Consider the following 57,671-nt stretch of genomic DNA (forward strand, 5'->3'; position numbering starts at 1 on the left):
AGTGATTTTTTCTGTGATGAACAGGTAGTGGTACACAGGCCAGAGCCGATGCTTTGTAGAGCCGGAAACCTATGTTGACCGTCAACCCATCATGACAACAGCCTCGTCATAGCGTCCTTGTGGGAGCGACGTGAGTCGCGACCGGAAACATCAACGTCGCGACTCACGTCGCTCCCACAAGGAAGTCATCCCTGTCGGTGTAGAGGTGAGCTTGCTCGGCTGATTTGTCTCCGAAGCCCGTGCCGGCAGATCAGCGGAGCAAGCTACGCTCTACGTCAAACATGGGATCCATTGCGCTAGACCTGACAAGTGCCCCGGTCAGCGGTGTGGCGTAGGTGCCGCCAAGCCGGAGGCCAAGAGCCGTTGGTATCGATGGCTGCGGCATCGGAGGCGATGGCGATGAAAGCCGTATGACGCTCATCGCGAACGCGCGTTGCGGCAGCGCGTAAGATGGCGGCCATCGAAACGCCGCGTTTCTCGACCACATCCGTGCCAATCGAACGTCATCCCGGAATGGAACCCCTCGCCCTCTTCGCCGACCACAACCATGCCGCCTTCGCTCATGCGTGCGTCGCGTTCGCGTTGGATGGCCTCAATGGCTGGCACTTAACCCCGGCGAATGCATGACAGCCAAAGAACCGCTTTGAAGACCGACAATCCACCGCCATTGGCTGGATCCGTGGCCGGCACCGCGCCGATACCCATGGTTCGGCTGGCCAGCTTCTATCTCGCCTACTACGCGGTGCTGGGTGCCTTTACGCCCTACTGGAGCCTGTATCTGCAGTCGCGCGGCATGACGGTCGCGGCCATCAGCGTACTCATGAGCCTGTGGTACGCCACCCGCATTCTCGCACCCAGTATCTGGACCACGCTGGCGGCCCGCTCGCCAACGCCGATCCGCTGGCTACGCGGCGGCTGCGTGCTGTCCGTGGCCTGCTTCTCCGCTTTCCTGCTGCGGCTGGATTTCACCGGTCTGTTCATCGTGATGTGCGTGTTCTGCTTCGCTTACAACGCGGTCATGCCGCAGTTCGAGGCGATCACCATGTCGCACTTGGACAAGCGCAGTGATCGCTACGGGCATATCCGCGTTTGGGGCTCCATCGGTTTCATCACTGTGGTGGCGCTGTACGGTTGGCTGATCGAACGCCTGGGCGTGGCATGGCTGCCATGGCTGATGCTGCCGTTGTTGGCGGGCTTGCTGGTCTCTTCCTACAGCAACCGCTACGCCCATCAGCCGGAAGAAGCCCATCATGAAGGCCAGGAAGGCTTTCGTGCGCGGCTCAAGCGGCCGCCGGTCATCGCCTTCTTCGCCGCCGCATTCCTGGCGCAGATTTCTTTCGGTCCCTACTACACGTTCTTCTCTATCTACTTGGCCGAACATGGCTATTCGGCATCCACGCTGGGCCTATTCTGGTCGGTAGGCGTACTGGCGGAAATCGGCGTGTTCTTTTTATCGAGCCGAATCTTCCTGCGCTGGGATGCTGGCAAGGTAATGGCGATCGCCATGCTCAGCGCAGCACTGCGCTGGTGGATCACCGGGCTGTGGCCCGATAGCGTGCCGGTGATGCTGCTGGCGCAGCTGACGCACGCTTTGAACTTCGGTGCATTCTTCGCTTCCGCCATGCAGTTGCTGGTGCGCTTCTTTCCTGGGCGGATGAATGGACACGGACAGGGTGTTTTCTATGGCCTTTCCGGCGTAGGCGGTGTGGCCGGCGCGCTCATCGCCGGCCAGCTATGGCGCCTGGGCGGCAATGCCGCCTTTCTTGTCGCCGGCGGATTCGCTTTGGTGGGAGGCGTCATTGCGTGGTACTGGCTGGTGCGGCGCCATCAGGCTGCGATCCATTCTGTGCGAGTTGATTGAAACGATTTGCGTTGTGGAGCCGATATCCTATGTTGGACTGTCGATCCGTCATGGCGGCGGCATAGCATCCTTGTGGGAGCGACGTAAATCACGACCGGAAACATCAACGTCGCGACTTACGTCGCTCCCACAAGAAAACTTCGCTTTTATAGAACCGACTTGCCACGGCTGCTCTTTGATCCGCTCGTGTCCGGCAAAAAGCAGCGGAGCTCCAAATGTAGATTAAAAGTATCCGCTCTACGAATAGCGTGCGCTGTGCGCATGAGTCGCGCTTCGATGGTTCTCGTGCGCACAGCGCACGCTACGTCAAACTCATTTCTTTCGAACAAGTGAGCCATCGATAGATGGCGGATGCCGCAACAGGAACGCACAGATGACGTGGGCTGAGGCTTCTGCTGCGATTTGAAAAACGAAATGCGGTGCATCCACGTACACGCGTTGCGTGTTGGCGTACATTTTGGCAATCCAATCACCGGCATGGCGGGAAATCAGCCGGTCCCGGGTGGCGGTCAGGTAAAGCAACGGAACATCCAGAGTGGCGAGCTCCGCACTCACATCGCAGCGTAGTGCCGCCAGTGCCCTTGCTTTCAACGTAGTGAGCGGCATGTCGGCTAGAGTGTCCTGTAGTTGCTTGGCCAAGCCACCATCACGATCATTAGCCATCAGCAGATGCTCAAGCAGAAAGCGTGGCGGCCGTAATGGCGGCAAATAATCAATTAAAGTCGCCAAGTTTCTGCCACCGCTCACAGGTGTGCGAGCGAATGAGGCTGCTAGCACAACAGCCTCGAGGCCCGGCGGTCGCCGCGCTGCCAGCAAGATCGCTAACGGTCCAGCAAATGATTCGGCGACCAGCACGAAGGGTCCGTCTTGCGGCAGACGCGGCATTAGCTTTCTCGCTAGATCAGCGTAGCAGCCGTCATGGATGTCATACGTCAGTACCGACGTCTCAAAGTTGCGCTGGAGTTCTGACTCAAGGCGGCGGTAAAGCACTCCCGTGCCATCAAGACCCGGCAACAGGCAAATGTTCGCCCTGCCGGACCTCATGGGTCACCAGACCAGATCGTCAGGCACTTGGTACTGGGGATCGGAATACGGATCGTCTTCGGCAGGTGCGTTCGGGTCGACCTTCAATGCAACGCTGGGTGCGAATACGGCTTCGGCCTCGGCCAGTATTGCGGCAGTCACTAATAGATAGCGTCCGTTTTGCTGTACCAGGCCTAGTTCGCCGGCATTGAGCGCCTTCAACTGTGCTTCGTTGACGTAGACGCGCTTGATCTTTCCGCCGTAGGGAAAGTGGCGTGCGATCTCGGCTTCCGGATCGTTCAGCGCCTTGTCCTTCAGCAGCACATCCAGCTTCGCTTTGGCCTCGCGGCGCTTGCGCGCTTCTTCCTGCTTCAGGCGTTCGGCTTCGATGCGCTCGTCCTTTTCCCTCTGCGCACGGATGGCGTACGCCTTGGCCAGGTCGATCTCCTCGCGGGTGCGCGCGGGCTTGCTGCTGCCCGACTTTTGCGAGTGATGCCGTTTACCCGCACCACCGTCATTGCCGGGCTTGCGTGAGTCGGGCCGTTGATCGGACCTGGCTTGCCGATTCTGCTCCGGCCGACGATCGGCGGCGCGATCGGGCTTGCGCTCCGACTTTTGCTCCGGCTTTCGATCAGAATTGCGTTCGGGCTTGGGAACGGGCTTGAAGCCCAGACCGAGAAGTTGGTCGCGTAGAGAATCGCTCATTGCTTGCTTTCGTAAAGTGGAACCGGCGCGCGCGTTTCGGCGCGCCTCCAGCGTATCAATAATGCGGCGGCGGTGGTTCGTCTACCGGATCGGCGTACAGCTCAGTGCGGACCTTGCGGAGGTCAGACAACATATGCCGCAGCAGTTCGGCGGTACGGCTGCCCTCTGCGCGCGCGTCGGCCAAGGCTTCGCTCAGCTCGGCCAACGCATGCTCCTGAAAAGCCAATCGCGTTTCCAGTTCCACGAGGCGCTGCTCCAGCACGCTATCCAGTGGCGCGCTGTTCGACGTCACGCTGTTCGCTGGGTGGTCACCCTGCATGGACGGAGCGCCCTCGGCCAATGCCGTAGTAAGCCACGCCTGCCGCCTCTACTTCGGCGGGTTCGTAAAGGTTGCGACCATCGAAGATCACCGCATCCTTCAATGTGGTCTGCAGGCGGCCGAAGTCGGGGCTGCGGAATTGCTTCCATTCGGTCACCACCACCAGCGCGTCGGCATCCTGCAATGCGGAGGCTTCCGAGTCGCACAGTACCAAGTCGTCGCGCTCACCAAAGATGCGTTGCGCTTCGTGCATCGCTTCAGGATCGTATGCACGCACCTTGGCGCCGGCTTCCCACAACTCCTTCAGCAGGCGGCGGCTGGATGCTTCGCGCATGTCGTCGGTATTGGGTTTGAAAGCAAGGCCCCACACCGCGAACGTCTTGCCGCGCACGCCTTCGTCTTCGCCGCGGTCGTAGTGGCGTTGGATCAGCTCGAACAAATGTCCTTTCTGCACATCGTTGACCGCTTCCACCGCGTCCAGCAGGACCGCCTGGTATCCGTGCTGCTGGGCGGTGCGGGCCAGGGCCTGCACGTCCTTGGGAAAGCACGAACCGCCGTAACCGGCACCGGGATAGATGAAATGCCAGCCGATGCGCGGGTCGGAGCCGATGCCCTGGCGTACGTGTTCGATGTCGGCGCCGACACGTTCGGCGATATTGGCGATTTCGTTCATGAAACTGATCTTGGTCGCCAACATGGCATTGGCGGCGTACTTGGTCAGTTCGGCCGAACGTACATCCATCGCCACGATGCGCTCGTGGTTGCGGTTGAACGGCGCATACAAGCGCTTGAGTTTTTCGACCGCGGCAGCATCGCGGGCGCCGATAACGATACGGTCGGGGCGCATGCAGTCGTTGACCGCATTACCCTCTTTCAGGAACTCGGGATTGGATACCACCTGGAACGCCACATCGACGCTCCGCGCCTTGAGCTCCGCAGCAATGGCCGCTTCCACCTTGTCGGCGGTACCGACCGGCACGGTGGATTTGTTCACCACCACGGCCGGCCGTTGGATGTGCTGGCCGATGGTGCGGGCGACCGCCAGCACGTATTTCAGATCCGCGCTGCCGTCCTCGTCCGGCGGCGTACCGACGGCGATGAAAACCACTTCGCCATGCCCGATCGCCTGCGCTGCGTCGGTAGTGAAACGCAGACGGCCGGCCGCATGGTTGCTGACCACCATGGGCTTCAGACCTGGTTCGTAGATCGGGATCACACCACGATTCAGACCGTCGACTTTGGCCGCGTCGATATCTACACAAATGACCTCATGGCCCACTTCCGCCAGGCAGGTGCCTGTGACTAAACCGACATAACCTGTGCCAAAGATCGTTACCCGCATCGTGCGCTCCTATGGTGATTGAATTACTGCAATATGCCCATGAGTTCGACATCGAACGTCAGCGTGGCGTCGGGACCGATCACGCCGCCAGGCGCGCCATTCGAGCCATATCCCAGCTCCGAAGGAATCCAGAACCGGTATTTGGCGCCCACGGGCATCAACGAAACACCTTCGGTCCAACCCGGAATGACCTGGTTCAAACCAAACTCGGCAGGCTGTCCGCGGTCGTAGGAACTGTCGAACTTGGTGCCGTTCAACAAGGTGCCCACGTAGTTGACGCGAACACGGCTGTTGGGCATGGGGCGATCGCCGTTGCCTTCGCGCAGCACCATGTACTGCAGGCCGGACGGCGTGGTAATCACACCCTTCTTGGTCTTGTTTTCAGCGAGGAACTTGACGCCTTCGTCGCGGTTGCGCTGACCGGCTGCGCCCTGGCGCTTGGTCAGGTAAGCCTGCATTTCTGCTTTCGCCTGCTCGGCCGTCAGCAACGGCGTCCCGCCAGAGGTCGCGGTACGTAGTGCCTGCGCCAGCACGGCGGTATCGATCTCATCCTTGAAAGGCATCAAGGACTGGCCGACCACATAGGTACCCAGGAACAGACCGACCTTGCTCTTGTCCACCGCAGGCGGCTTGCTGCCCGGCGCCATGCCGGGAACCTGCGCGCCTTCGGCGGCGGCCAGATTCATGCGCAGCGCCTGATCGGTTGCTTGCGCTTCGGCTTCGCTGATCAACGGCGGCTTGCCTTGGAAGGTGTTGTTGAGTGCACGCTCAAACGCGGCGACGTCCAGGAAAGGACCGACCGGCTGCAACGAAGTACCCACATCCACGCCGATCGCGTAGCTCACTTTGTCCCGCTCTGTCGTGAGCGTCGTCTTTTCCTGTGCTGACAAGTTGCCTCCCAATACTGAAACCGTGATTGCCACTAACGCGGCAGCGCCGCGAACCGACCGCTTCATCCTTTGCTCCTCAAAGAAAAACCACCGTCACCGACGGCATGAAGCGTTATTGTCGCACGCGATGCTTCCCATGCGGTCCAGGTCATTTGGCCGGCTTTGTGCGCTTGAGCTCGCTTTCGATGGCAGCGAGCAGCGCAGGATCATCAGGCTTGACCTTGCTGGAGAAATTGGCAACGACGCGGCCGTCGCGGGAGATCAGATATTTATGGAAATTCCACCCCGGCGACACGCCCGTCGCCTCGGTCAGCGAACGGTACAACGGCGTTGTCTGCTCACCCTTCACACGTACCTTTTCGAACATCGGAAACTGCACCCCGTAGGTCAGCGTGCAGAACTCCTTGATCTCTTCTTCACTGCCCGGCTCCTGGCCTTTGAAGTCGTTCGAAGGAAAGCCCAATACCGAGAAGCCTTTGCCGGCGTATTGGCGCTGCAGGGCTTCGAGTCCTTCGTACTGGGGTGTGAACCCGCATTTGCTGGCCGTATTGACGACCAGCAGCACCTGCCCGCCATAGCTTTCCTTCAGGTTCACGGGGGCCTTTCCGGCCAAAGGACGGTAGCTGACGTCCAGTATTCCCGCTGCCAACGCGGTTGCCGCGATGGCGGAAACGACAAACAAACCAAATACTTTCAATAAGTTGGAACGCATAAGGAGATTCCAGACGGGAGTTGAACCAAGTATGCCTTTAGTTGGGTGACAAAACCTGCCGCCAAGCTTGACGGGCTGTGTTTAGGTGTTATAGTTACATACAACACCACTCACCCAGTAAAGGGGGGTACGCGATGAACCGGAAACACTCCAACACGCTGTCCAGCCTGACCGCCGGCGGCACACTACTGCTGGTCGGTCTGCTGTCCAGCGGCTCCAGTGCCCGTCTGCCCACGGTTCTCAACGCTGCCCCCTTGGCAGAGGCCATTGAAGCCGAGACGCTGAAGGCTGCCGAAGAGGCCGCCGGCAAGCGCCCGCATAAGCGCCGCTCGCGCGCTTCGCTGTCGATGCCCTACTTCTCCTTTGCGCAGTCGCTGCGCCCCCGGGGCTGAACCATGACTTCCATCCAGTGGAGCGATGGCGCTCCGATCTACCGCCAGCTGAAGGATCGCGTTATCGCGATGATGCTGGACGGATTGTTGAAGCCGGGTGATGCCCTGCCCTCGGTGCGCCAGGTGGCGGCCGAATATCAGTTGAATCCCATCACCGTCTCGCGCGCATACCAGGAGCTGGCCGACGAGGCCCTGGTCGAGAAGCGCAGAGGCCTGGGCATGTTCGTCACCGAAGAGGCGTCCAAGAAACTCCTCCGCAGCGAGCGCGAGCGCTTCCTGCACGACGAATGGCCGGCCGTGGCCGAGCGCATCGAGCGCCTGGGCCTGTCAATGGAAGAATTGCTGCAATCCAAGGGGAACAAATGATGAGCGCTGCAGTTTCTGACGGAATGATTTCCGAAACCGTGGTTTCCGGCCACGGCCTGCGCAAGGCTTACAGAAGTAAGCTTGCGCTCAATGACACCAGTTTCGATATCGAAGCCGGCAAGATCATCGGCCTGATCGGCCCCAACGGGGCCGGCAAGACCACGGCGTTGAAGGCCATCCTGGGGCTGATTCCTTTCGAGGGCCAGCTGAAGGTGCTGGGCCTGGACCCGCGCAAGGACCGCGACGAGCTGATGAACGATGTCTGCTTCATCGCCGATGTGGCGGTACTGCCGCGCTGGATGCGGGTGAAGGAGGCCATCGATTTCGTGGCCGGCGTGCACCCGCGGTTCGATCGCGCCAAATGCGAACGATTCATCGCCAATACCCAGCTCAAGCCCAATCTGCGCGTGCGCGAAATGTCCAAAGGCATGATCGTGCAACTGCACCTGGCGCTGGTGATGGCCATCGACGCCAAACTGCTGGTGCTGGACGAGCCCACCCTGGGCCTGGACATCCTGTATCGCAAGCAGTTCTACCAGCGCTTGCTGGAAGACTACTTCGACGAACAGAAAACCATCATCGTCACCACCCACCAGGTGGAAGAGATCGAGCACATCCTGACCGACGTGATGTTCATCCGCGATGGCCAGATCGTGCTGACTTCGCCAATGGAAGAAGTGGCCGAGCGTTATACCGAAGTGCTTACGTCGACTGACAAAGCCGGCGAGGCCCGGGCGTTGAAGCCCATCGACGAACGCGCCCTGCCCTTCGGCAAGACCGTGCTGCTGTTCGATGGCGTACCGAAGGAACAACTCGCAGTCTTGGGAGAAATCCGCACTCCGGGCCTGGCCGACCTGTTCGTGGCCATCATGAAAGGAACCTACGCATGAACGCCGTCGCTACTCACAAAGTCAGTACGTTCAAGTGGCTGTTGAAACGCGAATTCTGGGAGAACCGCGGCGGGTTCCTGTGGGCACCCCTGATCACCGGCGCCATTTTCTCGTTCCTGTATCTGCTGATGGCGATCATCGGCAGTATCGCCGGACGCAAGTCCATGGGCGATAACGGGTTTGTCATCAACGGAACCTCCGAGGAAGTGGCCAAGACCGTAGGCGCATTCGGTGACGGCGTGCTGCTGGCGGGCGTGCTGTTGGCCTGCGTGGTGCTGGCGTTCGTGGTGTTTTTCTACGCGTTGGGATCGCTTTACGATGACCGCCGCGACCGCAGCGTACTGTTCTGGAAATCGCTGCCGGTATCCGATGCCAAGATGGTGCTGTCCAAGACGCTGTGGGCGCTGGTGCTGGCACCTATCGCCGCCGTGGCTATCGGTATCGCCATCGGACTGGTGCTATGGATCATCTCCGCGCTCACCTTGACGGTGAATGGCCTGGGAGCCGGTACCGCGGTATTCACCGATTCGCATCCCATGCGCATCATCGGCGGCGTACTGAGCTCCCTGCCCGTCTACGTGATGTGGGCATTGCCGACGATCGGCTGGCTGATGCTGTGCTCGGCATGGGCACGTAGCAAGCCATTCCTGTGGGCCGTTCTGCTTCCGGTACTGAGTAGTGTGATCGCCAGCATGTCGTCGATACTGCCAGGCTTCGACGTACGCCACGATCTGGTCTGGTACACGCTGGTCTACCGTGGCTTGCTGAGCGTGGTGCCGGGTGCTTGGTACCCCAGGATCCAACAGGGCCAGACCGATTCGAACGTCGATATCGAAACGCCCGACCAACTGGCCAATGCCATCGACCTCACCACCAGTTGGCAAGCATTCGCGACGGTGGATCTGTGGATCGGTGTGGTATTCGGTGTGGCCTGCCTGGCCGGTGCCATCTATCTGCGCCGCTGGCGCGAACTGGCGGACTGACCGTATGGCGAAGCCGATCCGTTCGGGCCGGCTTCGCCCACAAAGCGCGCTGCTGATCAACGCGTCATAAGAACTGGAGCTATCAAATGCGCAAACCGATCCTGGCCCTACTGCTATTGCTACCCGCCATTGCTTTCGCCAATGAACCGCAATGCAAGCATTCGCAACCACGCAATCTTTCGTTGGACCTGGCCGGCGTCAAGGCGGTCGTGTTCGAACTCGCGCAGCATGACTTGAAATTGGAAGCCAGTCCGGGCGCCAAGGGCGATATCCAAGGCACGGCGTGCGTTTCTCACGAAAAGAACCTGTCACAGCTGCAACTGACACAGCAGCGGATCGGTGACAAGCTGATCGTTCGCGCGCATCGTGAAGGCCAATCCATCGGGCTTTTCTTCGGCGACAACTACGCGTATCTGAAACTGAAAGCGACCTTGCCGGACAACATTCCGCTGCAGTTGAAGGTCGGTTCCGGCGACGCGGATGTTTCCGGCGTGCCGGTACTCAGCGCAGATGTCGGCTCCGGCGACGTCGTTGCCAGACGCGTTCGTGGCTTGGCGGCTGCTTCTGTCGGTTCCGGCGATATCGAGTTGGACGATGTCGGTTCACTGCACATCATCTCCATTGGTTCCGGCGACGTCGCGGCCAAACGTGTGCGTGGCGACGTCAAGGTCGGCAGCATCGGTTCTGGCGATTTCGACCTGGATGGCGCCCGCGGCCCAGTGGAGATCGGTTCCGTTGGCTCGGGCGATGCCGAAGTCCGCGATGTCGACGGTGATGTGGAAGTGGGGTCGATAGGTTCTGGCGACGTCAGCGTGCGCGACATCCGCGGCAAGCTGACGCTGCGCTCAAAGGGCAGCGGCTCCATCCATCATTCCGGCGTCACTGGCCAGACCGATCTGCCCAAAGACCGTTGAAGCCATTTTCCGGGGGAAATCCATGAGACATCGTTATACCGTCCTTGCCTCGCTTGCATTGATCGCAATGCTACTGGGTGGCTGCCAGCCTACCACCACAGTCAATACCGACGATGGCCAGACCCTCAATATCGTGGGCAAGACGCTGACCATTAGGACCAATGGACTCCCCAAGGCTGAGATCACCGCGGACGGCGATTTCAGCATCGGCGGCGAGCCGGTGCAGGTCACCGATGTGCAGCGTGCGCTGCTGGCCACCTATTACAAGGAACTCAATGGCATCGGTACGGCCGGTTTTGCCACTGGCAAGGAGGGAGCTGCGCTGGCCGGCAAGGCGGTCGGCACGGCAATCAAGGGCGTACTGACCGGCACCCCGGAGAACATCGAGCCCCAGGTGGAGGCCGCCGCCAGGAAAGTAGAAGCCGAGGCGATGAAGATCTGCGACCGTTTGGGTGGACTACATGCCGCCCAGCAAGCGCTGGTCGCGCAATTGCCGGCGTTCGCTCCTTATGGCGGTTTGACGCTGGATGACGTGGCCGATTGCCGTAAGTAAATCGACAGTGCGGTGTCGCTTTGATCGGCGGCATCGTTTGTCGGCGATGATAATCAGAGTCCCATTGGGTGCAAATGGTGAGTTCGCCATGGCCAGCCATTCGGCTGGCACGTCGCTGGGTCCCGGCCTGCGCCGGGATGACGGATCTGAGTAAAAGGTGGGGTAAACGCCCCAAGCACCTGGTCGATGCGTTGCACTACCGCGCAATAAACGTTACCCACCACCCCCGCCCGCCTTGCCATGAATACCACCCCTGGCCAACAGCGCCGGGTCCAGCAGTTCCTTCAGTGTCTTCTCCGGCAGACCGGTGACTTCCCGCGCAACGTCCAGCACGGCGCGATTTTCCTTGTAGGCCTGCTTGGCGATCGCCGCGCCCTTCTCATACCCGATCACCGGGTTGAGCGCGGTGACCAGGATGGGATTTCGCTCAAGCGCTTCCTGGATGCGGTCCTGTCGCACTTTCAAACCGGCAATGGACGAATCGGCCAGCAGGCGAGAGACATTGGATAGCAGTTGGATGGACTCCAGCAGATTGGCGGCAATCAGCGGCAGCGCGACATTCAACTGAAAGTTGCCGGTTTGACCGGCGATGGTGATCGCCGTGTGATGGCCCATCACCTGCGCACACACCATCACGGTGGCTTCCGGAATCACCGGATTGACCTTGCCCGGCATGATGGAACTGCCCGGCTGCAACGCAGGCAGTTCGATCTCGCCCAGACCCGCCAACGGTCCCGAATTCATCCAGCGCAGATCGTTCGCGATCTTGGTCAGCGCAACCGCCAGGGCGCTCAGCTGACCGGAAAGCTCCACCGCATCATCCTGCGCGGCCAGTCCTTCGAACTTGTTGGCGGCGGTTTCAAAGCGTGTTTTGGTGAGCACCGACAGCGCTTTGGCGGTCTTGGCGCCAAAGCGTGGATCGGCATTGATACCGGTGCCGATGGCCGTGCCACCCAACGGCAATCGGCGCAGTCGCTTCAGACTGTCTTCCAGCCGATCTTCGGCGGAACTCAATTGCGCCGACCACGCCGAGAACTCCTGCCCGAAGGTCAGCGGCATCGCATCCATCAGATGCGTGCGGCCGGTCTTCACGACTTTGGCCAATGCCTTGCCGCGCCGGTCAATGGTCTTGCGCAGGTGCCGAAGCGCCGGCAGCAGGTCCTCGACCACCGCCAACTGCGCCGACACCCGGATCGCCGTGGGCACGACATCGTTGGAGCTCTGCCCCAGGTTGACGTGATCGTTGGGATGCACGCCGTTGCCGCGTTTGCCACCGCCTTTGCCGGCGCGTGACGCCAGCGTGGCAATCACCTCGTTGGCATTCATGTTCGACGAGGTGCCCGACCCGGTCTGGTAGATGTCGATAGGGAAATGAAGGTCGTGCCGACCTTCGGCCACCTCCAGCGCTGCGGTCTGTACTGCTTTGGCGACACCTTTCGGAAGCAGACCCAGATCGGCATTGACCTCGGCCGCCGCCGCCTTGATCAGGCCTAATGCCCGGATGAAACCGCGCGGCATAGGCCGGCCGGATATGGGGAAGTTCTGCACCGCGCGCTGGGTCTGCGCACCCCATAAAGCGTCGCGGGGCACGCGCAATTCGCCCATGCTGTCATGCTCTGTACGGGTATGCTCTAGACGGGTTTCTTCTGTAGGGGCTTTGCTCATCACCGTCTCCGTGGGAAGCGATTACGGCTGGCTCCGACACGGAGCTGGCTGAGAAGGACAGGATACGCCCGGGCGCCCTATCGGCGTCTCGCGGTAAACTAGAACGCTCTTTTTCAGCTCGACGCCCCTGCCATGTCGGATTCCGCCCTGCTCGCCCTGTCTCCGCTCGATGGCCGCTATGCCGGCAAGGTCGACGCGCTGCGCCCTATCTTCTCCGAATACGGATTGATCAAGGCGCGGATAAAAGTAGAGGTAGAGTGGCTGCTGGCGTTGGCCGCCGAACCCGGCATCGCCGAACTTTCTCCATTCTCCGGCGATGCCGCAGCACGGCTGCGTCAGCTGGCTGAAGGCTTCTCGGTGGCCCATGCCGCCCGCGTCAAGGAAATCGAACGCACCACCAATCACGATGTCAAAGCCGTCGAATACTTCATCAAGGAACAGCTGAAGGATGACGCGGAGCTGGCACCGGCGCTGGAGTTTGTCCACTTCGCCTGCACCAGCGAGGACATCAATAATCTGAGCTATGGGTTGATGCTGGAACAGGCACGCCGCGAGGTACTGCTGCCGGCGCTGGACGGCGTGACCGCCACGCTGCGGCAACTGGCGCACGCCCAAGCCGCGCAGCCAATGTTGTCGCGCACGCATGGGCAAACTGCTTCGCCAACCACGCTGGGCAAGGAAATCGCCAATGTCGTGGCACGCCTGGAGCGCCAGCGCCGGCAGATCGCGGCGGTGGAACTGACCGGCAAGATCAATGGTGCGGTCGGCAACTACAACGCCCACGTCGTCAGCTACCCGGATGTGGACTGGCCGGCGTTCTCCCAGCGTTTCGTCGAAAGCCTGGGGCTGGTCTTCAACCCCTACACCACTCAGATCGAGCCGCACGACAATGTCGCCGAGATCGGCGATGCCGCACGCCGCGCCAACATCATCCTGATCGATCTGGCGCGCGATATCTGGGGCTATATCTCGCTGGGCTATTTCAAGCAGCGGCTGAAGGAAGGCGAAGTCGGTTCCTCGACCATGCCGCACAAGGTCAACCCGATCGATTTCGAAAACGCAGAAGGCAATTTCGGCTTGGCCAATGCGCTGTTCGAACATTTCAGCGCCAAACTGCCGATCAGTCGCTGGCAGCGCGACCTGACCGATTCGACCGTGCTGCGCGCCATCGGGACTGCATTCGGGCATACCCAGGTCGCATTGGATTCGTTGAACAAAGGTCTCGGCAAACTGACGGTCGCGCCGGAGCGGCTCAATGCTGACCTGGATGCTGCCTGGGAAGTGCTCGCGGAAGCCGTGCAAACGGTAATGCGCCGTCATGGTCTGCCGAATCCCTACGAACAGCTCAAGGCCCTGACCCGCGGCCAGGGCATCACAGCCGATTCAATGCGTGCCTTCATAGAATCGCTGGAGCTGCCGGCCGATGCCCAGCAGCGGCTGCGCGATTTAACCCCGGGTGGTTATATCGGTCTGGCGGAAAAGCTGGCGAGGGAAATTTAAGACCATCCTGTCGGTCAAACAGCGGATCACAAACGAAAACCCAGCAAGAGCAAAATACAACGAGAGCCTACGGCCACCATGCATCTGCTGATCAACATCGACGTACCGGATCTGCCTGCCGCCGAGTCTCTGTACCGCGAGGCCTTCGGGCTCAATGTCGGTCGTCGCTTCGGTGGAGACATGCTGGAACTGCTCGGCGCACAGGCGCCGATCTATCTGCTGCGGAAAGCGCCTGGCAGTATCGGCGCGGCATCATCGGCACGCGACTATCAGCGTCATTGGACGCCACTGCATCTGGATGTGGTGGTGGACCATTTGGAATCCGCTTTGGCCACCGCACTCACCGCCGGCATGGTGCAGGAAAGCGACATCCGCGAAGCCACCTGGGGCCGCATCGTAACCCTGGCCGATCCGTTCGGCCACGGCTGGTGCCTGGTTCAGTTCGTCGGCCGCGGCTACGACGAAATATCGACATAAATGAAGTCTCGACATGAAGGAAGATCTCTTGCGATTCCAAACACTCACGCTCTGCGCCTTGCTGCCCCTATCCACTGCGATTCTGGCGCAGCCGGCAGTTGAAAAGGCGCCGGCTGCCACGGCAGCACCCGCAACCGCCTGCGCCGCCGACGCAGGCTGGAACGATCCAGCCGTGCCGCGACACCTCCACGGCAACACCTGGTACGTCGGCACCTGCGGCATCAGCGCCCTGCTGGTGACGTCACCGCAAGGCCATATCCTTATCGACGGCGCCACCCCGCAAGCGGGCAAGCAGATCATCGCCAACATCCGCACGCTGGGCTTCAAGCCCGAAGACGTGCGTTACATCGTGTTTTCGCATGAGCATTTCGACCACGTCGGCGGCCTGGCCGAACTGCAACAAGCGACAGGCGCGCCGGTACTGGCGCGCAAACCCGCTGTCGCCACCATCAAGCGCGGCGCCGGCGATCGCAACGATCCGCAACTCCTCGTTCTTGAGCCCTTCGCCGCGGTCGCCAACGTGCAGCCCATCGCCGATGATGAAGTGGTCAAGGTCGGACCGCTTGCGCTGCAAGTTGTCCCGACGCCGGGCCACACACCCGGCGGTACCAGTTGGACGTGGCGCTCGTGCGAAAAAGACAATTGCCGGCAGATCGTCTATGCCGACAGCCTCACCGCGATTTCCGACGACGAATACCGCTACAGCGACGACACCGCGCATCCGGGCTACGTCGCCGCGTTCCGTCAGACACTGGCGCGCGTGGCCGACCTGCCCTGCGACATCCTGATCACCCCTCATCCGTCGGCCAGCCAGTTGTGGTCGCGGCTCGGCCCGGACGCAGACCAACCGCTGGTAAATGCCGAAGCCTGCAAGGTCTACAGCGAAACCGGCCGCAAACGTCTCGACGCAGGCCTGGCAGAGGAAGCCGCCGCTCCTGCCGCCAAGGCCAAGGCAGCGCCATGATCGAAATCGACGCCCGCAAGCATCTGCCGCTGGGCATGAAGCCAGCCGATTTTCTGCGCGACTACTGGCAGAAAAAGCCGCTGCTGATCCGCAACGCGTTTCCCGATTTTGTTTCGCCGATCGAACCCGAGGATCTGGCGGGCTTGGCCTGCGAAGAGTTCGCACTCTCGCGCTTGATCAACCATGATCGCCAGCGTGATGCCTGGACGGTGCGGAGCGGCCCGTTCGCGGAGGAAGAATTCCCCGGCATGCCCGACCATGACTGGACCTTGCTGGTGCAAGACGTGGATAAATGGGATGCGGATGTGGGCGCGCTATTGGGAGCGTTCGGTTTTTTGCCGCGCTGGCGGATGGATGACGTCATGATCAGCTTCGCCGCCACCGGTGGCTCGGTGGGCGCCCACGTCGATCAGTACGACGTCTTCCTGCTGCAGGCGAAGGGCCAGCGCCGCTGGCAGATCGATGCCCGCCCCAATCCACCCACCGAATTCCGTGATGACGTGGAGTTGAAGCTGCTCCGCGAATTCACCCCGAGCCATGATTGGGTCCTGGAACCGGGTGACATGCTGTACCTGCCGCCTGGCGTGCCACATCACGGCGTGGCGCTAAATCCCTGCCTGACTTTCTCGTTTGGCATGCGTGCGCCTTCTTCGGCCGAACTGATCAGCGACTACCTGGACAACCTGGTGGCCGATGCCGACGAATCACTGCGCTATCACGACGAAGATCTGACTCCGCCCAAGGACCCCAACGAAATCGACGCCGAGGCCATGGCGCGCGTGGTCCAGGCGCTAAATGCCTTGCGCATGGACGATCCGGACAAGCTGGGCGACTGGTTCGGCCGTTTCATCACCACCTATCGCGCCGCCGGCGAAGTGGCGCCGCCGGACACACTGCGTTCGCGCATCGAAGTGGAATGGGATCTTGAGCACGGCGCTGTGCTCCAGCGGCACCCGTTCTCGCGCATGGCCTGGCGGCGCCGCAAAGGCGGCGCCACGTTGTTCTGCAGCGGCCGGGAATTCCCGTTGCCCCTGAAGGATGCGCAAGCACTGGCCGCGAAAGAAGCCCTGGATACCGCGGTGTATGCCTCACTGTCGGAACGCGGCCGCGATGCGGCGTTCGAGCTACTGGCCCAAGGCCATTACCAACTGCTGATGGACGACGAAGGCTGATGAGCGCTGCCGGATTCCGCGTCGAGCACATCGACTACACGGCCGGATTGGATGATTTGCGCCACGTGCGCGAAACGGTGTTCGTAAAAGAACAACAGGTACCCATCGAAGAAGAGTGGGATGCGTTGGACCCACTGTGCCATCACGTGATCGCCCGAGACGATACTGGCCAACCCATTGGCACCGGCCGGTTGACGCCGGAGCGCAAGATCGGCCGCATGGCGGTGCTGCGCGACTGGCGCGGCCGCGGCGTTGGCGATGCCCTGCTGTCGGCATTGATTGATGCGGCCCGGCAACAGCAGTGGCCGGAGGTTTCGCTGCACGCGCAAGTCAGCGCGGAAGCGTTCTATTCGCGGCACGGATTTCTGCCTTATGGCGAGCGCTTCTGGGAAGCCGGCATCGAGCACCAGTCGATGCGGCGCCGGCTCGGCGGCGCCATGGCCATCGAGCATCAGCAAGCCGCCGTCGCCATCGCCATCGCGCTCATCTCTCAGGCCAGCCGCACAGTCCTTATCTATACGCGCGAACTAGACCCGGGGCTGTTCGATGCTCCTCGCGTGCTGGATGCGTTGCGTCGCTTCGCTACCCGCACGCGCGGCGGCGAGGTCCATATCCTGCTGCAGGATGCCGCCACGCCGCAGCACACCCTGGCACCGTTGATCGGCTTGGCGCAACGGCTGCCCAGCGTATTCGCCTTTCGCGAGGTACGGGATCCGGTGGACCGCGCGTATCCTTCCGCCTCCATCGTCAACGACCGCGGCGGCTACTACTTCCGCCCGCTGGGCCACCGTTTTGACGGCGAGGCCGAACTGGAGAATCCTGGGCGCGCCCGCCAGTTGCGCGAGGAATTCGGCCGCGTTTGGGAACGCTCACGGCATTGCACCGAATACCGCGCGCTCGGGCTCTGAGCCAAAGCGAGCGCATACCTCAGAACCGCACATCGTCACGCTCCTTGGGCCTGCTAGCGCACCATGATGGTTCGCCTGCGCCTTTAGTCCAATACGCTTGGGCGCTGGTCCCGGCATGCGGGTATAATTTCGGGCGTTTTCACCTGTCCGTGCGGGACCCTAAAAAGAATCCCGCCCGAATCAAGCACGCCCATGCAATTCCAAGCTATTCCAACCCCTCCCCATCGCACGCTATCGCCATTGTGGACAATCTCCTGAAGCAGTTTGCGCAATCCTCGCAACTCAATGGAGGCAATGCCTCCTATGTTGAAGACCTGTATGAGCAATACCTGGTCTCTCCCGATAGCGTTGGTCCCAAATGGAAAGCCTATTTCGATGGCTTCAAGGGCCGTGAAGCGGGCGATGTGCCCCATTCGGTCGTTATCCAGCAGATCGCCGAGGCCGCCAAGCAGGCAGCCAACAACGGGCATGTGGCCGCCGCGGGCGGCGACGAGCACGGGCGCAATGTCGGCCGGCTGATCACCGCCTACCGCTCGCGCGGCCATCTGAGCGCCAAACTGGACCCGCTGGGTCTGACCCCGCCGGCGGATCCACCGGACCTGGGGCTGCCTTTCCACAATCTGTCCGAGCGCGACCTGGACAGCGAGTTCAGCACCGGCGGACTGGCCGGCCAGCCGCGCATGAAGCTGCGCGACCTGCTGGCGCGACTCAAGGCGACCTATACCGGCTCCATCGGCGCCGAGTTCATGCACATCTCGCAGGCCGATCAGCGCCAGTGGCTGTACCAGCGGCTGGAAGCCGCCGGCGGCAACTACGGCCTGAGCGCGGAAGCCAAGCAGCGCACGCTGGAGCGGCTGACTGCCGCCGAAGGCCTGGAGCGCTACCTGCATACCAAGTACGTGGGCCAGAAGCGTTTCTCGGTGGAAGGCGGCGATTCGCTGATCCCGATGCTGGACGTCCTCATTCGCCGGGCAGGCGAAGGCCAGGTCAAGGACATCGTGGTCGGCATGGCTCACCGCGGCCGCCTCAACGTGCTGGTCAATACGCTGGGCAAGAGCCCGCGCAAGCTGTTCGACGAATTCGAAGGCAAGTTCGAACACGACAGCCTGGCCCATGCTGGCGACGTCAAATACCACATGGGTTTCTCGGCCGATATCGCCACTCCCGGCGGCCCGGTCCACCTGGCGCTGGCCTTCAATCCCTCGCACTTGGAAATCGTCGACCCGGTGGTCGTCGGCAGCGTGCGCTCCCGTCAGGAGCGTCGCGGCGATACCTCCCGCCAGGCCGTGTTGCCTATCATCATGCATGGCGACGCCGCGTTCGCGGGCCAGGGCGTCGTGATGGAACTGTTCCAGATGTCGCAGGCGCGCGGATTCGCCGTCGGCGGCACCGTGCACATCGTCATCAACAACCAGATCGGTTTCACCACCAGCGCTCGCGACGACGCCCGCTCCACGCTGTATTGCACCGACGTGGCCAAGATGATTGGCGCGCCCGTGCTGCACGTGAACGGCGACGACCCGGAAGCCGTGGTGTTCTGCGCCAACCTGGCCTACGACTTCCGCCAGCAGTTCAAGAAAGACGTGGTCATCGACCTGGTCTGCTACCGCCGCCACGGCCACAACGAGGCCGATGAGCCAGCAGCTACCCAGCCGCTGATGTACCAGGCCATCCGCAAGCATCCGACCACGCGTGAGCTGTACGCCACTCGGTTGGAAGCCGCGGGCGTGATTCCGGCGGACGGTGGCAAGGCGCTGGTGGATGAATACCGCGAGAAGTTGGACTCCGGCCAATACACGACTGAAGTAGCCAAGCAGAAATCCGACGAACTGGCGATCGACTGGTCCAAATATCTCACCGGCAAGGTCGCCGATCCGGTGGACACCAAGGTCAAGCGCAACTCGCTGGACCAGTTGGCCAAGATCATCACCACCATTCCGGCTGGCGTAACCCTGCATCCGCGCGTGGCGAAGATCTACGACGACCGCGTGAAGATGGCCGCCGGTGAATTGCCGGGCGACTGGGGCTTCGCGGAAAACCTGGCGTACGCCACATTACTGGCGGAAGGCCATGGCCTGCGACTGGTGGGCCAGGATGCGGGCCGCGGCACGTTCTTCCATCGCCACGCGATCCTGCACGACCAGAAGACAGACAGTTATTTCCTGCCGCTGCGCCAGTTGGTGGAAAACCCGGAAACCGCGACCATCATCGACTCGCTGCTCAGCGAGGAAGCGGTGATGGCGTTCGAGTATGGTTTTTCCACCACCGATCCCAACACGCTATGCATCTGGGAAGCGCAGTTCGGCGACTTCGCCAATGGCGCGCAGGTGGTGATCGACCAGTTCATCGCCGCCGGCGAAGCCAAGTGGGGCCGTATCAGCGGACTTACCCTGTTGCTGCCGCATGGCTACGAAGGCCAAGGGCCCGAACATAGTTCGGCGCGCCTGGAACGCTTCCTGCAGCTGTGCGCATTGGAAAACATGCTGGTTTGCGTACCCACCACGCCGGCCCAGGCTTTCCACATGCTGCGCCGGCAGATGCGCATGACCACGCGCAAGCCGCTGATAGTGATGACGCCCAAGTCGCTGCTGCGCCACAAGCTGGCCGTTTCGAGCCTGGACGAACTGGCCAACGGCGAATTCCAGCACTTGATTCCCGATGCCAGCGCGGACCCGAAGAAAGCCAAGCGGGTGGTGGTGTGCTCAGGCAAGGTCTATTACGACCTGGTTGAGGACCAGCAGAAACGCGGCCAGGACGATGTCGCCATCGTGCGCATCGAACAGCTTTATCCGTTCCCGCGCGAGATGCTGGCGGCCGAACTGAAGCGCTTCGCCAACGCCCGGGAAGTGGTGTGGTGCCAGGAAGAGCCGCAGAACCAGGGCGCGTGGTATCAGATCCGCCACCACCTCAACGCCTGCCTAGCGGACAAGCAAGTACTGCATTACGCCGGCCGTCCTCGCTCGCCCTCGCCTGCTGCCGGCCATTTCGCCGAACACGTCGAAGAACAGCTGAAGCTGGTCGCCGATGCGCTGATCAACAAGCTGGGCGGCGACAACGTCGCCGAGTAAACGCTTCACACCTCATCCGATCTTTACCCGATAACAACAAACACCAGGACGCCCTCTCCAATGGCCACCGAAGTCAAAGTTCCGGTTCTTCCCGAATCCGTTTCCGATGCCACCATCGCCAGCTGGCACAAAAAAGCCGGCGACGCGGTCAAGCGCGACGAGAATCTGGTCGACCTGGAAACCGACAAGGTCGTACTGGAAGTGCCCTCGCCCGTCGATGGGGTGCTGAAGGAAATCAAGTTCGAGGAAGGCGCCACCGTGACCAGCCAGCAGTTGCTGGCCATCATCGAAGAAGGTGCCACCGCGGCCGCCGCTCCTGCCGCCGAAGCGCCCAAGGCTGAAGCGCCCAAAGCCGAGGCGCCCAAAGCCGCTGAAGCTCCCAAGGCCGTGGCTTCCGCCGCTCCTGCGCCCGCTTCCAAAGGCGCGGCTGACGAACTGCCGCCGGGTGCGCGCTTCACTGCGGCGACTCAGGGTATCGATCCGTCGCAGGTGGAAGGCACCGGCCGCCGCGGCGCGGTGACCAAGGAAGACCTGGTCAACTACGCCAGCGGCAAGACCGCCGGTGTGTCCGGCGGCGCCCGTCCGGAAGAGCGCGTGCCGATGACCCGCATCCGTGCGCGCATCGCCGAACGCCTGATGCAATCCAAGAATTCCATCGCCATGCTCACCTCGTTCAACGAGGTCAACCTGGGCAAGGTCATGGCAATGCGCAAGGAACTGGGCGAATCCTTCGAGAAAGCCAACGGCATCAAGCTGGGTTTCATGAGCTTCTTCGCCAAGGCCGCCGCCAACGCGCTGCAACGCTATCCTGTGGTCAACGCTTCGGTCGACGGCAACGACATCATCTATCACGGCTACGCCGACATCTCCATTGCGGTATCCACTGAGAAAGGCCTGGTCACGCCGGTGCTGCGCAACGTCGAGCGCCAGAGCTTCGCCGACATCGAAAAAGGCATTGCCGAATACGCCAAGAAAGCGCGCGACGGCAAGCTGAGCCTGGAAGACCTGCAGGGCGGCACCTTCACCATTACCAACGGCGGTACCTTCGGCTCGCTGATGTCCACGCCTATCGTGAACCCGCCGCAGAGCGCCATCCTGGGCATGCACGCCATCAAGGAACGCCCCATTGTCGAGAATGGCCAGGTTGTCGCGGCACCGATGATGTACATCGCACTGTCCTACGACCACCGCATCATCGATGGCAAGGATGCAGTGCTGTTCCTGGTCGATATCAAGAACCAGCTGGAAAATCCGCACAGGATGCTTCTCGGCATGTAGTGCCGAAAAGCATCGGGAATCGGGAATAGAGAACCGGGAATGGGCACAAGCCATACCCTTCCCGCTTCTCCGCTTCCCACCATTCCCGATTTCCTATCTCCGATTCCCGTGAGCGAATGCTAATGAGCGAACAACAACAATTCGACGTCGTCGTCATCGGTGCCGGCCCCGCCGGCTATCACGCTGCCATTCGTGCCGCGCAGTTGGGGCTGAAGACGGCCTGCATCGATGCCGCGCTAGGCAAGGACGGCAAACCGGCGCTGGGCGGCACCTGCCTGCGCGTGGGCTGCGTGCCGTCGAAGGCGCTGCTGGACAGTTCGCGCCAGTTCTACAACCTGCAGCATCTATTCGGCGATCACGGCATCACCACCAAGGACGCCAAGATCGACGTCGGCACCATGATCGGCCGCAAGGACAAGATCGTGAAGCAGTTCACCGGCGGCATCGCAATGCTGTTCAAGGCCAACAAGGTCACGCCGTTCTACGGCTTTGGCCAGCTGCAGCCGGGCAACGTCGTCAAGGTCAAGCAACACGACGGTAGCGAAGTCGAACTCAGGGGCACCAACGTGGTGATTGCCGCGGGCTCGGATTCCATCGAACTGCCTTTCGCCAAGTTCGACAACGAATACATCGTCGACAACGTCGGCGCACTGGATTTCACCGCTGTGCCCAAGCGGCTGGCGGTGATCGGCGCAGGTGTCATCGGCCTTGAGCTGGGCAGCGTGTGGAAGCGCCTGGGCGCCGAGGTCACCATCCTGGAAGCCCTGCCCGACTTCCTGGCCGCCGCCGACGCCGAAGTGGCCAAGACCGCCGCCAAGGAGTTCAAGAAGCAAGGGCTGGACATCCGTCTGGGCGCCAAGGTCAGCAAGACCGAGATCAAAGGCAAGGGCAAGACCAAGGAAGTCGAGGTCACCTACAGTGACGCCGAAGGCGAGAAGACCATCGTGGTCGACAAGCTGCTGGTCGCCGTGGGCCGCAAGGCAGCAACCAAGGGCTTGCTGGCCGATGACACCGGCGTGAAAGTCAACGAACGCGGCCAGATCGAAGTGGACGAGCATTGCCACACCGGCGTAGATGGCGTGTGGGCGGTCGGCGACTGCGTGCGCGGTCCGATGCTGGCGCACAAGGGTTTCGAGGAAGGCATCGCGGTCGCCGAATTGATCGCTGGCCTGCCCGGTCACGTCAATCTCGACACCGTACCTTGGGTTATATACACCGAGCCGGAAATCGCCTGGGTCGGCAAGACCGAACAACAGCTCAAGGCCGAAGGTACGCCGTACAAGACGGGCAGCTTCCCGTTCGCCGCGGTGGCGCGTGCGGTCGCGATGGGCGAGCCGGCCGGCTTCGTCAAAGTCATCGCGCATGCAGAAACCGATCGCGTGCTGGGCTTGCACCTAGTCGGCGTGGGCGTGTCCGAATTGGTCCACGAAGGTGTGCTTGCGATGGAGTTCAATGGCTCCGCCGATGACCTGGCGCGCATCTGCCACGCGCATCCGACACTGTCCGAAGCCATCCACGATGCCGCTATGGCGGTAGATAAGCGCGCGATACATAAGACGAATTAAGGGCCGGGAATGGGGAAACGGGAATAGGAAAGCGGAAAGCGTTTCCTGCTCGTCCTCATCCGTCGCGCGAACGCCGGCACTAGTGCCGGCGTTTTCGTTTCTCGGCTTTGCTCTTTACTATTCTCCATTCCCGTTTCTCCATTCCCGGCCCCCATGAAATCCATCTGCGTCTACTGCGGCTCCAACGCCGGCAACAAGCCCGCCTACGCCGAACGAGCGATGGCCTTGGGCGATCGCATCGCGAAGGAAGGTCTGCAGTTGGTCTATGGCGGCGGCAATGTGGGATTGATGGGCATCGTAGCCGATGCCGTTCTGCAAGCTGGCGGCGAAGTGGTCGGCGTAATCCCGGAACAACTGGTCGGTTGGGAAGTCGCGCACCGCGGCCTGACTCGGCTGGACGTCGTGGCCAACATGCACGAACGCAAGATGCGCATGTTCGATCTGGCCGACGGCTTCGTTGCCCTGCCCGGCGGCTTCGGCACACTGGATGAAATGTTCGAAATGCTGACCTGGCGCCAGCTGGGCATCGGCAACAAGCCGTGCGCGTTCCTGGATGTGGAAGGTTTCTATACGCCGCTGATCGGCATGATCGACCGCATGGTAGAAGAGCGCTTTCTACATCCCGACCAGCGCAATGATCTATGGCACGGCGAAGATATCGGCGTGTTGATGCAGTGGATGAAGGACTACGAGCCTGCGCAGGCGTCCAAGTGGATTGATGAGAAACGGCGGAAGTCTTTGCGTTGATTTCTGTAGCGCTGCTCAGAGAGTTTCCCTGAGGGCGAAGTCTCTGGGTCCCGGCGTTCGCCGGGATGACGGCATTATTTATGTGTAGCTGGCCTGCAAGTAGGCGGCTTCTTTCATTCGGGCTAATGATGCACAAAAAAAAGCCTCGTCATCCCGGCGAACGCCGGGACCCAGCGGCTTTGATGCTTGATCCGTGATCGATACCACAGCAAGATAACTATCTAAAGAGGCAACTCGGCCGGAGCGCCATATGCAGGAACGGATTCCCTGCGTCTACATCCTCGCAAGTGGGCGCAACGGCACTCTATATATCGGAGTCACTTCAAACCTACCATCGCGCATCTGGCAGCACAGGAACGATCAAGTACCGGGCTTCACGCGGCGCTATCGCGTCCACACTTTGGTCTGGCACGAAGCACACGGCAGCATGGAGTCGGCGATAGCACGCGAGAAAGCGCTGAAGGAATGGAAGCGCGCGTGGAAGATCCAGATGATCGAAGACAGCAATCCCTACTGGCGTGACCTATATCAAGACATCCTGTAGCGCCTCCGCTAGCGGTCGCTCTTTTTTGGCAAAATCCAGATCAAAACGAACCATCGCTTTGCTTTTGCAGCCGCCAATGGCAAGAATTGAAAGCGCTGGGTCCCGGCATTCACCGGGACGACGGATAAATAAAATGACTGCGCTTAATTCCTTCACCGCTTTCCGCATCCACAACGACACCAATGGCTACCGCAGCGGCATCGAGTCGATTTCGCTGGACGACTTAAATGCCGGCGAAGTCGTCATCAAGACCGCGTACTCATCGGTCAACTTCAAGGATGCGCTGGCGGGTACCGGCCAGGGCAAGATCCTGCGCCATTTTCCATTGGTGGGTGGTATCGACGTCGCCGGGCATGTGGTCGCATCGACCGATCCAAAATTCCGAGAAGGCGATGCGGTGCTGGTGACCGGTTGCGGACTCAGTGAGACGCGCGACGGCGGTTACGCTGAATATGCGCGGCTGGAGGCCAAATGGGTCATTTCCCTGCCCGCTGGTCTCAGTTTGCGTGAAAGCATGATTCTGGGCACTGCCGGCTTCACCGCCGCGCTAGCGCTCTATCGGCTAAGAGACAATCGGCAGACGCCCGAACTGGGGCCGCTTGCGGTTACCGGGGCCACCGGTGGGGTGGGTTCGCTGGCCGTCGACATCTTCAGCCGGGCCGGATTCGAAGTGCACGCCATCAGCGGAAAACCGGAAAACAGCGACTACCTGAAGTCCATCGGCGCCAGCGAAGTGCTGGGACGTGACGTGCTGGCGACTGCCCGGCCGATGGAGTCTGTACGCTTCGGCGGTGGCCTGGACAACGTGGGCGGCCCCATGCTGACCAGTCTGCTGGCGCAGACTGCGCTCTATGGCAACGTCGCCACCGCCGGCCTTGCGGCCAGTCATGAACTGGACGCCACAGTCATGCCGTTCATCATCCGCGGGGTGTCGTTGGTCGGTATTGCCTCTGCCGGAACGGCCCGCGACATCCGGGACGACATCTGGCGGCATTTGGCCGACGACTGGAAACCGGTGCATTTGGACACCATTTGCACCCGGGAAATCGGTCTGAATGGGCTCCCGGAGGTCTTTAAAGCCATGCTGGCGGGCCATTCTTTCGGTCGGACGGTGGTCAAACTAGGATAAAAGCTGATTCCGTCACGCCAGTTCTACCTCCCCCCATTTCTGTTGTGTCAATCTCGCTCTACAATCGGCGCGGGGACAACTTGGGGAACTCCATGGCAAGAATTTTGATCGTCGACGATTCACCATCGCAACTGCTGGGCATCCAGCGCATCGTCGAGAAACTGGGGCATGAATCCCTGACCGCCGAGGACGGCGCCGCTGGCGTGGAAGTTGCCAAGCGTGAACTGCCCGACATGGTGTTGATGGACGTGGTCATGCCCAACCTCAATGGCTTCCAGGCAACGCGTACGCTCAGCCGGGAAGCCACCACGAAGCATATCCCGGTCATCCTGGTGACGACCAAGGACCAGGACACCGACCGCATGTGGGGACTGCGGCAAGGTGCCAAGGCCTATCTGACCAAGCCGTTCTCGGAAGACGAACTGGCGGAAGTCATCGAGCGTGTCTTCAACGCACGGGAATTGCCATCGCCTCCAGCGGCGTAGTTTTTCTTCATTAGCTGTTCGTCAAAAAAGAGCAGGCCCAGGCCTGCTCTTTTTTGTCCGTCCGCATGCGTGCCCTACCGTAGGAGCGCCGTCTCGGCGCGAGCTCTTCCTGTCAGTCGCGATAGAAGCGAGAAAAGCTCGCGCCGAGACGGCGCTCCTACGGAAGCTCGGGTATTCGATCTTCGCCGAAATTTAGGAAGCCTTTTCGCCGAATGCCTGGGCCAGATCGCGATACGCCTGGCGTTGATCTTCGCTGCTCGCCCGGGGCGCGGTGACTTCCAGTTCGATGATCTGATCGCCCGGCGGCGTGCCTGGCAATCCTCGGCCGCGCAGCCGCAGCTTGCGACCGGAATCCGAATCCGCGGGAATCTTCACGTCCACCGGTCCCCCCAAGGTGGGTACGCTCAGGGTCGCTCCCATTGCGGCCTGCCATGGCGTCACCGGCAGCACGAAGATGATGTTGCGTCCGTCCACCTCGAACTGCGGGTGCGCCGCATATTCGATCTCCAGCAGCAGACTGCCGCCGCTGGTGCCCTGCCCCGCCAGCCGGATCACTTGCCCGGGCTTGATGCCCTTCGGCACCTTGATATCCAACTGCTTGCCATTGACGTTCACGCGCACGCTGTCGCCGTCGTAAATCGTCTGCAACGGCACCGCCAGCTTGGCGTGCGAATCACGGGGTGCTTGCGGTCCGCGCGCCTGCGCACCATCGGCGCGCGCGCGCCGGCCGAACAGTCCTTCAAAGAAATCGCTGAATCCACCGTTGTTGCCGGGGCCGGCGCTGCCGAAGACTTCTTCGAAATCGAACCCTTGGCCGCCGTATCCGCCCTGGCCGAAGTCGGGCGGCGGACGGAATTCCTCGCCGGGACGGTAGCCGCGCGCGCGCAATTGATCGTAAGCGGCGCGTTTTTGCGGATCGCGCAGCGCTTCATACGCTTCGTTGACGGCTTTGAACTGTTCTTCGGCGCCGGTTTCCTTGCTGACATCAGGATGGTACTTGCGCGCCAGCCGCCGGTACGCCGTTTTGATCTCGGCGTCGCCTGCGGTGGGCTCGACGCCCAGGACTGCGTAGTAATCCTTGAATTGCATAAAACTCCACTGCTGATCGGTTTCGGGAAGACCGCCCGCAGCCTTCGCGAGAAAAGCCGCGGGGCGGACGCCATGAGCGATTCTAGGGCTTGTCGGCAATCCGCGCAGTTTATATGCGCCACCAACGCGGCAGAATGTAGCTCGGTATCCGCCGCTCCGGTACGCAGTTCAGCTCGCGCGGGGCCTCTCTGAAAAAACCCAGGAATCCTGTAGGAGCGCCGTCCCGGCGCGAGCTTTTGGCTTCTGCCGCGATCTGACGGGAAGAGCTCGCGGCGAGACGCCGCTCCTACAAGAAGAAGAACAGCGCTTACTGCACTTGAATACGCCGCGGCGTGGTTTCAGGCTTCTTGGGAATATCGATCTGCAATACGCCGTGCTTGCCAGTTGCGGTGATGCCATCCGGGTTGGCGCTATCCGGCAGCGCGAAGCGGCGGTAGAACGTGCCATGTGCGCGTTCCACCCGCGAATAGCGTCCGTTCTCGTCCTTCTCAGACTGGCGCGCGCCGCGCAACGTCAGGATGCCTTTGTCCATATGGATTTCAATGTCCTTCGGATCCACGCCGGGAATGTCGGCCAGGATCACGAAACGGTCGCCGTCTTCGCGGATGTCCACGCGCGGGGTCCACTGACTGGTGACGACGTTGGACTGATCGCCTTCATCATCCAGAAAACGGTCGAACACCTGCTTGATCTCGTCCTGCAATCCACGCGCGTTGGACCAGGGGTGGTACTGCACACTGCTCATATAAGGTTCTCCACTTGGGGGCGTACCGGTCCATCCGGGCGCCGATAGCCGGAAAATAAGTCTGTCCCCCCGCATTTCAAGCCCGTCACGCCGCAGCCGCCTGGTGGCGGTAAACTCCGTTCAGCTGACAAATAAAGGAATGCCCACATGACCATCCAGACTGGCGATCAAGTACCCGAAGTCATCCTCAAGCGCATCCGCGATGGCGTCGAAACCGTGGACACCCGCGCCTTGTTCGAAGGCCGCAATGCCGTGATGTTCGCCGTGCCTGGCGCGTTTACGCCGACCTGTTCGGAAAAACATCTGCCCAGTTATGTGGAGCAGTTCGACGAGTTCCGCAAGCGCGGCATCGAAGTGTTCTGCGTCTCGGTCAACGATCCCTTTGTCATGCAGGCGTGGGGCAAGTCGCAGAACATTCCCGACGGGCTGCAGATGCTGGCCGACGGTAATGGAGACCTGGTGCGGGCATTGGGCCTGGAAATGGACGCCAGCGCCTACGGCATGGGTATTCGCGCCAGGCGCTTCGCAATGTACGTGGAAGATGGCGTAGTGCGTAGTCTGTTCGTCGAGGCGCCGGGTGAGTACAAGGTTTCCTCAGCCGAGCACGTGCTGGAGCAGATCGGCTGATTTGCCTTTGCTCTCGGCTCTCGTAGAGCGGAGCTTGCTCCGCTGTTTTTAGAATAAAACGAAAGAGCAGCCAAGCAAGCTTGGCTCTATAAAAGGCACAGGTAAATTCCTTGTGGGAGCGACGCAAGTCGCGACGTTGAGGTTTCCGGTCGCGACTTACGTCGCTCCCACAAGGATGTTGTATCGGCTGCCGCCATGATGGATTGACAGCCAAAATAGGATCTAGGCACTACGGAGCCCGCTTGTAATCAGCGCAATACATTGAACCGAATGCGCGTCCAGGCACCGCTATCGGCCAAAGCCGTCAGCGTATGCGCCCCGGTTTCGTCAAAGTCGCGTGTGAACGCGCGGGCGCCATGGGTTTCGGCAATCCACTTGCCGTCCAGTAACCATTGGACGCGGGTGTCGGTGCCCAACGCGCGCAGCTGCAGGCGTGCGCCGTGGAGGCTGCCCGGAGCACGGGCAATGGTCGCCTGATCGTTCAAGCCTTCTATGCGAAGCTCCTCCACCGCATCGCGTCCGTCAGCAATACAGTCTGGCGAAAGCGATGGCAGCCGCGACGCGCGGCGAGCTTCCTGCGACAACCAGGGCGAAGCCAGAGCCGGCCAGCGCGCGATTTCGGCGGTTTGTGTTTCATGTGTCTCAGTGCATTCGGCGGACAGACGTAGGCCGGTTTTCGCGTCCATCTGGAAACGCTCGCGGCCGGCATTCCATAGCCGCGCATCGCGTTCGGCGAACGTGGGCGGAACCGCGCCGCCCAATGTCCAGGCCTGCATCCGGCGTTGGCATAGCCGTGGCGCTTCTGGCTCCGGCGGCACACCCAACGGCCAGCAGATCTCGGTCTGCGCCACGCTGGCCGGCGGCGGGCGCGGCACTGCGTCGCCGCGCGTGCGCGGCAGGCTGTCGATCACTTCAAACATCAACGGCAATGCGGTGACGGCGCCGTATTGACCGGGCAAGGGTGTGCCATCGGGCCGACCCACCCACACGCCGACGGTGTAGCGCCGGGTGCCGCCAATGGCCCATGCATCGCGAAAACCGTAGCTGGTGCCGGTTTTCCACGCCACGCGCGGACGGCTGCCAATGTCGAACGTTCCCATGCCATAGCCAGGCCGCGGATTGGCTTCCAGCATCTCGCGCACGATCCAGGCCGCGCCGGGCGACAGCAAGCGCCGGTCCAATGCAGGGTCTGCAACCGTGTACCGCACTCGCCCTGAAAGACCATCGCGATTGAATGCCGCGAACGCACCCACCAAGTCTTCCAAGCGTGCCCCGGTGCCGCCCAGGATGAGCGACAAATTCGGCTGGGAGCCGCGTGGATATTTCAGCGCCAGGCCGTTGTTCGCCAACCGCGCGGAGAAGCGCGTGGGTCCTACCCGATCCAGCAAGTCCACGGCCGGAACGTTCAGCGACAGGCGCAACGCTTCAGCAGCGCCGATCGGTCCGTTGAATGCGGCATCGAAATTGCCCGGCCGATAGCCGCCAAATGACTGCGGGGCGTCAATTAGCAGGCTTTCCGAATGGATCAGCCCGTCGTCCAATGCCAGACCATAGAGGAACGGTTTCAAAGTGGAGCCCGGCGAGCGCCACGCGCGCACCATGTCTACATGGCCCAGTCGGGCTTTGTCGCCGAACGCGGCCGAACCGACATAAGCGCGTGCTTCCATGCTGGTGTTGTCCACAACGAGCAAAGCGGCCGACGTACGCTCCGGCAGCATTGAAAAATAGGCCGAAACGCGCTCTTCCAGCGTGCGCTGCAGCTGGGGATCGAGCGTCGATTCGATCCGTGCCGCTCGTGGTTGAGCCTGACGCAATCGCTCCGCCAGCAACGCCGCCTGCATCGGCGGCTGAAGCGAACGTGCCACGACCGGTTCGATGCGGGCGTCGCGCACGTCGTGCTCGGTCCATACGCCGAGCCGTGCCATCCGCTCCAACACCTTGTCGCGAGCCACCTGCGCCGCGTCAGGATGACGATCAGGACGCAGACGGCTGGGCGACTGTGGCAGCACCGCCAACAGCGCCGCCTCGGCCTGCGACAGCTGCGATGCCGGCTTGCCCAAGTACGCCCAACTGGCGGCTTCCACGCCTTCGATGGTGCCGCCAAATGGAGCGCGTTCGAGATACAGCGTCAGGATTTCGCGTTTGGACAGGTGTGCTTCCAGTTGCAAGGCCCGCAGCAGCTGCTTGGCCTTGCCCCATGGCGTGCGCGAATGCCGGTCGAGGATGCGCGCCACCTGCATGGTCAGCGTCGACCCACCAGAGACAATGCGTCCACGCCGGATCCATTGTCCGCCGGCACGCAGCAACGCCCACGGATTTACGCCTGGGTGTTTCCAGAACCACCGGTCTTCGTAATTCAGCAGCGCCTGCAAGTAGAGCGGCGACACGTTCTCCGGCGTAGCCGGATAACGCCACACGCCATCCCGATCCGCGAATGCGCGCAGCGGCGTGCCATCGCGCGCCACTACCAACGTGCTGGTGTCGCGCGCCTTGGGCAAGGGTGGAGGAAAGGCGAAGTCCAGCGCCAGCAGCGTGAGCAGTACAGCGACTGCGCTCCAGCGGAGCCAGGTTTGGATGCGCTGCAAAGCTTCCCTTCTCCCTCCGGGAGAAGGTGTCGCGAAGCGACGGATGAGGGAATGGAGGTTCCGTGCCACGTGTGTCTAATGCGCGCTGAAAGTCCGCTCCCTCATCCGCCCTGCGGGCACCTTCTCCCAGGGGGAGAAGGGAAGCTTTCTCCTCACGGCTGCACCACCGTAATCGTCGCAGGTGTCGACTTACCCACGCCGCGAATCTCCGGCCGGTACATATCTTCCACCAAGGGCGGCGGCACGGTGTAGGTACCCGGCGTGACCGCGCGTACGAGATAGAACACCTTGGCGGTGCTGCCCTTGCTCAACTTCAACGCCGCCACATAACGATCATCGCGATACTCCTCGTGCTTGACGTCGGCAGCGCCGGAGCGGTCGGTGATCTCGATGCCGTCCACCACCACATCGGCCCACTGCTTGGCGTCCCCCAGATTGAAGTTTTCGATCTCAAGCCCGGCCGGCAGCAGGTCGGTGAATAGCGCATCGGGCATGCTGACGTCGGGAGTGATGCCCACGCGGACAATCAACGCCTCGCCTTCCTTCAATGTTCCGCCATTCCACTCCTTGCCGTCGGTGGTGTAGTAACGGCGCTCTATTCCGACTTGACGGTTATCCGGTGCCGGTGCCGCACGCGGTATGCCGCTGATTTCCATGCTGGCGAACAGCGGCGGCGTACCTTCCGGCACGAAACGCACACCCTGCGATAGCGCCGCATAGTCGAAATCGCGACCGAAGAGCTTTGTTGCAGCGATCGCTTCGCCGTCGCCACCAATGCTCCACTGCCCGGAAACAAGCTTGCTCTGGTCGACCATCAGCGCCTTGCCCAACCGCGCCAGCGCTACTTGCTCCTGCGTGCTCAGCCACAACCATCCGCTGTTGCGGCGAGCATCCAGTTCGCGGCCCAGCGCCACGGAGCGCGCATCGTATTCCGGCTTGGTCAGCTTTCGCTCGTGCACCAGTGCAATCATCAGCGCGTCGTCGCGCAGACGGGTGCCGTAATCGCCTAAATACTCCGGACGTTCGCCCGTCTTGGCGAAACCAGCCGCAATCGCTTTGGCGCCACGTTGCTTATCGCCCTGCAGCGACAATGCGATGCCCAGGTGCACCAGCGGCAGGCCGGTCAGGCTCTTGCCGCGCTGGTTGTCATAGAGCGCGCGCAACGTGCCCAGCGGAGCACGATTGACGCGGGCCAGCACGTAACCCGCATAAGCCTGGTTGGCGAACTTGAGGTGTTCGCGCCGATCATAGCCGTAGAACTGTGCACCGCCCGCCAGCAGATCTTCACTGAGCCGCGTCAGTGCCTTCTGCAGTACGGCGTCCGGCACCGCAAATCCACCTTCGCGCGCGTCCAGCAGAAACTCTGCGACGTAAGGCGTCAAACTCGGATTGACGTAGTCGTCATTGCCCCACATCGAAAAGTGGCCGCTGGATATCTGCATCGAGGCCAGCCGGCCGAATGCGCCTTCCATACGCTCGCGCCGTTGTTTCGCATCCAGTCCGGTGACGCCCAGCATCTTCGCCGTCGCCTCGTCCAGTTCCAGCGCCGCGTAGCCTTTGCTGGTGGTCTGTTCGGCGCAGCCATAGGGGTATTCCAGAGTTCCCTTCAATGCGCTGGCGAAAGGGATCGGCGGCATGGCGCTGACCGTCATGCGCGCGTTCACCGAACCGGTCATCAACCCATCGGCGAATCCAGCGCCCAGTTCGATCGGCGACAGACTATCCAGTACCCGGGTCTGGGCACGCAATACCGCTGGCCATGCCGCGCGCACCGGCAGGTCGTAACGACGGTCCACCTTGAATCCGCCACCGTCGACGCGCACTCGCACCTTGGCGGTGGTATAGCCCTCGCCTGCGGTGATCGGGAAGCTGAGCGTGGTCTTTTCGTCCGCCGCCAGCTTGGCGGTACGTGCGGCATCGGCGATCGACAACGGGCCTTCGCCGTCCACCCGCACTTTGAATTCGCCAGGCTTGCCGCTGAAGTTCTGTACGTCCAGCGTCACCATGCTCTTGTCGCCCGGCGCCAGCACGCGCGGCATGCTGGCTTCGGCGACGATAGGCGCGCGCACCAGCGTCTCGCGATCGCGATTGCCGTAGCGCTGATCCGAATAAACCACCGCCGAAACCCGCAAGGTGCCATTGAAATCAGGCACCTTCAGCGGGATACGCGCGTTGCCTTTGCCATCCAGCTTGACCGCACCGGAGAACAGATCCACCGTCTGCACCCGCGATGTCGGCCGCTTGGCCTGCGGCAACGCGCTGAGCGCCATATCGCCGCCGAAGCGAATCTTCGCACTGCCACCTTCGAAGCTCTCAATGACGCGACCGTAGATGTCATAAGCATCCACGCCCAATCGCCGCTGTGCGAAGAAATGCGTATTGGCGTCCGGCACAGGAAAACGGGTGATGTTGAGAATGCCCACGTCGACGGCCGAAACCGTGACGTGGGCTTCCTTGCCTGCGAGTTCCGGCACGCTGACCATCACCGGCAGATTCTGCTCAGGCCGCATCTGTTGAGGAACCGACAAGCCTACCGCCACGCGTCGCGCTTTGCGGTCCATCGGTACATACGCCACACCCACCGCGCGTGCCGGCGTGATCTTGCTGGGCACCGAGCCGCCGCGGAATACCAGTGCGGTGACATAGATGTCGTGGCGCTCCCAGTCTTTGGTGACCGGGATAGAGAATGTGCTGCCCGGCTTGCCTTCGCCGCCTTTCACCTCGATGTCCTGCACGTACAGCATGCGATCGCTTTCGACCATCAACAGGCCGCGCCCCGCATGTGGCGGCGTCACCGTCACTTTCAACGTATCGCCAGCCTTGTAGGCCGTCTTGTCCAGCGACAGCTTGACCTTGTCGGGGCGTGCGTCGAGTCCGCGATTTTGGTCGTCCCAGCTCCAACCGGCGTGGAAGGGATAACGCGTGGTAAGCCCGGTGGCCGGATCGAACACATCCAGCCGGTACTCGCCCCACTCCACCGGGTAGTCGAACTTGGCAGCCGTGGCACCCACGTCGAGGGTTTTGATTTCCAGATTCTCGAAGCGCCGGGTGAAGTCGTAATCCCAACCGTCGTCGCTGTGGTTCCAGTGATAGTCGCGATGCTCGCGCACCAGCGTGACCTTGATGCCCTTGCCTGGTTGCGGCTTCCCATCGGCATCCACGCGTACCAGTTCGAAACCAGCGTTGCTGTTGGCATCCGCGCCGTCCTTGTCGTCGAACAGCGGGCGCACGCCGACCAGTGCATCGGCCGGCCACAAGACGCGCTTGAGCGTGCGGTTGACGGTGCGCCCGCCAGTTTCGTAGACGCTGCCGGAAACCACGGCCGCAATCGTGCTGACGGGTTTGGCTTCAGCCGGCAGCGCGATGTCCTCGCTGTAGCGGCCTTTCTCGTTGAAGCTGGCATCGATGATGTCCTTGGCTTCCTTCGGCAGCGTCAGCGTCGGATCGCCAAAGAAGTAACCAGGCAGTTGCTCCAGCGGGTGCTGTTCCACTTCAACCGCGAGCTTGGCGGTGAAGCGATTGCCGGACGCCGGAGCGCCGTAGAGATAAGCCGCCACCGCTTCCAGCTTGAATGGCTCGCCCGGCTTCAGCACCTTTTGCGGCGTTTCCAGATCCAGCTTCATCCGCTCGGGCAGGAATTCTTCGATGCGCAGGGTCATGCCCTGCACCGCGTCCTTGCTGGCCGGATCGGTGCGGAATTCCACCTGCCAACGGCCGGTGGGCGCTTCCTGCGGGATGACCTGTTCGAACGCGAAGTAACCTTGGCTGCCGGGCTCGATGCGGGTTTCGCGGAATGTCTTGCCGTCCGGCTGCTTCAGGCGCAGGAAGATGGGTTGTGGCTTGATCGGCTTGCCATCGTTATCGCGCAACAACGCCGAGATACGCACCGTTTCGCCCGGGCGATAGAGATCGCGTCCGGACCAGGCAAACACATCGAACCATGCCTGGCCGCGCCCCGCGACCGCAAACTCAGAAAGATCCAGCGCGGGCTGGTTGAACGGCAACAGCGTTACGTCCTTGCTGTGCTTGGCGACCAACACGTGGCTGGCATCCAGCGCGTAGTTGAGCATCGCGTTGCCGTTGCTATCGGTCTTGCCGGTCAGGAACGGCTCCCCTTTGGCGTCCAGGATGCGCAGTTCCACGCCACCGATCGATTCGCCGCTTTGCAGCGAAGCGGTATGCACAAACAACTTGTCCTTGTACGCACGGGTATGCAGGCCAATATCGCTGACGGTGAAGAAAGCGGTTTCGAAATCGCCGGAGAACTTGCCGGTGCGCTTCATCACGGCGAAGTACAGACCCGGCTCCTGCAGCTCCGGTACCTCCTGCACTGGCAGATACGTCAGCAGACGTTCGTTTGGTTTACCGCCGAGTACAAAGCGATTGACGTACACCGGCTCGGCCAGTTCCGACAACGGCGTGTTATCGCCATATTCGCTGTCCAGGTCCCAACTGCCGCGGCGTCCCCCGCGTTGATACTCGGAGAAGAACCGTGGCAAGGATTTTTCGGTGACGCGCAAGAATTCGACGTCCACTTCCTTCACGTTGATCGACACCACCGGCAGGCCGCGGCTTTCGCGTGCGGGCAGTACACTGCCCTGTGAAGCGAAACCGACCGCGGGCTCCAGTTCGCCGGTGTGGATTTTCTGCGTCAGTTCCTTGCCTAGCCGGCTACCCTCGGCCGCCAGCAGATCCGCGCGCACCAAGACGTTGTAATCCTTGGCCGCTTCCACGGAGGGAAAGCGCAGAATCCGGCCTTTATCGTCCAGCACCCAACTGCCTTTCACCACGGCGCCATTCGCATCGGTAACGGCCAGCAGCCGATCGAAATCCTGCGAACTGACCAATGGCTGGCTGAACTCCAGCGCGATCGCCAGGTTCCCGTCATGCTGATCAGGATAGGCGCCGATCAGCGCAAAGCCCTTGACCTCTTCGCGCACGCTGCGGACCGGTTCGCCGCTGACTTCCGGCAGCTGGCCGGTGTCGTTGCGCTTGCACCCCGCAAGCACCAGCAACGCCAGGACAAAAAGAAAAAACGCGCTGGCTCGTAAGCCGCGCGCATTGGTGAAAGCCATCATTTGCGGTGCCGACCCCATGTGCATTTCCCTGCTCCGGTTCTATCGGCAGTATAGAACGCGGAATGGGTGGGTTTGGGGTCAGTGAGATAGGAATCTATCCTTGTGGGAGCGACGTAAGTCGCGACCGGAAACATCAACGTCGCGACTTACGTCGCTCCCACAAGGATAGATTCTAGATTCGCACTCCAAAATTAAGAACCCCCGGGTTTCCGTCCGGGGGTTCTTTAGCTGTTCCAGCCTGTGCGTCAGGCCTGAGGCTGCGGCTCGATGGGAGCTACGGGCAGCGCTTCGTCGCCCTCTTCATCTTCCTCCAGCGATGCGTCCAGGCGTTCCACCGCTTGCAGCGTCTCGCCTTCGGACAGCCGGATCAGGGTCACGCCCTGAGTGTTGCGGCCTACTTGGGAAATGCCCGCGGCGCTGGTGCGCACCAAGGTGCCGCCGTCGGAGATCAGCAGCACTTCATGGTGGTCGGACAACTGGATAGCACCCACCAGCTTGCCGTTGCGCACGGTGGTCTTCAATGCGATGACACCGCGAGTGCCGCGGCCCTTGCGGGGATACTCGGCAACCGAGGTGCGCTTGCCATAGCCACGCTCGCTGGCGGTCAGGATGTCGCCATCGCCATCGATCACGACCAGGCTGACTACTTCCGAGCCTTCCACGTGAACCACAGGCGCCGCGCCTTCTTCTCCGGCGTCGCCCTCCTCGTGCTCGGCTTCGCTATCACTACCATCCACCAGACGCATGCCGCGCACGCCGGTGGCGGTACGGCCCATCGGCCGCACCGACGATTCGGAGAAACGCACTGCGCGACCGTTGGACGCGAACAGCATGATGTCGCGTTCGCCATCGGTCATCGCCACACCTACCAATGCGTCACCCTCATCCAGATTGATGGCGATCTTGCCGCGCGCCAGCTTGAACGCGAACTCAGTCAACGGCGTTTTCTTCACCGTGCCGTTCTGCGTGGCGAAGAACACATAGCGGCCTTCTTCGTACTCGCGCACCGGCAGCACGGCCTGCACCTTCTCACCGGCTTCCAGGGGAATCCAGTTGATGATGGGGCGGCCGCGGGCGTTAGAACCGGCTTCTGGTAACTGGTGCACCGGCAACCAGAACACCTTGCCGCTGCTGGTAAAGGTCAATAGCGTGTCGTGCGTGTTGACCAGCCACAGCTGGTCGATGAAATCCTCTTCCTTGGTCGCCGCCGCGCTGCGGCCGCGGCCGCCTCGCCGTTGCGCGCGATACGCGCTGGCCGGCTGGCGCTTGGCGTAACCGGAATGCGACAACGTCACCACCACGTCTTCCGGCGCGATCAGATCCAGGATGTCCAGGTCTTCTTCGCTGGGACGAATCTCGCTGCGGCGAGCGTCGCCGAACTCGGCCTTGACGTTCAGCAGCTCATCGCGGATCACCTGCAACAGCACATCCGGGTTTTCCAGAATGCGGATCAGGCCGGCGATGGCGTCCAGCAGTTCCTTGTATTCCTCGGTCAGCTTTTCCTGTTCCAGACCGGTCAGGCGGTGCAGGCGCATTTCCAGGATCTGGGTGGCCTGCGCCTCGGTCAGCTGGTACATGCCGTCGAGGAAACCGACGCCCTTGGGCAGGTCTTCCGGACGCGAAGCTTCCGCGCCGGCGGCGGCCAGCAGCGTTCCCACCAGACCCGGTGCCCAGGTCTTGGCCAGCATGCGCTCGCGCGCTTCCTGCGGATTGGCCGACGTCTTGATCAGTTCGATCATTTCGTCGATGTTGGCCAACGCGACGGTCAAACCTTCCAGGATGTGGGCGCGGGCGCGGGCCTTGCGCAGTTCGAAGATGGTGCGGCGGGTGACGACTTCGCGGCGGTGGCGCACAAAGGCTTCCAGCATCTGCTTCAGGTTGAGCAGCTGCGGACGGCCGTCGACCAGCGCGACCATGTTGATGCCGAACACCGACTCCATCGGCGTTTGCTGATACAGATTGTTCAAGATCACTTCGGCGGATTCGCCGCGCTTGACCTCGATGTAGATGCGCATGCCGTCCTTGTCGGACTCGTCGCGCAGTTCGCTGATGCCTTCCAGCTTCTTTTCTTTCACCAGCTCGGCGATCTTCTCGATCAGCCGCGCCTTGTTCACCTGGTATGGAATCTCGGTGACGATGATCGACTCGCGGCCATTATCGTCATTGACCTCGATGTCGGCTTTGGCGCGCATACGCACGCGGCCGCGGCCGGTGCGGTAGCCGGCCACGATGCCGGCGGTGCCGTTGATGATGCCGGCAGTGGGGAAATCCGGGCCGGGGATGTATTCCATCAGCGCATCAATATCGATCGACGGGTCTTCGATCAGCGCGATCAAGCCGTCAATGACTTCCGACAGATTGTGCGGCGGGATATTGGTGGCCATGCCCACCGCGATACCGGCCGAGCCGTTGACCAGCAGGTTCGGGAACCGGGTCGGCATGACCGTGGGTTCCTGTTCCTTCTCATCGTAGTTGGGCTGGAAATCGACGGTTTCCTTGTCGATGTCGGCCATCAGTTCGTGCGTCAGGCGCGCCATGCGCGCTTCGGTGTAACGCATGGCGGCGGCGCTGTCGCCGTCCACCGAACCGAAGTTGCCTTGGCCATCGACCAGCAGGTAGCGCAGCGAGAACGGCTGCGCCATGCGCACCAGCGTGTCGTATACCGACTGGTCGCCGTGCGGGTGGTACTTACCGATCACGTCACCGACGATACGGGCCGACTTGTAGTAAGGCTTGTTGCTGTGGGCGCCAAGCTCATGCATGGCGAACAGGACACGGCGATGCACGGGCTTGAGGCCATCGCGGACATCCGGGAGTGCGCGGCCCACGATCACGCTCATGGCGTAATCGAGATAGCTCCGGCGCATCTCGTCTTCGAGGTTGACGGGGATGATTTCCTTGGCGAGATCTGCCATTCGGTTTCCGTTGCTCTGTCAGTTCTTCGGCCAAAAGCCGGGCTGCCGAGATACTGTCGGCGGGCCGGAATTCGGTGGGATTTTCAACCTCGGAATGATACCACAGACAGGCACCAAAAAGGCCCCTGAGAGCTTCCAGAAACAAGCACTTACCGCTGTTGGGTCGACTTTGGGCCGCGTTGGCCTGGGCTGCTTTCCTGGCGCCAAGGGAAAGGGACTTGGCTCTACGAAAGCGCGGATGCGTTCCTTGTGGGAGCGACGTGAGTCGCGACCGGAAACATGGACGTCGCGACTCACGTCGCTCCCACAAGGATGCCAAGCCGACACTGCCGCCATGACGGCCTACATAGCTCCCGGCCCTACAACCGGGAATCAGCCAAATGCGGCCCGCATGCGCTCGGTGTTGGGGTGCTCTATCACGCCTTTCTCGGTGACGATGGCGTCGATCAATTCCGCTGGCGTCACGTCGAACACCGGGTTCCAGGCGACGATGCCTTCGGCCACCGTGCGCACGCCACCCACGCCGAACATCTCGCCGGGGTCGCGTTCTTCGATCTCGATGGTTTCGCCATTGGGCGTAGCCATGTCGACCGTCGAGGATGGCGCCACCACCATGAACTTGACGCCATGATGCCGCGCGGACAGGGCCAACTGATATGTGCCGATTTTGTTGGCGGTGTCGCCGTTGGCGCAGATGCGGTCGGCACCCACCACCACCCATTTCACCGCACCGGTCTTCATCAGATGGGCGGCAGCGGAATCGGCGATGAGCGTCGCGGGAATGCCGTCCTGTTGCAGCTCCCAGGCGGTCAGGCGCGCGCCTTGCAACCAGGGGCGGGTTTCACCGGCGAAAACTTTGCCGATGCGCTCCTGCGCCACGCCAGCGCGGATCACTCCCAGCGCAGTGCCGAAACCGGCGGTGGCCAGCGAACCGGTGTTGCAATGGGTCAGCACTCCGCTGCCGGGTTCGATCAGCGCTGCTCCCAATGCCCCCATGCGCCGGTTGGCGGCCAGGTCTTCCTCGGCGATCGCCAACGCTTCCAGTTCCAGCGAACCGCGCCAGTCGTTGCCGGCCGTCTTCAACGCCGCGCGCATGCGCGCCAGCGCCCAGGCCAGATTGACGGCGGTAGGACGGGCCGCGTTGAGCCGCTGCAGAGCGGGTTCCAGTTTCTCCAGAGCCTCGGCCGACGTCGCCGCCATCACCTCACGCGCCGCCAGTACCACGCCCCACGCCGCGGCGATACCGATGGCGGGCGCGCCACGCACGGCCAGGCTATGAATGGCATCGGCGACTTCGTCGCTGGCCGTGCAGGTCAGGTATTCGACCGTGAAAGGCAGCTTGCGCTGGTCGAGGAGCTCAAGCGCGACGCCGGTCCAGCGAATGGGACGAATGCGATCGTAACGGGCGTAGTCGAAGGTCTCGTTCATGCCGCCCATTGTACCGGGCATCGGCAAGCGCCCGTGTTACCGCTTGGTCTTTACGAGCGTTCCGAAAGCCTCGTCACCACGCGCGGAATTCAGCGCGGCAGCCTTCCGTGACCCACACGCCCCGGCGATCCTGTCCCCATGTGCGGCCTTCGATACACGGCGTGCGCGAGACCTGGCGCACCAGGCTGACGCGGCGTGCGTTGACCTCGCAGTAGCGGGTGCGGCGGTCGTTGGAATCGCAGCGGAACACCTGCCCATGACCATTGCCATGATCGCCATTCCAGCCGCCACCCCAACCTCCTCCGCCCCAGCCACCACCACGACGACTGACTTCAAATTCCGCCCGGCAGCCTCGATTCACCCAGATCGCACCACGCTCGCGTCCCCAGTTGTGACCTTCGACGCAACGGGTCTTGGATACTTGGCGCACCAGACGGACATGGCCGCCGCGCGGGATGGCGCAAGTGCGGTGGCGCCCGTCGTTGGAGTCGCAACGCACGATCTGCGCACCGCCGCCACCGCCATTCCAGCCTCCGCCACCGCCCGTACGAAACTCAGCCCGGCAGCCATGGCTGACCCACACACCATTGCGGTCATAGCCCCAATTTCGACCTTCCACGCAGTGCGTCTTGGAGAGCCCGCGTACCAGTTCGACGCCGCCGCGTACATCCACTGCGCAGTGGCGATAACGGTTGTCCCTGGATTCGCAGCGGAACGCCTGGCCACCGCCGCCGTAATAGCTGTCGTAGTTTTGAGGCGCCGCTATCACTTGCCCGTTGGAGGCCAAGCCCACGACGAGGGAACACAAAGCAATCAACACACGCATGGCAGCACCTTCATTCCTCGATTGCGAATGAATCTACCGAGCCATCATGAACGTGAATACAAGAAATCGTTTTCGGCCATTACCGGTTCTATAGCCGTTTTGCTTTCGCTCAGAAATTTGCCCACGATCCGCCGCGAGTCAAGGCCACTACCTGTGGCGGAGCGAGCAACACACCATGGGAGCGCGTGAGCGTTTCGGCCACTCCACGCGATCCGCGTGCCGGGCGCTACGGGATTTCGGAGCCTCTCAGGCTCGGGCGAAATCGAACGCCAATACATCGCCGATGCGTGCGGTATTCAACATCGTCATCAGCAAGCGATCGACGCCCAGTGCCACGCCGGCGCAGTCGGGAAATCCGTCGGCTAACGCCGATAAAAGGCGGGTATCGACGTCCGGGCACTCCAGCCCACGTTGGCGGCGGAGCTCCATATCGCGCCGGAAGCGGCCGCCCTGCTCTTCCGCATCGGCCAGTTCGTGATAGCCGTTGGCCAATTCCAGCGAGCCCAGATAAAGCTCGAAGCGTTCGGCGACGGGAATCTCGTCCTGGCGTATACGTGCCAGCGCGCATTGCGAAGCGGGATAGTCGTAGACCGCCAGCAATTGATCCGGCGCGAAAGCAGGCTGCAGACGATGTGTCATCAGCAGGTCCAGCCAATCGTCGCGCGTCAGGCCTTCTGGATCGATGTTGACATTGCCAAGTGCGGCGCGCAGCGCGTCGATGTCGGCCGAGGCGGGATCGATCCCCAACCACTGCCGATACAGATCGCGGTAGGCGATCTTCTCGACCTTCAATTCCGTGCTCCGCCCCACCAGCGCCAGCGCATCGCGCAGCAGCGCGATACATTCGCCGATCAGCCGTTGATGGTCCCAGCCGGCGCGGTACCACTCGAGCATGGTGAACTCGGGATTGTGGCGGCCACCGGCTTCGCCATCGCGGAATACGCGGCCCAGTTCATAGCAATCGCCGATCCCTGCGGCTACCAGCCGCTTGAGCGGAAACTCGGGCGACGTACGCAGCCAACGCCGGCGCGGCCCCGCATCTACATGTCCGCCGAACTCCAGCGAGAACGACGCGATGTTGGGGTCGGTGTTGCCGGCCTGCGACAAGATGGGTGTTTCTACTTCCAGCACATTGCGTTTGGCGAAGAAATCGCGGATCAACGCATTGAGCTTCGCGCGCAGGCGGATGGCTTCGAAGGGCGCCGAAGGTTGCCAGGTCATCCGATCTTTTCCTTGTAGGAGTCGCACCGGCATGCCGGTGCGGGTGAGTCGCGATGAAACTTTACAGGTAGAGCTTCATCGCGACTTACGTCGCTCCTACACATCTGAAATCCCATCATTCGTGCTTAGCCAAAAAATCCAGCAGCTTGGCTTCATCCCAGATATCGATGCCCAACTCCTGCGCCTTGGCGAGCTTGGAGCCGGCTTCTTCGCCGGCCACCACGAAGCTGGTCTTCTTCGAGACGCTGCCGGCGATCTTCGCGCCCAGGGCTTCCAGCCGTGCTTTGGCGTCATCGCGCGTCATAGCGGCCAAGGTACCGGTCAGCACCACGGTCTGGCCTTCCAGCAGGCCAGCTTCAATCACCGCATCGGCAGGCGTAAGGCGCAACAAGTTTTCCAAGGCTTCGCCGCTGCGAATCAATAGCGAGGCGTTTTCCGGAACTTCGAGCCAGGCCGTCAGCGCATTGGCCGAATCGGATGGCAAACCCGCGGTCACGTAGTTGTGCACGGGAGCGTCGCGCAGCGCTTCCGCACTCGCGAATGCGCTTGCCAGTTGTTCCGCGCGCACACGGGTGATCTTCGGAATCTCCAAGTCCACCAGCAACGTGGCGAGATTCATATCCGGACGCAGCTTGACCGAAGGTGGATGCGTATCGACGATGCGCACACCGCGCGCGAGCAGTTCGTCGATGACCTGCTGGTTACCCGGTTGATCGAAGAAATGACCGGCCGAGCGCGCGACTTCGCCGCCGATATCGGGCACACGCTTAAGCATCGGCCACGGCATCCGCCGGATCAGCTCCAGATCGCCAAACCACAGCGCCAGCGCTTTGGCCGTGCTCTCGCCGACATGCTGGATGCCCAGCGCATAGAGGAAACGCTCCAGCGTGGTCGTGCGGCTTTTGTCGATGGCATCGATCAGGTTGTCCGCCCATTTGGTCGCGACCTTGCCGGACTTCACCGTCTCAGGAGTCGAATTATCTCGCTCGTCCGCGCGCCGTTTCATCTCCAGCAGATCTTCTTGCGTCAGCTTGTAGAGATCGGCCACCGAGGTGACGTAGCCCAGATCGCTCAGCACCTCGATATAACGTTCGCCCAGACCCTCGATGTCCATCGCGCGGCGCGAGGCGAAGTGGCCGATCGCCTCCTTGCGTTGGGCCGCGCAGGTCAGCTCGCCGGAACAGCGCCAGACCGCTTCGCCTTCCTCACGCACCAGCTCCGAGCCGCAGACCGGACAATGGCTGGGCATCGACCACGGTTGAGTGTTGGGCGGGCGGCGGTCGAGCACGACGCTGACGACTTCGGGAATCACATCGCCGGCACGGCGCACGATCACGGTATCGCCATTGCGCACATCCAACCGCGCCACCTGGTCCGCGTTGTGCAGCGTTGCCCGGGTGACGGTGACGCCGCCGACCTGTACCGGCTGCATCAATACCCAGGGCGTGACCGCGCCGGTGCGGCCGACGTTGACCTCGATCGATTCGACCGTGGTCATCTGTTCCTGTGCTGGAAATTTGTGCGCGATCGCCCACCGCGGCGCACGCGAAACGAACCCCATTTCGCGCTGGCCTTCGTAGTCATCCAGCTTGTAGACCACGCCATCGATGTCGAATGGAAGTTTGTCGCGCTTGGCGCCTATCGCACGGTAGTAATCCAGCAGGCCGGATAAGCCGTCGACTACTTTGTTCTCCCCGCTGACCGGGAAACCCCAGTCGCGCAGGCGCGCCAACGTCTTCGAATGGGTGGGCGGCAACTCGCCGCCTTCGACCCGCCCCACCGCATAGGCATAGAACGCCAACGGCCGCTGCGCCGTCATGCGCGGATCCAGCTGCCGCAATGAACCCGCTGCACCGTTGCGCGGGTTGGCCAGCACCTTCCCGCCTTCTTTCAACATGCGCTCGTTGTAGGCCTTGAACGCCGCCAGCGGCATATAGACTTCGCCGCGCACTTCCAATGTTTTCGGCCAGCCGGTGCCACGCAGTTGCAGCGGAATGGCCTTGATGGTGCGCAGGTTGACGGTGACGTCCTCACCCGTGGCGCCGTCTCCGCGCGTAGCGCCTTGAACGAATACGCCGTCTTCATAACGCAGGCTGATAGCCAATCCGTCCAGCTTCGGTTCGGCGGAGAACAACAGATGTGGGCGTTTCAGTTTCTCCGCAATGCGGCGGGCGAAGTCCTGCACTTCCTCATCGCTGAAGGCATTGCCCAGCGACAGCATGGGGACCGCATGGCGCACTTCCGCAAATTTTGCCGACGGCGCGTTGCCCACGCGCTGGGAGGGTGAATCCGGGGTCACCAGCTCCGGGTGCGCAGATTCCAGATTGTCCAGTTCGCGCAGCATCCGGTCGTACTCGGCGTCCGGAATATTCGGCTCATCCAGCACGTGGTAGCGGTAGTTGGCGTCGTGTAGCAGACGGCGGAGTTCGGCGATGCGGGTGGCGGGATCTTTGTCTGTCATCGGAAAGAAAGATCTGCTGTTTCCTTCTCCCATCGGGAGAAGGTGGCGCGTAGCGCCGGATGAGGGTACGGCGGAGTCAGTGTCGTCGGAACCATCAACGATTTCACCGGACCCTCACCCCAACCCCTCTCCCAATGGGAGAGGGGCTTAAAGCCCTACCAGCGCGGCGACTTGGTCAGCGGCGGCGCTTCGTGCTGTCGGTCATAGCCGCGGAGTTCTTCGCGGATGTGCTGGATGCGCTGGCGGCCCAGGGTGTTGCGGCTGTCGTCCAGCACCACGCCATTCAACAGTTCGGCCATGCGTTCGACGTTGGGTAGCAATTTTTCCCAGGCTTCCAATGCGGTGATCGGTGCCGGCAAGGTCAGGAAGAATGCGATGGCGGGCGTTTCCATTTCGCGGATGTTGGCCATGTCGAAGCTGCCCGGCTGCATGATGTTGGCCATGCTGAAGATCGGCCCGCGCTCCGGGTGACCTTCGATCAGCCGGTGGAATACGTTCATATGGCCGAACGTCAGCCCGGTCTTTTCGGCCGCTACCACGATGTCCTCGCCGCGCAACGTATGGCCAGCCTTGGCCGCCACGTACAGCGAAACGATCTTGTCGAAATCCTGGCTGGGGCGCTTGCCCAGGTCGCTGTCGAAATGCGAGGTTGGCGTGCCCCCGGCCAGTCCCAGCTCCGGCTGAGTGACCGCATCGTCGCTGTAATCGTGCTCGGTCGCGTCGTCGGCCGACAGGCTGGGCTCCACCCGTGCGTTGTCGCGCTCGCTGGGCTCCACCCGCCGGCCTTGGCTCGGCTTCTTGGGCCGGCCGAAAAAGAATATTGCGGCAAACAGGATCACGCCCGCGATCAGGATGCCGATTCGAAGCATTGCCATGTCGGACACTAGGGGATTCTCCGGCAGGGTTTCTGGGTCAGGATCATGCTGCTTAGGATCATGCGGCTCAGGATCATGCCGCCCCGGCCAAGCGGGCGGCTTCTTCCAGGTCCACCGATACCAATCGGCTGACGCCGGGCTCCCGCATGGTAACGCCACTGAGCTGGTGCGCGGCCTCCATGGTCGCTTTGTTGTGGCTGACGAACAGGAACTGCACCTTCTCGCTCATCTCCTTCACCATGGCGGTGAAGCGGCCCACGTTGGCCTCGTCCAGCGGTGCGTCCACCTCGTCCAGCAAGCAGAAAGGCGCGGGATTCAGCTGGAAGATGGCGAAGACCAGTGCCACCGCCGTCATTGCCTTTTCGCCACCGGACAACAGCGAAATGTTGGATACGCGCTTGCCCGGCGGGCGCGCCATGATGGCCACGCCGGTGTCCAGCAGGTCTTCGCCGGTCAGTTCCAGATAGGCATGACCGCCGCCGAACAGGCGCGGGTAAAGCTCCTGTACGCCGGCGTTGACGCGGTCGAAGGTGTCCTTGAAGCGGCCGCGGGTCTCGCGGTCGATCTTGCGGATGGCCTCCTCCAAGGTTTCCAGCGCCGAGTTGAGGTCGGCATCCTGCGCTTCCAGGTATTCGGAGCGCTGCGAGGCTTCGCCGTATTCGTGGATAGCCGCCAGGTTGACCGGCTCCAGCCGGCGCATACGGCCGTCGATTTGATTGACGGTCTGTTCCCAGTCCGACAGGTTGGCGACTTCCGGCAGCGTATTGATAACGTCTTCCAATACGAAGCCGGCGGCAACCACCGCTTCGGACAGCTGCTCGGCCTTCAGGGCCAGGGCCTGCTGGTCCAGCTTGCGTTGCGAAATCCGCTCGCGCTGGGCCAGCGACTGTTCGTCGCGCTGATGGCGGGTTTGTTCGTACTGGCGCAGTTCGTTGTCGATCGCTTCCAGGGCCGCGCGGGCTTCGGCCAGGTGGCGGTCGGCGTTGACACGCTGCTCCAGCGCGGCTTGGCGCTGGGCCTCTAGATCATGCACGGGTGAATCGCCGTCACTCAATTGCGCCGTAAGTTCACCCAGACGCGAATCGAGCTGGCCGCGTTGTCCGCTCATGCGGTCCAACGCTTGGCTTAATGCCACGATCTGCGCGCGCTGCGATTCCAACGTCAGCGCCAATGCGTGCGTGGCATCGCGCGAAGCACGGGCGGCTTCGCGGGCCTGATCGCGCGCTTCGACGAATTGGCGGCGCTCGGCTTCCAACGCTTGGCGGGCTGATTCCAGGTCGCCCATGCTGGTGATCGCATCTTCCAACCGGGTACGCGCTTCGCGGGCTTGTTCGCGGCTGGTATCCAGGGTTTCGACCAGTTGAGCTATTTCCTGATCGATCTTTTCGATGCGACCGCGGGTGGATTCCACCCTGCCTTTCTGGCTCTGCAGTTGCCCGGCCAGTTCCGAGACGCTGCGATGCGCCATGTAGAGGGCGCGCTGGGCATCTTCGCGGTGCTGTTCGGCGGCCAGCAGCTGATCGCGCAAGGTAGCGAGGCGGTGCTCCAGTTCGGCCTCGCGTTGCTGCAGTTCTTCGATCTCCACGCGTAGCGACTGGATCTCGCGCTCGCGCAGCAAGGCGCCCTGCTTCGCGGCGCCGGAACGCGTTACCCGCACCCAGCCGGCGCCTAGACGCTCGCCGTTGCGAGTAATGACTGAATCGCCCTCGCCCAGCTGCGATTGCAGGCGACGTGCTTCGGCCAGATCTTCGGCGACATGAAGGCGGGCGAGCAGGCGGCGAATGGCGGCGGGACCCTGCACTTTTGCCGCCAACGAGGTCGGCGCGAAATCGATCTCTTGCGAGTCGGCGGAGACCAGGGCGATACGGCCTTCACCCAGCTCGCCCAAGGCATCGACCAAGCGTTCCGGGGCATCGACCAGCACGCCTTCGATTAGTTGACCCAGCGCGCCTTCCACGGCGTTTTCCCAACCGGATTCGACCGTGAGCTTCTCGCCGACGCGCGCGGCGCTGTCCAGGCCGCGTGCTTTCAGCCAGGCCACCGCGGCGCCCTGTTCCTGGCCGAGCGCTGCGTGCTGCAAGGTTTCCAGCGAGGACAAGCGGCCGCGCGATTCCTGGGTGCGCTTGCGTACTTCCGAGAGTTCGCCTTGGGTGGTGCGCTGCTGTTCCTGCACGTCAGCGGCAGCCTGCTTGCGGGCTTCCACCTGCTCGTTCAGCGATTCCAGCGATTCTTTCTGGGTGTCATGCTGGACTTGCAGTTGCTCGAAGGCATCGGCCAACGCGGTCAGGTCCAGCCCGGTGCGTTCGCCGGCAAGGGCTTCGCGGCGGCGCTCGGCTTCGAATGCCTGCCGGTCGAGATAATCAACGCGGGTACGCTCCACTTCGCCGGCGCGCGATGCTTCGGCGGACTCGCGGCTGTGGGTTTCCCAACGCTGCTGCCAGTCGGCTAGCTTGGTTTCGGCCTCGCGCAGCGCGTCCTGTTTGAACAGGTCGTCTTCCTGCAACTGTGCCAGTTGCGGTTCGGCATCGGCCACGGATTCGCGCAGCACGGCCAGTTTGGTCTCATCGCCGCTGATGTGCTGGCCGAGCTCGGCCAGTTGGTGGGCGGCTTCTTCTCGGGCCTTGCGCAGGCGCTCGGCCAACTCGTGCTGGTGCTGGATCTGCTGCTCGATGCGGGCAAGCGTGCTGCCCACTTGGTAGACCTCAGCCTGCGCCTTGTTGAGGTTCTCGACGGATTCCTCGCGGCGCACACGGTCGGTTTCGATCTGGCGCTCGGCTTCGCGCTGCTCAGCGATCAACTGCTGCAGCTTGGTTTCTTCCTGCGACAAACCCTCGCGAAGCGCTTGCAAGCGGCTATCCAAGCCACGGAATTCCAGCGCCTTCCATTCGGCATCCTTGACGCGTCGTTCTTCCTGCAACGCCTGGTACTGCTCGGCTTGCTTGGCCTGGCGCTTCAGGTGCTCCAGTTGCTTGCTGATTTCCTCGCGCAGATCGCTGAGGCGTTCCAGGTTTTCGCGGGTGTGGCGGATGCGGGTCTCGGTTTCCTTGCGTCGTTCCTTGTACTTGGAGATGCCGGCAGCTTCCTCCAAATAGATACGCAGGTCTTCCGGCCGCGCCTCGATGATCTGACTGATCATGCCCTGCTCGATGATCGAGTAGCTGCGCGGGCCGAGGCCCGTGCCCAGGAACAGGTCGGTGATGTCGCGGCGGCGGCACTTGGTGCCATTGAGGTAGTAATTGCTCTGCCCGTCGCGGCTGACCTGGCGCTTGACTGAGATTTCGTTGAACGCGGCGAATTCGCCAGCGATGGTGTGGTCGCTGTTATCGAAGATCAATTCCACCGTAGCCTGCGAGACGGGTTTGCGCGCGGAAGAACCGGAGAAGATCACGTCCGTCAGCGAGTCGCCGCGCAGGCGACTGGCCGAGCTCTCACCCATGACCCAGCGCACCGCATCAATGATGTTGGATTTGCCGCAACCGTTGGGACCCACCACACCGGTCATGTTGGTGGGCAGATGCAGGGTGGTCGGGTCGACGAAGGATTTGAAACCGGACAGCTTGATAGTGGAAAGGCGCATGCGGCGTTGGTTTCCAGGGGCATCGCGGCCGGGTGGCCGGCGCGCTGCCAAAAGTATTAATCAGGATGAGTTGTTATCGCCAAGTTACTGAATTATCTGACGATAGCGCACCGCTTCCACGGCACTAACGCATGAGTATAGCCGGGCCCTGCTGGCAGGTGGCCCTATCCGGCTACCAGCACCCCTACATTCCTTTTCTGGGTCTATTCCAGCGCCAGCTCCAGCCGCACGCTGCCCTCATGCAGGCTGGGTGCCTTGGCGGCAGTGATGAATACACGCGTCGGGTCCAGCGCCCCGCCGGCCAGCAGGGCGTCCTGGATGGCGCTCGCCCTGGCCCGGCCCAGCTCCTGCAGTTCCGTGGGGGTGGGCTGGTAGTGCTCCAGAAGCCGGGTCCGTAGCCACGCCAGCGCCGCTTGGTCGCGCAAGCCTCGCTTCTCGGCGCGAGTGGCCTCGTCGGGGCTGGACTCGGGGTCGGGAATATCCGGTTTCTGGCCAAATTGCTGTCGGAAGAGTTTTTCCAACACGTCGATCTGTTCGTCCGCGGGCAAGACTACAAACGCTGTGGTCTCTGTTTTCTGCAAGCCCGCTGCCGCTTGCAACAGGCGCTGCTCGGCGATGGCCGTCGGATCCGCATCGGCGGCGATGCCCGCTGGAATGTCCAGGCGAAGCGTCGGCCGGTCGGCCAATCCCTTCGCCAGGGCCGCCAGGTTGCCGCGGGCCGCATCCGGTAGCTCGGCCGAACCCGGGGCGAAGCTGACGTACTGGGCGTCTTCCGCGCCCTGGAATAACGAGCCGATGAACGCGAACGGCGCAGTAACGATCTTTACCAGCAGATTCTTCAGGATTTGCCAGACCACCGGCCACACCCGGAATGTAGGATCGTCCAGCGAACCCGTTACCGGCAGGTCCAGATCGATCACGCCATGACGATCCTTCAGCAATGACGTCGCCAGCCGTATGGGCAACGACACCTTGTCCTTGCTGTCGGTAGCCTCACCCCATTCCAGCTGGTCCAGCAGCACGTGATGCGCGGCCTTCAGCTGCCGGTCGTCGATTTGATAGTGGAGTTCGGTGGTCAGCTTTCCCTTGGCGATGGCGTAACCGGCGAAGCGCCCGGAGTATGGGTTGAAGATCGGCAGATCGATGTTGCGAAATGTCATCGCGATATCGGTGTGCTTGTCGAAGGCGAACACATTGGTGCCGCCACGGATGGTCACGGGCGTGTAGCGATTGAGGATATGTCCGGTGAGGTCTATATCGGCGACAGAATCAGTAGCCGTGGAGAGCCCGCGGATCGTCCCGGCAAGTGATTCGATATGGGCGCGGAAGTTCGGATCGATAGAGTAGTCGGCGAACGCCATGGTGCCGCCGTCGAGGCGTAGCTCGCCGACCTTGACCGCCATGGTTGGCTCGGCAGTTTGTTCCGCCGCCTGTACACGTTTTGCGGCTGCAGACGGTGCAGTCGGAGGCGTAATGGGAGGTGCGGGATCGGCGAAAACATTCGCCAGATTGAGCGTCCGGTCCTGTTCCACGGTCACTATGGCGAAAGGCTTCCGTGCATGAATGCGCCGGATGCTGATCGATGCGGGTGTCTGCTTGTAATCCACGCCATAGGCATCTACACGCTGCCAGGACATCAGTTCGCGTTGCTCAGCCCGCTCCATCAGCTTGAAGCTGTCCAAGGAAGCGTCGCCGCTGAAACTGAGTGACTCGGCGGCGTCGGTCGGCGGCAGTTTCAACTCCCCTTTTGCATCCAGATTGCCGGAGCGCAATTCCAGTCGCGGGAAATCAGGCAGATAGCCCAGCACATCGCGTAAAGGCAGCGCGGAAAGATCCACCTGCAGCACCGCAGCAGTACTGGCGGGAATGACCTCGCCTTGCATGGACAAACGGGCGCCAGCATTGATGCCGGTCTGAAGCGTCACCGGCACCGGCCGGTCCATATCCAGGCCGATTCCGCTGGCGGTCAGCGAAAGCGGCTTCAGCCGGAAACGTGCCGCCGGTTTGACGGCCTTGTCCTCGAAATCCACGTCGGCGTTTTCCAGCACCAGCTGTGCCAAGTCGAATCGCCACTCATTGTTTGCGACGGTTGCATTCTCTTCTTCGGTGCTATGGGGAGTGCTATCGGACGGAAATAGCTGCTGCAGGTTCAAGCTGCCGTCGGCCTGCCGCCAAACCACGGCCTTCATGCCGTCGATTCGCATCGCATCGATGGCGATCTCCTGCTTGGCCAGGGAAACCCGCGTGTTATCCAGCGTCACCGATGGCAAGGTCACCCAGTCCGCCCGCAGGCCTTTGCTCCTCAGTGCGAGCGCGGTCGCCGATGCTTGGGACAATTGCGCTTCCAACTGCATCCCCGCTTTGGCTGGTGCCGAAAACCGATAGCGGCCCGCCAAATCGAAGCGGCCTGCGCTCAGCTCCATCGGCAGCTCTTCGCTGAGGAACTCATAGACGTTGCTGGCCTGCAAACCTTCGATATTCAGCGTTCCGTCCGAAGCGAACGGCTGCAGCGACAACGAGCCCTGCCAGTCGAGGCTTTCCCCTTTGTCGCCTTTGGCGTGCAACTGGAACCCGGCGCCGGACGCCATCGTGCGGAAATCGCGCAGGTCGAACTTGATCGGTGAAAGCCGCTTGGTGGGGGTGAGCCGGCGGCTGTGATCGGCGAAATCCAGGCCGCCGCGAGTGACAGTGAGCCGACGGATCCAGAGCGCCGGCGGCGGTCCGTCGTCCTGGCTCTTCGGCAGCAGATCGCCCAGATTCAGTGAACCATCCGGCCGGATGATCGCCTGGGCATAGGGAGCTTCCAGTGAAATTTCCCGGAAGGTATAGGCGCCCTCCCACAAGGAAGACACCTGAAAATCCGCGGCTAGCCGTTGCCAGGCCACCAGCGGCTGGCCGGCGCTGTTTCCGGGCTCTCGGATCGCCATATCGGCGATTTCGGCGCGAAAGGTGAACGGGTTGAAGCGTATTTCGCCCAGGCTCAACGACTTGCCCAGTTCGGTGCGCACGTAATCGATAGCGTGGCTGCGCGCCAGCCACGGGACACCCCAAAAACCAGCCGCGGCATACAGCCCCACCACCGATGCCAGCACAAGGCTGAGCAGGAGCAACCGACGCCGGATCCACTTCCACATGGCTCATCCTCCCGATAGGCCCCGCGGAAGGATCCTCCGCGGCGCCAGCGCTGCGAAAACGGCTTGCCGTCGGACTGTAGCAGCTCATTGCCGGCTCACGTCACCCGCATCGTCGGTGGTGTGCAGAGCAGGCATCGGTCATGCCTGCTAGGATCGCTCTGTTTGCCTGGCACGTCGCCCTGCGCGAACCCCCTTCCCCACTCACGAACTGGCCCTGACTACCGTGTCTTTCTTTGCATCCGTCGAAACCGTTCCCGGTGATCCGATCCTGGGATTGACCGAGGCTTACAACGCCGATACCCGCCCCGGCAAAGTGAATCTGGGCGTTGGCATCTACTACGACGAACAGGGCCGCATTCCGCTGCTCGACTCCGTCCGCACCATCGAACAAGCGCTGGCCGCCCAGGCGCGCGCACGCGGCTATCTGCCCATCGACGGGCTCCCTGCCTACAACCTGGCGACCCAGAAACTGCTATTCGGGGCGCAATCGGCTGCGTTGGACGCCGGTCGTGTGGCGACCTCGCAGACCGTAGGCGGCAGCGGAGCGCTGCGCATCGGCGCCGACTTCCTCAAGCGCGTACTGCCGCAGGCGAAAATCGCGATCAGCAGCCCTAGCTGGGAAAACCATCGCGTGGTGTTCGCCGCTGCGGGTTTCGAGGTCAGCGACTACCGCTACTACGACCCGGCGACGCACGGTTTGGATTTCCCCGGCATGTTGGCCGACCTGGCCGCGTTTGAGCCCGGTACTGTCGTGCTGCTGCACGCCTGCTGCCACAACCCGACCGGTGTGGACCTGACTGCTGCGCAATGGAAGCAAGTCGTCGACCTGATCAAGGATCGTCAGCTACTGCCCTTCATCGACATGGCCTACCAGGGTTTCGACCAAGGCACTGATGCCGATGCCACCGCGGTTCGCCTGTTCGCCGATTCGGGTGTGGGCTCGTTCCTGGTTGCCAGCTCCTATTCCAAATCGTTTTCGTTGTACGGCGAACGCGTGGGCGCGTTGTCGGTCGTCGCGGCCGACCGCGATGAAGCCAAGCGCGTGCAGTCGCAGATCAAGCGCACCATCCGCTCCAACTATTCCAGCCCGTCCACGCATGGAGGCGCGCTGGTGGCGGGCGTGTTGAGCAGCGATGAGTTGCGAGCACAGTGGGAAAACGAACTGGGCGGCATGCGCGAACGCATCCATGCCTTGCGCGCCGGGTTGGTGAGCAAGCTGGCAGCGCTGGGCGCACCGGAGTTCGGCTTCATCCAGCAGCAGGCCGGTATGTTCTCGTACTCAGGCTTGACCACCGCGCAGGTGGATCGCCTACGTGAGGAATACGCGATCTACGCCATCGGCACCGGCCGCATCTGCGTGGCCGCGCTGAGCCATCAGAACCTGGACAAGGTGGCCAAGGCGGTTTACTCGGTTAGTCGCTAACGGGCCTCGACACGGCACCATGTAGGAGCGGCGTCCTGGCTGTTGTAGGAGCGCCGTCCCGGCGCGAGCTCTTTCCATCAGATCGCGACAAAAGCGAAGAGCTCGCGCCGGGACGGCGCTCCTACAAAAGCCGCGACGCCGCTCCTACCGTCGTTCAACCTACCGAGACGCTACGCTTCCAACCGCAATCCGCTGTCTGCATCGAAGCAATGCACGCAGCGGCCGTCCACCACCATGCGCAGGTTTTCGCCGGGTTCCGGCAGTGCGCGTGGCGAGACTCGCGAAACCAGCAACTGATCATCGTAGCTGAGATTGACGAATATCTCGTTGCCTACCGGCTCGATCGCTTCGACCCGCGCTTCGAAACCAGCGTCGTCCACCCAAGAAGGCTGCAGATGCTCGGGGCGTACGCCGATGGCGATCGTCCTGCCCTGCCATGCTTGTGGCAACTGCGCGTGCGCCAACGGCACCACGGCGCCGCCCTCCAGCGTCAGGCAGGGCCGCTCGCCACACGTCAATTCGCCGAGTAGCACGTTCATCGCAGGACTGCCCAGAAACCCGGCGACAAACAGATTGGCCGGTTTCTCGTACAGCGCCATCGGCGTGTCGATCTGCTGGATCTGCCCGTCCTTTAGCACCACGATGCGTTGCCCCAACGTCATCGCCTCTACTTGGTCATGCGTGACATAGACCATGGTGGCTCCCAGCTGGCGATGCAGCCGAGCGATTTCGGTACGCATGGAATGGCGCAGCTTGGCATCCAGGTTGGATAGCGGCTCATCCAACAGGAAGACCGCAGGCTCGCGGACCAGCGCGCGCCCCAACGCCACCCGCTGACGCTGGCCGCCAGACATTTCGCGCGGCAACTTCTGCAGCATGTGGGTCATGCCCAGCGTTTCGGCGGCGGCGGCCACGCGTTGTTCGATCACGGCCTTGGGATGGCCCCGCAGCTTCAGGCCGAACGCCAGGTTCTCCGCCACGGTCATGTGCGGATACAGCGCATAGCTTTGGAAAACCATGGCGATATCGCGATCCTTGGGCGCCACCTGATTGACGACGCGGTCGCCGATGGACAGCGCGCCTTCGGAAACTTCCTCCAACCCGGCGATCATCCGCAGCAACGTGGATTTGCCGCAACCGGACGGCCCCACCAGCACCATCAGTTCGCCGTCGGCAACCTCGAAACTGGCGCCGTGCACGGCCACTTGGCCGTTGTCGTACACCTTGCGCACGCGGTCGAGTTGAACACTAGCCATCATTGCTCCGGTCGGGTCGCGCCCGTTTTCACCATGTCACTGCCCCCGGGCCCTCCCCAGTGACAGGCGAAGCCCGAAGGCATCCGCTGCGTCAATGGAAAATCCAGTTGGACATTCCGTCGCTGCCACAACCTTCATTTTTCACGTCGTGACGTTCGCTATTCTGCCATGTAATCGTTTTCACGACGTGCACCATAGGACTGCTCTGGAGAACTACGCCGATCCGTACCAATGACGGACCACCGCGACAATATGCCAGTGTTCCGCGCGACATCGACGCAACAACACTAGTTGCCTATCGATCCAAGCAACCGACTTGCCACGCAACGCGATGACGCCGTGGATAACAGCCGGCCGGCCGCTGCATATCCATGGCGCGCACAGGGATACCAAAACGCAAGCGGGCGGCACCGGTTCCCGCGCGTTATCATCCAGCGGCTGTCGGCCGACCATCATGGCTATCCCACTTGAGCAGAGGAAGAGCGAAGCGAATGCAGCGGAATACTTTCTGCAGTTATCACCTGATCAATAAGTACTTCTGCGCATGAATAGCGAAGCCAGGGTTCTTCTTGCCGATATCGGCGGCACCAATGCGCGTTTCGCGCTGGCCGATACCAGCACTCCCGAGCCGCTGCTGGTAGACAGCGTACGTGAGTTCGCAGTGGCGGATTTTCCGTCTTTGGCCGATGCCGCGCAGCATTACCTCAGCGAGACCAACGCCGTCGCGCAGAACGGCGTGTTCGCCGTGGCGGGTCGGGTGGACGGCGATGAAGCCCGAATCACCAATCATCCCTGGGTCATCTCGCTGCACCGTACCCGGCAGGCACTGGGCTTCGATGGCCTGAAATTGGTCAACGATTTCGCCGCCCAGGCCATGGCCATTTCGCTGCTGACGCCGCGCGATGTGGTGCCGATTGGCGGCGCTCGGTGGGCGCCCGCCCCGCTTTCCCAGCCACGCACTTATGCCGTAATCGGTCCCGGCACCGGTCTTGGCGTAGGCGGCCTGATCATCCGCGATGGCAAGTGCTACCCGCTGGAGACCGAGGGTGGCCACGTCAGTTTTCCGCCAGGTACCCCGGAAGAAATCGACATCCTGGAGCGGCTATCGGCGCAGTTCGGCCGGGTTTCCAACGAACGCCTGATCTGCGGACCGGGCTTGGTCAACCTGTATCGCGCGCTGAGCGAAATCGCCGGCGAAGATCCCGGCCCACTGCAACCCGCCGACGTCACCGCGCGCGCCGCGGGCGGCGATCCGCGCTGCATGCGGGCACTGGATGTTTTCTGCGCCGTGTTCGGGGCGATCGCTGGCGACCTGGTGCTGACGCTGGGAGCGTGGGACGGCGTATTCCTGACCGGCGGACTGGTGCCGAAGTTGCTGACTTCGCTGCAGCATTCCGGCTTCCGCGCCCGTTTCGAACACAAGGGCCGGTTCTCGCCCACCATGGCACGCGTGCCGACGTTGGCCATCCTGCATCCCCGTCCCGGCCTGTTGGGCGCAGCCGCCTATGCGGTGGAAGCATTCGGCCCGGCGAAACCATGACGTGCAGGTCTTGCAAGGGAAGCGATCCGTGGCCGCAGCTTCCGTCGCGATCGCAGGTCGGTGACGAATGCTGTTTTCACGAACGCTTTTCGTGCGAATCGGAACTGCGCGTCTAATTGATTCGGAATAAATTCACCTTGAAATCGACCGAATCAATTCCCCCACCCTTGCCCTCCCCCGCAATGCGAGGGAGGGAAAAGGGAAGGCACTCAAACAAGTTGAGTGCCACATCGATATGCACACCGATACACGTGCGTTGAATGGTCTTTCTTTGGTCGCTTTCACCGTCAGCGCAAAGCAAGTAGAAAGTAGAATGCCTATTCAGTCAGCTTCCACGTCCACGCACGTCTCCGCGCGCTCCGTCGTTCTTCCTCGTTCTTTTTCCGCCGCGACTTGCTCGACGTGCAGCCCGCAATCTCCCTATCCCGTTTCGGGCAAA

Annotated in this window: 44 protein-coding genes (1 of these 44 only partly in view); 24 read left to right on the top strand and 20 right to left on the bottom strand. The window is 62.0% G+C overall.

All coding sequences use genetic code 11. The annotated features are described in order from the left end of the window. From metH to AB6O04_RS09565, 3 genes are all read left to right on the top strand, one after another. Positions 1-5, top strand: partial view of a methionine synthase gene (metH, locus tag AB6O04_RS09555; protein ID WP_368563626.1) — the 3' portion only. Its footprint begins 2,731 nt before the window's first position; only the last 5 of its 2,736 coding nucleotides appear in the window; its start codon lies beyond the left edge, outside the window; it ends in the stop codon at positions 3-5. 445 nt (positions 6-450) lie between these two features. After that, entirely contained in the window at positions 451-627 is a 177-nt protein-coding gene (locus tag AB6O04_RS09560) for a hypothetical protein (RefSeq protein WP_368563628.1), read from the top strand. Between the two features lie 76 nt (positions 628-703). Continuing rightward, complete coding sequence (locus tag AB6O04_RS09565) at positions 704-1,861, top strand: MFS transporter (protein WP_368563696.1); 1,158 nt, start codon at positions 704-706, stop codon at positions 1,859-1,861. Between the two features lie 312 nt (positions 1,862-2,173). Here AB6O04_RS09565 and AB6O04_RS09570 read toward each other — a convergent pair whose 3' ends face one another. From AB6O04_RS09570 to AB6O04_RS09595, 6 genes are all read right to left on the bottom strand, one after another. Beyond that, positions 2,174-2,905 (bottom strand): alpha/beta fold hydrolase, encoded by a 732-nt coding sequence (locus tag AB6O04_RS09570; RefSeq protein ID WP_368563630.1) that lies wholly within the window; start codon positions 2,903-2,905, stop codon positions 2,174-2,176. Between the two features lie 3 nt (positions 2,906-2,908). Then, positions 2,909-3,589 carry a DUF2058 domain-containing protein gene (locus tag AB6O04_RS09575; RefSeq protein WP_368563631.1) on the bottom strand — a complete coding sequence of 227 codons (681 nt, stop codon included), beginning with the start codon at positions 3,587-3,589 and terminating at the stop codon, positions 2,909-2,911. A gap of 55 nt (positions 3,590-3,644) precedes the next feature. Further along, the gene (locus AB6O04_RS09580; RefSeq protein ID WP_368563632.1) at positions 3,645-3,881 is read right to left on the bottom strand and encodes a SlyX family protein; all 237 of its coding nucleotides are present in this window, start codon (positions 3,879-3,881) and stop codon (positions 3,645-3,647) included. 16 nt (positions 3,882-3,897) lie between these two features. Continuing rightward, on the bottom strand, positions 3,898-5,250 hold the full coding sequence (locus AB6O04_RS09585) for a UDP-glucose/GDP-mannose dehydrogenase family protein (protein ID WP_368563633.1): 1,353 nt from the start codon (positions 5,248-5,250) through the stop codon (positions 3,898-3,900). 23 nt (positions 5,251-5,273) lie between these two features. Next, positions 5,274-6,206 (bottom strand): FKBP-type peptidyl-prolyl cis-trans isomerase N-terminal domain-containing protein, encoded by a 933-nt coding sequence (locus tag AB6O04_RS09590; RefSeq protein WP_368563634.1) that lies wholly within the window; start codon positions 6,204-6,206, stop codon positions 5,274-5,276. Between the two features lie 82 nt (positions 6,207-6,288). Continuing rightward, positions 6,289-6,852: a glutathione peroxidase gene (locus AB6O04_RS09595; RefSeq protein WP_368563635.1), complete on the bottom strand. Its 564-nt coding sequence runs from the start codon at positions 6,850-6,852 to the stop codon at positions 6,289-6,291. 134 nt (positions 6,853-6,986) lie between these two features. Between AB6O04_RS09595 and AB6O04_RS09600 the strand changes: the two genes are divergently transcribed. From AB6O04_RS09600 to AB6O04_RS09625, 6 genes are all read left to right on the top strand, one after another. Further along, on the top strand, positions 6,987-7,244 hold the full coding sequence (locus tag AB6O04_RS09600; RefSeq protein WP_368563637.1) for a hypothetical protein: 258 nt from the start codon (positions 6,987-6,989) through the stop codon (positions 7,242-7,244). A 3-nt stretch (positions 7,245-7,247) separates the two neighbouring features. Continuing rightward, positions 7,248-7,610, top strand: coding sequence for a GntR family transcriptional regulator (locus AB6O04_RS09605; RefSeq protein ID WP_337341546.1), 363 nt, complete (start codon positions 7,248-7,250; stop codon positions 7,608-7,610). Continuing rightward, the gene (locus AB6O04_RS09610; protein WP_368563638.1) at positions 7,610-8,500 is read left to right on the top strand and encodes an ABC transporter ATP-binding protein; all 891 of its coding nucleotides are present in this window, start codon (positions 7,610-7,612) and stop codon (positions 8,498-8,500) included. Before AB6O04_RS09605 ends, AB6O04_RS09610 begins: the two co-directional genes overlap by 1 nt. Continuing rightward, positions 8,497-9,483 (top strand): ABC transporter permease, encoded by a 987-nt coding sequence (locus AB6O04_RS09615; RefSeq protein WP_368563640.1) that lies wholly within the window; start codon positions 8,497-8,499, stop codon positions 9,481-9,483. Before AB6O04_RS09610 ends, AB6O04_RS09615 begins: the two co-directional genes overlap by 4 nt. Positions 9,484-9,569: 86 nt before the next feature. Then, positions 9,570-10,397: a DUF2807 domain-containing protein gene (locus AB6O04_RS09620; protein WP_368563641.1), complete on the top strand. Its 828-nt coding sequence runs from the start codon at positions 9,570-9,572 to the stop codon at positions 10,395-10,397. Between the two features lie 22 nt (positions 10,398-10,419). Next, positions 10,420-10,950, top strand: a complete 531-nt coding sequence (locus AB6O04_RS09625) for a hypothetical protein (protein WP_368563643.1) — start codon at positions 10,420-10,422, stop codon at positions 10,948-10,950. Positions 10,951-11,163: 213 nt separating this feature from the next. Here the strand turns inward: AB6O04_RS09625 and AB6O04_RS09630 are convergent, their stop codons facing one another. After that, entirely contained in the window at positions 11,164-12,615 is a 1,452-nt protein-coding gene (locus AB6O04_RS09630; protein ID WP_368563644.1) for a class II fumarate hydratase, read from the bottom strand. 132 nt (positions 12,616-12,747) lie between these two features. Here AB6O04_RS09630 and purB point away from each other — a divergent pair, with 132 nt between their 5' ends. From purB to pilH, 12 genes are all read left to right on the top strand, one after another. Beyond that, on the top strand, positions 12,748-14,115 hold the full coding sequence (gene purB, locus AB6O04_RS09635; RefSeq protein ID WP_368563645.1) for an adenylosuccinate lyase: 1,368 nt from the start codon (positions 12,748-12,750) through the stop codon (positions 14,113-14,115). A 78-nt stretch (positions 14,116-14,193) separates the two neighbouring features. After that, entirely contained in the window at positions 14,194-14,592 is a 399-nt protein-coding gene (locus AB6O04_RS09640; RefSeq protein WP_368563646.1) for a VOC family protein, read from the top strand. A gap of 13 nt (positions 14,593-14,605) precedes the next feature. Next, on the top strand, positions 14,606-15,556 hold the full coding sequence (gene bla, locus AB6O04_RS09645) for a subclass B3 metallo-beta-lactamase (RefSeq protein ID WP_368563647.1): 951 nt from the start codon (positions 14,606-14,608) through the stop codon (positions 15,554-15,556). Next, positions 15,553-16,728: a cupin domain-containing protein gene (locus AB6O04_RS09650; protein ID WP_368563648.1), complete on the top strand. Its 1,176-nt coding sequence runs from the start codon at positions 15,553-15,555 to the stop codon at positions 16,726-16,728. The genes bla and AB6O04_RS09650 overlap by 4 nt, the downstream gene beginning before the upstream one ends. After that, positions 16,728-17,636: a GNAT family N-acetyltransferase gene (locus AB6O04_RS09655; RefSeq protein WP_368563649.1), complete on the top strand. Its 909-nt coding sequence runs from the start codon at positions 16,728-16,730 to the stop codon at positions 17,634-17,636. Before AB6O04_RS09650 ends, AB6O04_RS09655 begins: the two co-directional genes overlap by 1 nt. 242 nt (positions 17,637-17,878) lie before the next feature. Beyond that, positions 17,879-20,704 (top strand): 2-oxoglutarate dehydrogenase E1 component, encoded by a 2,826-nt coding sequence (locus AB6O04_RS09660; protein ID WP_368563650.1) that lies wholly within the window; start codon positions 17,879-17,881, stop codon positions 20,702-20,704. 60 nt (positions 20,705-20,764) lie between these two features. Then, positions 20,765-21,982: a dihydrolipoyllysine-residue succinyltransferase gene (gene sucB / locus AB6O04_RS09665; RefSeq protein ID WP_368563651.1), complete on the top strand. Its 1,218-nt coding sequence runs from the start codon at positions 20,765-20,767 to the stop codon at positions 21,980-21,982. A gap of 122 nt (positions 21,983-22,104) precedes the next feature. Next, complete coding sequence (lpdA, locus tag AB6O04_RS09670; protein WP_368563652.1) at positions 22,105-23,547, top strand: dihydrolipoyl dehydrogenase; 1,443 nt, start codon at positions 22,105-22,107, stop codon at positions 23,545-23,547. Between the two features lie 153 nt (positions 23,548-23,700). After that, the gene (locus tag AB6O04_RS09675; RefSeq protein ID WP_368563653.1) at positions 23,701-24,294 is read left to right on the top strand and encodes a TIGR00730 family Rossman fold protein; all 594 of its coding nucleotides are present in this window, start codon (positions 23,701-23,703) and stop codon (positions 24,292-24,294) included. A 250-nt stretch (positions 24,295-24,544) separates the two neighbouring features. Then, positions 24,545-24,838 (top strand): GIY-YIG nuclease family protein, encoded by a 294-nt coding sequence (locus tag AB6O04_RS09680; protein ID WP_368563654.1) that lies wholly within the window; start codon positions 24,545-24,547, stop codon positions 24,836-24,838. A gap of 133 nt (positions 24,839-24,971) precedes the next feature. Beyond that, positions 24,972-25,967, top strand: a complete 996-nt coding sequence (locus AB6O04_RS09685) for a YhdH/YhfP family quinone oxidoreductase (protein ID WP_368563655.1) — start codon at positions 24,972-24,974, stop codon at positions 25,965-25,967. 92 nt (positions 25,968-26,059) lie between these two features. Further along, positions 26,060-26,452, top strand: coding sequence for a twitching motility response regulator PilH (gene pilH / locus AB6O04_RS09690; RefSeq protein ID WP_337341531.1), 393 nt, complete (start codon positions 26,060-26,062; stop codon positions 26,450-26,452). Positions 26,453-26,644: 192 nt separating this feature from the next. On the opposite strand, the gene AB6O04_RS09695 is transcribed toward pilH, so the two are convergent. Together AB6O04_RS09695 and AB6O04_RS09700 are read right to left on the bottom strand one after the other, a co-directional pair. After that, on the bottom strand, positions 26,645-27,541 hold the full coding sequence (locus tag AB6O04_RS09695; RefSeq protein WP_368563657.1) for a DnaJ C-terminal domain-containing protein: 897 nt from the start codon (positions 27,539-27,541) through the stop codon (positions 26,645-26,647). A 307-nt stretch (positions 27,542-27,848) separates the two neighbouring features. Beyond that, entirely contained in the window at positions 27,849-28,286 is a 438-nt protein-coding gene (locus AB6O04_RS09700; RefSeq protein ID WP_368563659.1) for an Hsp20/alpha crystallin family protein, read from the bottom strand. Between the two features lie 147 nt (positions 28,287-28,433). On the opposite strand from AB6O04_RS09700, the gene AB6O04_RS09705 reads away from it, so the two are divergent. Then, on the top strand, positions 28,434-28,913 hold the full coding sequence (locus tag AB6O04_RS09705; RefSeq protein WP_368563660.1) for a peroxiredoxin: 480 nt from the start codon (positions 28,434-28,436) through the stop codon (positions 28,911-28,913). A 248-nt stretch (positions 28,914-29,161) separates the two neighbouring features. Here AB6O04_RS09705 and pbpC read toward each other — a convergent pair whose 3' ends face one another. The 10 genes from pbpC to AB6O04_RS09755 form a co-directional block, all read right to left on the bottom strand. Next, a complete protein-coding gene (gene pbpC / locus AB6O04_RS09710) occupies positions 29,162-31,543 on the bottom strand; it encodes a penicillin-binding protein 1C (protein ID WP_368563697.1) in 2,382 nt (793 codons plus the stop codon). A gap of 107 nt (positions 31,544-31,650) precedes the next feature. Further along, positions 31,651-36,573 (bottom strand): alpha-2-macroglobulin, encoded by a 4,923-nt coding sequence (locus AB6O04_RS09715; protein WP_368563698.1) that lies wholly within the window; start codon positions 36,571-36,573, stop codon positions 31,651-31,653. A gap of 248 nt (positions 36,574-36,821) precedes the next feature. Beyond that, positions 36,822-39,491: a DNA gyrase subunit A gene (gyrA, locus tag AB6O04_RS09720; protein WP_368563661.1), complete on the bottom strand. Its 2,670-nt coding sequence runs from the start codon at positions 39,489-39,491 to the stop codon at positions 36,822-36,824. Between the two features lie 372 nt (positions 39,492-39,863). Further along, complete coding sequence (mtnA, locus tag AB6O04_RS09725; protein ID WP_368563662.1) at positions 39,864-40,919, bottom strand: S-methyl-5-thioribose-1-phosphate isomerase; 1,056 nt, start codon at positions 40,917-40,919, stop codon at positions 39,864-39,866. A gap of 73 nt (positions 40,920-40,992) precedes the next feature. Continuing rightward, positions 40,993-41,745, bottom strand: a complete 753-nt coding sequence (locus tag AB6O04_RS09730; protein WP_368563663.1) for a DUF3011 domain-containing protein — start codon at positions 41,743-41,745, stop codon at positions 40,993-40,995. Between the two features lie 246 nt (positions 41,746-41,991). Continuing rightward, a complete protein-coding gene (gene epmA / locus AB6O04_RS09735; RefSeq protein WP_368563664.1) occupies positions 41,992-42,966 on the bottom strand; it encodes an EF-P lysine aminoacylase EpmA in 975 nt (324 codons plus the stop codon). Between the two features lie 115 nt (positions 42,967-43,081). Then, positions 43,082-45,427: an NAD-dependent DNA ligase LigA gene (ligA, locus tag AB6O04_RS09740; RefSeq protein WP_368563665.1), complete on the bottom strand. Its 2,346-nt coding sequence runs from the start codon at positions 45,425-45,427 to the stop codon at positions 43,082-43,084. A gap of 155 nt (positions 45,428-45,582) precedes the next feature. After that, entirely contained in the window at positions 45,583-46,311 is a 729-nt protein-coding gene (gene zipA, locus AB6O04_RS09745; RefSeq protein WP_368563666.1) for a cell division protein ZipA, read from the bottom strand. Between the two features lie 64 nt (positions 46,312-46,375). Then, positions 46,376-49,879 carry a chromosome segregation protein SMC gene (smc, locus tag AB6O04_RS09750; protein WP_368563667.1) on the bottom strand — a complete coding sequence of 1,168 codons (3,504 nt, stop codon included), beginning with the start codon at positions 49,877-49,879 and terminating at the stop codon, positions 46,376-46,378. Between the two features lie 203 nt (positions 49,880-50,082). Next, positions 50,083-53,013, bottom strand: coding sequence for a DUF748 domain-containing protein (locus AB6O04_RS09755; RefSeq protein ID WP_368563668.1), 2,931 nt, complete (start codon positions 53,011-53,013; stop codon positions 50,083-50,085). A 223-nt stretch (positions 53,014-53,236) separates the two neighbouring features. Between AB6O04_RS09755 and AB6O04_RS09760 the strand changes: the two genes are divergently transcribed. Continuing rightward, positions 53,237-54,436, top strand: a complete 1,200-nt coding sequence (locus AB6O04_RS09760; RefSeq protein ID WP_368563669.1) for an aromatic amino acid transaminase — start codon at positions 53,237-53,239, stop codon at positions 54,434-54,436. A 170-nt stretch (positions 54,437-54,606) separates the two neighbouring features. On the opposite strand, the gene AB6O04_RS09765 is transcribed toward AB6O04_RS09760, so the two are convergent. Continuing rightward, complete coding sequence (locus AB6O04_RS09765; RefSeq protein ID WP_368563670.1) at positions 54,607-55,692, bottom strand: ABC transporter ATP-binding protein; 1,086 nt, start codon at positions 55,690-55,692, stop codon at positions 54,607-54,609. A gap of 544 nt (positions 55,693-56,236) precedes the next feature. On the opposite strand from AB6O04_RS09765, the gene glk reads away from it, so the two are divergent. Next, entirely contained in the window at positions 56,237-57,232 is a 996-nt protein-coding gene (gene glk, locus AB6O04_RS09770) for a glucokinase (protein ID WP_368563671.1), read from the top strand. The last annotated feature ends 439 nt before the right edge of the window (positions 57,233-57,671 follow it).

This window comes from Pseudoxanthomonas sp. UTMC 1351, from assembly GCF_040948865.1.
Taxonomy (GTDB): Bacteria; Pseudomonadota; Gammaproteobacteria; order Xanthomonadales; family Xanthomonadaceae; genus Pseudoxanthomonas_A.

Coding starts and splice junctions, on each gene's coding strand:
- AB6O04_RS09685 (WP_368563655.1), top strand. CDS start 24,972: ATGACTGCGCTTAATTCCTTCACCGCTTTCCGCATCCACAACGACACC.
- AB6O04_RS09715 (WP_368563698.1), bottom strand. CDS start 36,573: ATGGCTTTCACCAATGCGCGCGGCTTACGAGCCAGCGCGTTTTTTCTT.
- AB6O04_RS09605 (WP_337341546.1), top strand. CDS start 7,248: ATGACTTCCATCCAGTGGAGCGATGGCGCTCCGATCTACCGCCAGCTG.
- lpdA (WP_368563652.1), top strand. CDS start 22,105: ATGAGCGAACAACAACAATTCGACGTCGTCGTCATCGGTGCCGGCCCC.
- AB6O04_RS09565 (WP_368563696.1), top strand. CDS start 704: ATGGTTCGGCTGGCCAGCTTCTATCTCGCCTACTACGCGGTGCTGGGT.
- AB6O04_RS09765 (WP_368563670.1), bottom strand. CDS start 55,692: ATGGCTAGTGTTCAACTCGACCGCGTGCGCAAGGTGTACGACAACGGC.
- AB6O04_RS09575 (WP_368563631.1), bottom strand. CDS start 3,589: ATGAGCGATTCTCTACGCGACCAACTTCTCGGTCTGGGCTTCAAGCCC.
- epmA (WP_368563664.1), bottom strand. CDS start 42,966: ATGACCTGGCAACCTTCGGCGCCCTTCGAAGCCATCCGCCTGCGCGCG.
- AB6O04_RS09625 (WP_368563643.1), top strand. CDS start 10,420: ATGAGACATCGTTATACCGTCCTTGCCTCGCTTGCATTGATCGCAATG.
- AB6O04_RS09600 (WP_368563637.1), top strand. CDS start 6,987: ATGAACCGGAAACACTCCAACACGCTGTCCAGCCTGACCGCCGGCGGC.
- AB6O04_RS09640 (WP_368563646.1), top strand. CDS start 14,194: ATGCATCTGCTGATCAACATCGACGTACCGGATCTGCCTGCCGCCGAG.
- bla (WP_368563647.1), top strand. CDS start 14,606: ATGAAGGAAGATCTCTTGCGATTCCAAACACTCACGCTCTGCGCCTTG.
- AB6O04_RS09755 (WP_368563668.1), bottom strand. CDS start 53,013: ATGTGGAAGTGGATCCGGCGTCGGTTGCTCCTGCTCAGCCTTGTGCTG.
- sucB (WP_368563651.1), top strand. CDS start 20,765: ATGGCCACCGAAGTCAAAGTTCCGGTTCTTCCCGAATCCGTTTCCGAT.
- purB (WP_368563645.1), top strand. CDS start 12,748: ATGTCGGATTCCGCCCTGCTCGCCCTGTCTCCGCTCGATGGCCGCTAT.
- AB6O04_RS09650 (WP_368563648.1), top strand. CDS start 15,553: ATGATCGAAATCGACGCCCGCAAGCATCTGCCGCTGGGCATGAAGCCA.
- AB6O04_RS09680 (WP_368563654.1), top strand. CDS start 24,545: ATGCAGGAACGGATTCCCTGCGTCTACATCCTCGCAAGTGGGCGCAAC.
- AB6O04_RS09630 (WP_368563644.1), bottom strand. CDS start 12,615: ATGAGCAAAGCCCCTACAGAAGAAACCCGTCTAGAGCATACCCGTACA.
- gyrA (WP_368563661.1), bottom strand. CDS start 39,491: ATGGCAGATCTCGCCAAGGAAATCATCCCCGTCAACCTCGAAGACGAG.
- AB6O04_RS09675 (WP_368563653.1), top strand. CDS start 23,701: ATGAAATCCATCTGCGTCTACTGCGGCTCCAACGCCGGCAACAAGCCC.
- AB6O04_RS09615 (WP_368563640.1), top strand. CDS start 8,497: ATGAACGCCGTCGCTACTCACAAAGTCAGTACGTTCAAGTGGCTGTTG.
- AB6O04_RS09610 (WP_368563638.1), top strand. CDS start 7,610: ATGAGCGCTGCAGTTTCTGACGGAATGATTTCCGAAACCGTGGTTTCC.
- AB6O04_RS09705 (WP_368563660.1), top strand. CDS start 28,434: ATGACCATCCAGACTGGCGATCAAGTACCCGAAGTCATCCTCAAGCGC.
- AB6O04_RS09585 (WP_368563633.1), bottom strand. CDS start 5,250: ATGCGGGTAACGATCTTTGGCACAGGTTATGTCGGTTTAGTCACAGGC.
- AB6O04_RS09620 (WP_368563641.1), top strand. CDS start 9,570: ATGCGCAAACCGATCCTGGCCCTACTGCTATTGCTACCCGCCATTGCT.
- AB6O04_RS09595 (WP_368563635.1), bottom strand. CDS start 6,852: ATGCGTTCCAACTTATTGAAAGTATTTGGTTTGTTTGTCGTTTCCGCC.
- AB6O04_RS09590 (WP_368563634.1), bottom strand. CDS start 6,206: ATGAAGCGGTCGGTTCGCGGCGCTGCCGCGTTAGTGGCAATCACGGTT.
- glk (WP_368563671.1), top strand. CDS start 56,237: ATGAATAGCGAAGCCAGGGTTCTTCTTGCCGATATCGGCGGCACCAAT.
- AB6O04_RS09570 (WP_368563630.1), bottom strand. CDS start 2,905: ATGAGGTCCGGCAGGGCGAACATTTGCCTGTTGCCGGGTCTTGATGGC.
- pilH (WP_337341531.1), top strand. CDS start 26,060: ATGGCAAGAATTTTGATCGTCGACGATTCACCATCGCAACTGCTGGGC.
- AB6O04_RS09655 (WP_368563649.1), top strand. CDS start 16,728: ATGAGCGCTGCCGGATTCCGCGTCGAGCACATCGACTACACGGCCGGA.
- AB6O04_RS09695 (WP_368563657.1), bottom strand. CDS start 27,541: ATGCAATTCAAGGATTACTACGCAGTCCTGGGCGTCGAGCCCACCGCA.
- AB6O04_RS09560 (WP_368563628.1), top strand. CDS start 451: ATGGCGGCCATCGAAACGCCGCGTTTCTCGACCACATCCGTGCCAATC.
- AB6O04_RS09700 (WP_368563659.1), bottom strand. CDS start 28,286: ATGAGCAGTGTGCAGTACCACCCCTGGTCCAACGCGCGTGGATTGCAG.
- mtnA (WP_368563662.1), bottom strand. CDS start 40,919: ATGAACGAGACCTTCGACTACGCCCGTTACGATCGCATTCGTCCCATT.
- smc (WP_368563667.1), bottom strand. CDS start 49,879: ATGCGCCTTTCCACTATCAAGCTGTCCGGTTTCAAATCCTTCGTCGAC.
- ligA (WP_368563665.1), bottom strand. CDS start 45,427: ATGACAGACAAAGATCCCGCCACCCGCATCGCCGAACTCCGCCGTCTG.
- AB6O04_RS09730 (WP_368563663.1), bottom strand. CDS start 41,745: ATGCGTGTGTTGATTGCTTTGTGTTCCCTCGTCGTGGGCTTGGCCTCC.